We start from the raw sequence: 54731 nt of genomic DNA, 5'->3' as shown, positions 1-54731 counted from the left end.
CGCTGCGGCCGGTGGAGCGGACGGCGCGACGGGCGCAGGTCGCGGCGTACAACTCCGTCGTGGAGGCGCGGGAGAGGCGCTGAGCCGGACGGTTCGGCCCTGCGGACGGTGAGCCCGCGACTCGGCCTCCCGGGTCGTTGCCCGGGAGGCCGGTCGCGGTGGGCGGCGGGGTCTCAGTGGTTGAGACCGGCGTTGCCGAAGGCCGGGTTCAGGAGCCCGATCACGTTCACGCTGTTGCCGACGGCGTTCACGGGGACGTGGACCGGGGCCTGGATGACGTTGCCCGAGACGACGCCCGGGGAACCCGCGGCCACGCCGCCCGCGTGCGACCCCTCGGTGGCGGAGGCCAGGCCGGCGCTGGCGGCGACCAGCCCGCCGGCCACCATCGTGATGGCTGCGGCCTTCTTCAGGTTCTTCACTTACGGAGCCTCTCCTCGCGATCACTGCGGCGGGCGCCGCAGCACGCCCTGGAGAACGGCCGGGCTCACCCCGAGGATGCGCCATTCGGGTGACATACACACGACGGTATGAATCTCATCCCGGAGGGGAACCTTCCGCGCGGCGGTCAGCCGTCGATCCCGTGGCGTACGGCCCAGAGCGCGGCCTGGGTGCGGTCCGCGAGGTCGAGCTTCATCAGGATGTTCGACACATGGGTCTTGACCGTCTTCTCCGACAGCACCAGCGCGCGGGCGATCTCCCGGTTCGACCGGCCGTCCGCGATCAGGCCCAGCACCTCGCGCTCCCGCTCGGTGAGCGAACTCCCCCTCCCCTGGCTCGTGGTGCCCTCCTCCTCGGACAACAGGGCCTGGGCGACCTCCGGTTGCAGCAGGACGTGCCCCGCGTGCACCGAGCGGATGGCTCCGGCGAGCGCGTCGGGGTCCACGTCCTTGTAGAGGTAACCGGCGGCGCCCGCGCGCAGGGCGGGGACCACCGTGCGCTGCTCGGTGAAGCTGGTGACGATCAGTACGCGCGCGGGGTGGTCGAGTTCGCGGAGTCTGCGCAGCGCGTCGATCCCGTCCATGCCCGGCATCTTGACGTCCATGAGGACGACGTCGGGCGCCAACTCCTCGGCGCGGGCGACCCCTTCGGCGCCGTCGGAGGCCTCGCCGACGACCTCGATGTCGTCCTGCACCTCGAGGAACGTACGCAGACCGCGGCGGACCACCTGATGGTCGTCGACGAGCAGCACCTTGATCGGGTCAGCCACCGGGGACCTCCATCTCGATCGTGGCGCCCTTCCCGGGCGCCGATATCACGGCCAGCGTGCCGCCGACCCCGCTCGCGCGGTCGTGCATGGAGACGAGCCCCAGATGGCGTCCGGCGCTGCGGACCGCCGTGGGTTCGAAGCCGCTGCCGTCGTCCGTGACCCGCAGGACGGCGCCCGGTCCGCGCTTGGCCAGGGTCACCTCGACCCGCCGCGCGCCGGAGTGGCGCAGGGCGTTGTGCAGGGCCTCCTGGGCGACGCGCAGCAGCGCCTCCTCCTGGGCGGCGGGCAGTGCTCGTACGCCCTGGCTGATGAAGGTCACCCGCGCGCTGTGGGCGCGGTCGAGGACCTTGACCTGGGTGCGCAGCGTGGCGACCAGTCCGTCCTCGTCGAGCGCGGCGGGGCGCAACTCCACGACGGCCGTGCGCAGTTCGTCGGCGGCCTCCGCGGCGAGCGCGGCCACCTGCTGCAACTCACCCTTGGCGCGGCCCGGGTCACGGTCCACCAGGGCGGCTGCCGCCTGCGCGGTCAGGCGCAGCGAGAAGAGCTTCTGACTGACCGCGTCGTGCAGTTCATGGGCGAGCCGGGAACGCTCCTCGGAGATGGTCAGCTCGCGACTGCGCTCGTACAGCCGGGCGTTGGTGAGGGCTATCGCGGCGTGCTGGGCGAGGATCGAGAGCAGGTCCTCGTCCTCCTCGGTGAAGCCGCAGCCGCCGTCGGGCTTCGGGCAGCGCTTGTTCGCCAGGTAGAGCGCGCCGATGATCTCGTCGCCGTCGCGCACGGGCACGCCGAGGAAGTCGGACATGTCGGGGTGGGCGTCCGGCCAGCCGCCGAAGCGGGGGTCCTCGCGGACGTCGGCGAGCCGCTCGGGCTTCGCCTCGTGCAGCATCGCGGCGAGGATGCCGTGCTGGCGCGGGAGCGGGCCGATGGCCTTCCACTGTGCGTCGCTGACGCCGTCCACGACGAACTGGGCGAAGCCGCCGTGGTCGTCCGGGACGCCCAGCGCCGCGTACTCCGCGTCGAGCAGCTCGCGGGCCGAGGCGACGATCGTCTTGAGGACGTCGCGCACCTCCAGATGCCTGCTCATGGCCAGCAGCGCGGAACTCACCGCGGACAGGCCCGACGGGGGTCGATGACTCATGACCTCACCGTACCGGGGAGGTGTGACAGCGCGTATCCGACCTGTGGCCGCGGCGCCTGCGCCCTTCGTCCTAGGCCGAAGAGCCCCGGTGGCCCGGGACCCGCGCCCGAGGCGGCCGAGGGGGGCGCGTTCCTACCGTGAGATCACCGCCGGTCACGGACGGTGTGGACGAGGACGAGGGAGCGGTGTCATGCCGGTTGCGATCATCACGGGTGCTTCGAAGGGGCTGGGCCGGGCGCTGGGGGCCGCCCTGGCGGAGCGGGGCTGGGATCTGGTGCTGGACGCGAGGACCGCGCCGGTCCTGGCCGAGTCGGCGCGGGCCCTGTCCGCGTACGGGACACGGGTGGAGGCCGTGCCCGGGGATGTGACGGACGCCGCGCACCGGGCCGAGCTGGTGGCGGCGGCCCGGCGGCTGGGCGGGCTCGATCTGCTGGTGAACAACGCGAGCGCGCTGGGCGCCGAGCCGCTGGTACGGCTGGCGGACCAGCCGCTGGAGGGGCTGCGCAGGGCGCTGGAGGTGAACGTGGTGGCCGCGCTGGGCCTCACCCAGGAGGCGCTGCCGCTGCTGCGCTCCTCGACCGCGGGCACGGTGATCATGCTCAGCTCGGACGCGGCGGCCGAGGCGTACGAGACATGGGGCGGGTACGGGGCCTCGAAGGCGGCTCTCGATCACCTCGCGGCGGTGCTCGGCGCGGAGGAGCCCGGTCTGCGGGTGTGGGCGGTCGACCCGGGGGACATGGACACGGACCTGTACACGGCGGCCGTACCCGTGGACGACGACGCCCGGCCGGCCCCGGAGAGCGTGGTGCCCGCGTTCCTGAGGCTGCTCGACGAACGCCCGGCGACCGGCCGCTATGCCGCCCCCTCGCTGCTGGAGCGGCGATGAGGTCCGTGATCGAGCAGGTTCCCTCCTCTCTCTCCGCGCGTGTTCCGGTCGAGCAGCGTGGGGCGGGGCTGGGGCGGGATGCCGTGCGGCTGTTGCTCTCGCGTGGGAGTGAGGTGTCCTCTCACGCGTTCGTCGAGTTGCCGCGGCTGTTGCGGGCCGGGGATCTGCTCGTCGTCAACACGTCGGCGACGCTGTCGGCCGCGGTGGACGGGTGCCTCGGGCACGCGCGCGTGGTGGTGCACTTCTCGACGCGTGGGGACGACGGGCGGTGGGCCGTGGAGGTGCGGGAACCGGACGGGAAGGGGACCACGCGCGCGCGTGGGGCGCGCGGCACGCTCGCGGGGGCGACAGTGGGGCTCCCCGGTGGCGTACGGCTCGTTCTGGAGGACCCTCTGTCGGCGCGCGGTGACCGACTGTGGTGGGCCCGCCCCTCGGAGCCGGACGTGGTGGGGCTGCTGAGGCGGTACGGGCGGCCCATTCGCTACTCCTATACAGAGAGGGACCAGCCGCTCGGCGCGTATCAGACGGTGTTCGCCCTGCCGTCGCCCGAGGGCATGGGCAGTGCGGAGATGCCGAGCGCGGCGCGGCCCTTCACCGCGCGCCTGGTCACGGAGCTGGTGAGCCGGGGTGTGCTGTTCGCGCCGGTCACGCTGCACACGGGGGTGGCGTCGGCGGAGGCGCACGAGCCGCCGTACCCGGAGCGCTTCGCCGTGCCCGAGGCGTCGGCGCGGCTGATCAACGCGGTCCGGGCCGATCGTCGCGCGGGGCGCGGTGCGGGGCGGGTGATCGCGGTCGGTACGACGGCGGTGCGGGCCGTCGAGTCGGCCGCCGACGCGGAGGGCGTGGTGCGGCCCCGCGAGGGCTGGACCGATCTGGTGCTGACGCCCGAGCGCGGGGTGCGGGTGGTCGACGGGCTGCTGACCGGGCTGCACGAGCCGGAGGCCTCGCATCTGCTGATGCTGGAGGCGGTCGCGGGGCGGGCGGCGGTGGCCCGCGGGTACGAGGAGGCGCTGGCCCGGCGCTACCTGTGGCACGAGTTCGGGGACCTTCACCTTCTTCTGCCGTGAGCGGCCATGGAGGCTTCCGGCGCCCCCGGAGACGCGCGGGATCCGCTCCTTGGCTTCACCCTCTGAAAGCTGCTCACACAGAGGATTGCTCCAGCAACTCCACGTGAGACCGGAGCCTCGCGGATGTGAGGGCGCGCATAGGGCCCAGGTCACGTACGAAGCCGCATAGGAGACACAAGAGGCCTTATGAACGGGACAGATGCGCCGATCTGTCCCGTTTTGCCGTTCCTGTCTCCACTACCCAGGGTCGTAGGTCACACCTTTGCATCGGCATTTTGCGGTCGCTAAGAATGGCTCATGTCGCTCGGCGCAGTGGTGAACATCCGCGGCGCTTGTGCTGGAACATCAAATGTCCCCGCCGGTACGAGAGCGACCTCCGCGCAACCGAGAGGTCCATCCCGTAATGCTGAAGAAGATCAACGTCCGTGACCGTGTTCGCAAGATGAACAAGGCCCAGAAGCTGACCGTCTCTGGTGTCGCCGCCCTGAGCGTCGCCGGTATCGCCTTCACCGCCGTGCCGAGCCAGGCCACCCCGGCGCAGACCACGCAGGCTGCCGCTGAGGCGCCCGCGAAGCTGGGCGACAAGCAGCTCAAGGACGTCAAGGCCGCTGTCACCGACCAGAAGGCCGCCGACAGCCTCAAGGTGAGCCGCGCCGGTGAGCGCGTCGACCTGAAGCCGGTCTCCGCCAAGACCTACGGCGACAACGTCGACGGCTGGATCCGCCAGTCGCTGGACATCATGAAGGAGAAGGGCATCCCCGGCTCCTACAACGGCCTGCACAAGAACATCATGCGAGAGTCCTCGGGTAACCCGATGGCCATCAACAACTGGGACATCAACGCCCAGAACGGCATCCCCTCCAAGGGTCTGCTCCAGGTCATCCAGCCCACCTTCGACACGTACCACGTGAGCGGTACCTCGAAGAACATCTACGACCCGGTCGCGAACATCACGGCCGCCGCCAACTACGCGGCCGACCGGTACGGCTCGATCGACAACGTCAACAGCGCGTACTGAGGCAGGCGCGGGCCTCTGGTCGCACACGTCTAAAGGGCGGCACCCTCTGGGGGTGCCGCCCTTCGCGCATGCCGTGAAGCTGCCGGTCGTTACTTCCGCATGACTACTTCCGCATGACCTCGGGCTCGTGGCGGCGCAGGAACCGCGCCACCAGGAAGCCGCAGATCGCGCCGAGAGCGAGCAGGGCGACCATGTCCATGCCCCAGGCGGACACCGTGTGGTCCCACAGCGGGTCCGTGCTGGTCGGGTCGTCCGTGTTCGGGGCGATGTTGTTGAAGTCCAGCGTCGTACCGGCGGCGGCCACCGCCCAGCGGGACGGCATCAGATACGAGAACTCGTTGACGCCGACCGTGCCGTGCAGGGTGAACAGACAGCCGGTGAAGACGACCTCGATGATCGCGAACATCACCAGCAGCGGCATGGTCTTCTCGGAGGTCTTCACCAGGGCGGAGATGACCAGGCCGAACATCATCGAGGTGAAGCCGAGCGCCATGATCGGCAGGCACAGCTCGAGGAGGGTGGCGTTGCCGAGGATCAGGCCCTGCTCCGGGATCTCACGGCTGGAGAAGCCGATCACGCCGACCATGAGGCCCTGGAGCACGGTGATGGCCCCGAGAACGATCACCTTCGACATCAGATAGGCGGAACGGGACAGGCCGGTGGCGCGCTCCCGCTCGTAGATGACCCGTTCCTTGATCAGCTCACGGACGGAGTTGGCGGCGCCCGCGAAGCAGGCGCCGACCGCGAGGATCAGCAGGACCGTGGTCGCCGTACCGTTCGGTACGGGCAGGCCGGTCTTCGCGTTGACCTGGTTGACCAGCAGGCCCCGGTCGGGGTCGATCAGCAGGCTGACCGCGCCGAGCACCGCCGGAAGGATCACCGTCAGCGCCAGGAAGCCCTTGTCGGAGGCGATGACCGAGAGGTAGCGCCGCATCAGCGTGCCGAGCTGGGAGAACCAGCCCTGTGGCTTGGGCGGCTTGATCGTCTGCGGCTGGGACACGTCGATCGACTGCGGGGCGACCGCGTCGATGTCCGCGGCGTACATCTGGTAGTGCTGCGAGCCCTTCCAGCGACCGGCCCAGTCGTAGTCGCGGTAGTTCTCGAAGGCGGAGAAGACGTCGGCCCAGGTGTCGTAGCCGAAGAAGTTCAGCGCCTCCTCCGGCGGGCCGAAGTAGGCGACCGATCCGCCGGGCGCCATCACCAGCAGCTTGTCGCACAGCGCCAGTTCCGCCACGGAGTGGGTGACGACCAGGACCGTACGGCCGTCGTCGGCGAGGCCGCGCAGCAACTGCATGACATCGCGGTCCATGCCCGGGTCGAGACCGGAGGTCGGCTCGTCCAGGAAGATCAGCGACGGCTTGGTGAGCAGCTCCAGGGCCACCGAGACACGCTTGCGCTGGCCACCGGAGAGGGAGGTGACCTTCTTCTCCTTGTGGATGTCCAGCTTCAGCTCGCGCAGCACCTCGTCGATCCGGGCCTCACGCTCGGCGGCCGTGGTGTCGGCGGGGAAGCGCAGCTTGGCCGCGTACTTGAGGGCCTTCTTGACCGTCAGTTCCTTGTGCAGGATGTCGTCCTGCGGGACCAGGCCGATGCGCTGGCGCAGCTCGGCGAACTGCTTGTAGAGGTTCCGGTTGTCGTAGAGGACATCGCCCTGGTTGGCGGGGCGGTAGCCGGTGAGCGCCTTCAGCAGGGTCGACTTGCCGGACCCGGAGGGCCCGATGACGGCTATCAGCGACTTCTCGGGGACGCCGAAGGAGACGTCCTTGAGGATCTGCTTGCCGCCGTCGACCGTGACCGTGAGGTGACGGGCGGAGAAGGAGACCTCACCGGTGTCGACGAACTCCTCGAGGCGGTCGCCGACCAGACGGAACGTCGAGTGACCGACGCCGACGATGTCGTGCGGGCCGAGCAGCGCCGAGCCGCTCTTGCCGATCGGCATACCGTTGACGAACGTGCCGTTGTGCGAGCCGAGATCGCGGATCTCGAACCGGCCGTCGGGCGTCGCGTGGAACTCGGCGTGGTGACGGGAGACCTGGAGGTCGGAGACGACCAGTTCGTTCTCCAGCGCACGTCCGATGCGCATCACGCGGCCGAGCGAGAACTGGTGGAACGTGGTCGGGCTGCGGTCGCCGTAGACCGACGGCGCCCCCGCGCCACCACCGGGTCCCTGCTGCTGCGGGATCTGCGCGGCGGCCTGCTGCGGAGCGGGCTGCTGCGACTTCTGTTGCGGAGCGGCCTGTTGCTGCGGCTGCTGCCAACTCTGCTGCGGAGCCTGCTGTTGCGGTGCCTGCTGCTGCGGAGCCGCTTGCTGCTGGGCCCACCCGGCGTTCGCTCCCTGGGCCGCGTACGGCTGTTGGGGCTGGGCCTGGGGCGCGGCGCCCGCGGCGCCGGACAGGGTCATGCGCGGTCCGTCGGTCGGGTTGCCCAGGTTCACGGCCGAGCCCGGCCCGATCTCCTCCTGCTGGATCCGCCGGCCCTGTACGAACGTGCCGTTGGTACTGCCGTGGTCCTCGATCGCCCAACTGCGGCCGTTCCAGGCGATCGTGGCGTGACGCCAGGACACCCTGGCGTCGTCGAGCACAATGTCCCCCTGCGGATCACGTCCGAGGGTGTATGGCCTGGACGCGTCGAGCGTCCAGGTCCGTCCGTTCAATTCGAGTACGAGTTCCGGCACTCCAGCCCCACTGAGTTGTCCCCCGAGTTACCCCCGTCACAGGGAGTCTAGGGATGTCGAACATCGTGGGGAACTATTCCAGGCTCAGCCCGCTGACCGAAAGTCGGACCTTGTCCGGACCGTGTCCGGACTTTGTCACGACGTGCTCACGCGCACCCGAGCACGCGCCGTTGACGGCGGTGAAACCAGCCCGGAGAGTGGGAATTCCCCCGGAGGAGGACATCCCCGGGGGAACGCCGCGGCGCGGATCGGGGGCTGACGATGACAGGCATCGGAACCGCGGAGCCGGGCAGGAGGCTGCCCTGGGCGGATGTGCTGCTGTCCGCGATCGCCTCGGTGAGCTGGGCGTTGATCGGCATGGCGGGCACCGCCGCGCTCGGTCTGCATCTGCTTCAGGCGGACACGGCGGGCTCGCTCGGGCCGATGACCGCGGCGGTGGTGGCGCTGGGGGCGGGCGGGTCGGTCACCCCGTCCGGGGACGTCTCGGCGTTCGGCCTGAAGGGGGCCGAGGCGACGACCGCCCTTCAGATCACGCCACTCGGGGTGAGCCTCGTGGGAGCGCTCCTGCTGAGCTGGTTCTTCCTGCGGTCCCTTCGTGCGGCGGGAGTTGGGGTCACACCCGGTGAACTCCTCGCGCGCGCGGGCCTGGTGATCGCCCTGTTCGTCGCGCTCCTGGGCTTCCTCGCCTGGGCCGGACACGACACCGTCACGCTCGACGGGGGGTCACTGGGGCTGGACCGGCTGCCGGGCAAGGGCGGTGGCGGCATCGATCTCCCCGGACTCGGCGACATCGGCGGGCTGCTGCCGAGCCATGTCGGCGACCTCGTCCAGGCCAAGGCCGCGGTCGGCTTCACCGTCGGCACCGGGCCCACGCTGCTGGGCGGCGCCGTGTGGGCGGCCGGTGTCCTGGTGATCGCGCTGCTCGCGTCCCGACGCACGCCGCTTCCGCGCGGCTGGGACGCGCTGCACCGGGTGGTACGTCCGGCCGTGTCCGCGCTGGTGGCGGTGTTGCTGGTGGCCGTGGCCGCCGGGCTCGCGGCGGCGGCGTGGGCGGCGCTCCGCGACGACCACCCGGCGCGGATCGCGGGAGCGGCACTGCTCGGCGCGCCCAACGGGGTGTGGCTGGGCGTCCCGCTCGGCCTGTTCGTGCCATGGGACGGCCGCGCCACAGGCGAACTGACGAAGCTGCTCCCGGACCCCCTGGACCGATTGCTCCGCACAGGCACCGACCAGCCGATCACGGTGGGACGCCTGGCGGACCTGGACGGCAAGGTATGGCTGCTCGCGCTCGCCGCGGTACTGGCGATGCTCTGCACGGGAGTCCTGACGGCGGTGCGTACGCCGGTCGTACGGGACCGGGGTCCGCTGGCCTTCGCGGGGAGCTGCGCGCTGCGGCTCGGGATCGCGACGGCGGCGACACTGCCCCTGCTGGCCTGGCTGACAGAGGTCTCGGTGAACGCCTCACTGTCAGTACTCGGCTTCGACGCGTTCGGCGCGGGCATCACCCTGCACGGCCACCTCGGCACGGCGGTACTGCTGGGAGCGGCGTGGGGGGCGGCGGCGGGGTCAGCCGGGGCGCTGCTGGCCTACGCCACGGGGGCAGCGGGCAGCCGCGCCGCGCTGCTCGCCGGGGGCGGCGGCGAGGGGCAGGCGACGCCAGGACAGTCGGGGCCAGGGCGGTCGACGCCTGCGGGGCCCTACGAGCCGGGCCGCCCGTATCGTCCGCCGAACCCGGACATGAACCCGTATCTGCGGCTGCCGGAGGAGCTGCGCGAGGCCCCACCGCGAGGAACCGAGGGGCTGGCCGGTGCGACGCCAGAGGCCGGTGCGATGCCAGAGGTCGGTGATGTGCACGGGGCGCCTACCGTGGTCGGGCCGCTTGAGCCTCCTCCGGTGCGGCGGCGGGGGGCGGCGTCCTGGGACGAGGGGCCGCCTCCGCCGCCTCCTCCGCCGCCCCCGGCGCCCCCGGCTCGGGGGAGGTGAACGGCGGGAGTCGCGTTGATGTCCGCTGGGCGGACCGGGGCGCGGAAGGCACTCGGTGCCGGATACCGTGGGAACACCATGAGCGCTTCGCAGACCACCGACGCCCCCACTCTCCTCGTCAAGATCTTCGGCAAGGACCGGCCCGGCCTGACCGCCGGCCTGTTCGAGACTCTGGCCGGCTACGACGTCGACGTGGTCGACATCGAGCAGGTCGTCACCCGGGGCCGTATGGTCCTCTGCGTACTCGTGACCATGCCCCCGGCCGGGGAAGGCGATCTGCGCGCCACCGTCCACGGCTGGGCGGAGTCCATGAAGATGCAGGCCGAGATCATCTCCGGGCTCGGCGACAACCGCCCGCGCGGCCTGGGCCGTTCCCATGTCACCGTGCTCGGCCACCCGCTCACCGCTCAGTCGACCGCCGAGATCGCCTCGCGCATAACAGCGGCGGGCGGCAACATCGACCGTATCTTCCGGCTCGCCAAGTACCCCGTCACGGCGGTGGAGTTCGCGGTGTCCGGCGTGGAGACCGCGGCGCTGCGCACCGCCCTGGTCACCGACGCCGCGGCACTCGGTGTCGACGTCGCCGTCGTCGCGGCCGGGCTCCAGCGGCGGGCCCAGCGCCTCGTCGTCATGGACGTGGACTCGACGCTCATCCAGGACGAGGTCATCGAACTCTTCGCCGCGCACGCGGGCTGCGAGGCCGAGGTCGCCGAAGTGACCGCGGCGGCCATGCGCGGCGAGCTGGACTTCGAGCAGTCCCTGCACGCGCGCGTGGCGCTGCTCAAGGGGCTCGACGCCTCGGTGGTGGACAAGGTCCGCTCCGAGGTCCGGCTCACTCCGGGCGCGCGCACCCTGATCCGTACGCTGAAGCGGCTCGGCTTCCAGGTCGGGGTCGTCTCCGGTGGGTTCACCCAGGTCACGGACGATCTCAAGGAACGGCTCGGGCTCGACTTCGCCCAGGCCAACACCCTGGAGATAGTCGACGGGAAGCTGACCGGCAAGGTCATCGGCGAGATCGTGGACCGCGCGGGCAAGGCACGGCTGCTGCGCCGGTTCGCCGCCGAGGCGGGCGTACCGCAGGCGCAGACCGTCGCGATCGGGGACGGCGCCAACGACCTGGACATGCTGAACGCGGCCGGTCTGGGCGTCGCCTTCAACGCCAAGCCGGTCGTCCGCGAGGCCGCCCACACCGCCGTGAACGTCCCCTTCCTGGACACCGTCCTGTATCTCCTCGGCATAACCCGCGAAGAGGTCGAGGCCGCGGACACCCACGAGGACGCCCACTGAGGGATCAGCTCGCTGAACGGGGTCCGCTGCCCAAGGGGCGCCGGACCCCGTCCCCGCTACGCGGTTACTCGCTCGGCGCCCAGTAGTCGAGCAGCGTGGCCACGCCCGGCTCCAGCCCCTTCCAGGAGCCCTCGAAGGAGAGCACGGCGAAGGCGGCGGCCGGGAAGCCGCGGCGGCTCATCCGCTCCCGCGCGTCACCCTCGGCCGCGCCGGAGAGGACCTCGGCGAGGCCCTGGACACCGGGGTTGTGGCCGATGAGGAGCACATCGCGGATGTCGTCGGGGGTTTCGTTGAGCACGGCGATCAGCTCGCCGGGCGAGGCCTCGTAGACCCGCTCCTCGTACACGGTCTTCGGCCGGTGAGGAAGCTCCTGGACCGCCAGCTTCCAGGTCTCACGGGTGCGGGTCGCGGTGGAGCAGAGGGCCAGGCCGAAGGGGATACCGGTGTCGGCCAGCTTGCGTCCGGCGACGGGGGCGTCCATGCGGCCCCGGTCGGCGAGGGGACGCTCATGATCGGACACCTGCGGCCAGTCGGCCTTCGCATGCCGGAAGAGGACAATCCTGCGGGGTTCTGCGGAGCTCATGCGTCCCAGCTTCGCACGAGACAGGCCACCGGACGCGGGGAGTTGGCGGAGGTCGGCCTCACGGCGTGTACTGCGTCAGGGCCTGCTGGATGTGGTTCAGCAGTTGGCTGACGGCGGGGGTGCCCCCGGCGCTCGCGTCCGCCGGGTTGAGTATCAGCGCCAGCAGGGCGAGGAACGCCAGCGTGGGCAGGGCGAGCGCCCACCAGGGGAGCCGGATCTCGACGCCGCCCGTGGTCGCCGGGTGGGGCCGGGTGGGGGTGCGGGCCGACATGGCTGCCTCCGTACGTCATCGACGTGGTACCTGGGCCGCCGTTTCGCTGCCCTGTCTCGAAGGTACGGACTCCGACGCCCTCAACCCATCCGGTGATCCACCCACTTGACCCTGACACTCGCCCCCTAGGGGACGGGGGGACAGCCCTACCCCGAGCCGTCCTACCAGGGGTGCGAGCACCTCAGAGCGCGGCAGGCGTCAGAAGCTCAGAGCCACGGCAGTGGTCGCAGTGGTCAGGGTGCCGCGATCGTCGCGATGATCGCGATGAGCACGAAGATGGCGATGAAGGCCCCGAAGACGAGCAGCATCTTCTTCTGGCCGTTCTGGGGGTTCGGGTCGAGGACCGGCATGCCGCCAGTCTCGCACCCCTCCCCCACCCCGGCTGCGGCGGGGTGGGAACACCGGACACCGCCGGAGCCACGGCGGTCCGTCCGCTCAGCGCGCCGCCTCGTCCTCCACGGTCCGGTTGCGGCCCGCCAGCACGCCCGCCACGATCTGCGGGGCCATCAGCCCGGCCATGAGGGCGATCGGCAGGCCCCAGCCGCCGCTGTGCTGGTAGAGGACGCCGACCAGCAGCGGCCCCGGGATCGACAGCAGATACCCCGTGCTCTGCGCGAACGCGGACAGCTTGGCCACCCCCGCGCTCGTACGGGCCCGCATGCCCACCATGGTCAGCGCCAGCGGGAACGCGCAGTTGGAGACGCCGAGCAGCACCGCCCACGCCCAGGCGCCGCCCGCCGGGGCCAGGTACAGGCCCGCGTACCCGGCCAGGCCGCACACGCCGAGCACGACCACGATCGGGCCCTGATGCGGCAGCCGCGACGCCAGCCGCGGGATGACGAAGGCCAGGGGCACGCCCATCACCATCGTGACGGCCAGAAGCAGACCGGCGGTACCGGCGGGGACCCCGGCGTCGCGGAAGATCTGGGCCATCCAGCCCATCGTGATGTACGCGGCCGTGGACTGGAGCCCGAAGAAGGCGGCCAGTGCCCACGCGGTACGGCTGCGCACCATCCGCAGCCCGTCGGGCTCGGCGGGGGCGGCCGCCGCGGCCGGGCTCGCCGCGGAGTCCGTGCCCCGCGCGCGGACGAACGGAAGCCACGGCAGCACGGCCACCGCCGCCAGCGCCGCCCAGACGGCGAGTCCCGGCTGCCAGTTCCCGCCCAGGGCGTTGGTCATGGGCACGGTGACGGCCGCGGCGGAGGAGGTGCCGACGGCGAGCGCCATCGAGTACAGGCCCGTCATCGAGCCCACCCGGTCCGGGAACCAGCGCTTGACGATCACCGGCATCAGTACGTTGCTGACGGCGATGCCCATCAGGGCGAGCGCGGTGGCGGCCAGGAATCCGGCCGTGTTCCCGGCGTACGGGCGGATCAGCAGACCGGCGGTGATGGCGACCATGCCCGCGCAGACCACCGCGCCCGGCCCGAAGCGGCGCGCGAGCCGGGGTGCCATGACCCCGAAGACGGCGAAGCACAGCGACGGTACGGAGGTGAGCAGGCCCGCGACGCTGCCGCTCATCCCGAGCCCGTCGCGCACTTCCTTCAGGAGGGCGCCGAGGCTGGTCACGGCGGGGCGCAGATTGAGCGCGGCGAGGACGATCCCGGCGACCATCAGCCGCGTCGTCCACGTACGCGCGGTCGCCGCCGTGTCCTCGGCACCGCGCTCGACGCCGGTCGCCGCCGTGGCCTCACTGCCGGTTCCGGCCGTCGCCGCGGAACTGCGTATCGGTGCGGACGTCGTCGCCCCGGTCTCCTCACGTGTCATAGGTGCCATCATAGAATGATGGGATGATTGGTTGTCCACGCCGTTCATCGCGCTGCGGTTCATCGCGCCTGCGTTACGCTCCGCATTCCCCGGCCACGCCTCCGAGCCCGCCCGAAGGACCGTCATGTCGCTGAGCCACCCTCGTCGATCCGCACTGTCCGAGCAGGTCATCGCGGCGTTGCGGACCCAGATCACGTCGGGTGAATGGCCCGTGGGCTCCCGTATCCCCACCGAGCCCGAGCTGGTCGAGCAGCTCGGGGTGGCCCGCAACACGGTGCGTGAGGCCGTGCGCGCGCTCGCGCACAACGGTCTGCTGGACATCCGTCAGGGCTCGGGGACGTACGTGGTGGCGACGAGCGAGCTGGCGGGCGTGATGCACCGCCGCTTCGCCGACGCGGACCCGAACCACATCGCCGAGCTGCGCTCCACCCTGGAGTCGGCCGCCGCGAAGCTGGCCGCCGAGCGCCGTACCGAGCGCGACCTCAAGCAGCTCGACGCGGCCCTCGCGCGCCGGGAGGAGGCCTGGACGTCCGGGGACACGGAGGCGTTCGTGACCGCGGACGCGACGTTCCACCTGGCCGTGGTGGCCGCGTCCCACAACGACGCGATGACGGCGATGTACGCGGACCTCGGCGAGGTGCTGCGGGACTGGCTGCGCGGCGACGTCGGCGAGGAGCTGACACCGGAGACGTACATGGACCACACGCGGCTCATGGAGGCGATCCGCGCGGGCGACGCGGCGACGGCCGCCACGGAGGCGGCGGGCTATCCGTTCCTGTGCCGGCCTCGCCGGGGTCCTTGCTCCCAGGTCCGGGGAGACTGAGCCGCGGAATCAGCAGGGGGGAACGGACGAACCAGGTCTGGTACGGCGGCTCGGGGCCCGGCCCCCGCGACGAACTGCGCCAGTTCGTCGAGGCGCACGCGTCCGCCTGACCGCACACGCGCGGGGACGCGTGGGATCAGCTCATCTGCGGTGCCCCGCCCAGGCCGAGCGGACCGTGTCCCAGCAGCGGCCGGTCATCCGTACGGTCGTCGCGGGCGCCGCCTCGACGGGGGCGGTGTCGGTGTCGATGTCCCACCAGCGGGCGCAGTCGATGTGCAGGCTGACGTGGTCGCTCAGCGGATACGGGTTGTAGCAGTACGCGATGACGTCCGAGCCGCTCACGCGCACGCGGCAGTCGGCGCCGAAGGGCTCCGGAGCCGGGGCGCTCGCGGACCGCACGCGTGCCTGTGGCAGAGCCTCGTAGGGCAGGGACACGACCAGCAACACCGCGACGGGCCAAGGGGCGATACGGCGGAACAGGCGCACAACCAGACCTCCTCGGCCGTACGGCTGCGGGGCGGTGCGTACTCATACATGCGCGTACTCACAGCGTGCGTGCCACCACGGTCCGTACGCCCGGTCAGGTACGCCGAACGGGCGACGCCCCGCTCCCGTGGTGCGCGGGAGCGGGGCGTCGGCCCGTACGGATCAGGTCAGGCTCCGATGGCGTGCACGCCGCCGTCCACGTGGATGATCTCGCCGGTGGTCTTCGGGAACCAGTCGCTGAGCAGCGCGACGATGCCGCGACCGGCCGGCTCCGGGTCGTTCATGTCCCACTCCAGCGGGGAGCGGGTGTCCCACACGGAGGCCAGTCCGCCGAAGCCCGGGATGGACTTCGCGGCCATGGAGCCGATGGGGCCCGCGGAGATGAGGTTGCAGCGGATGTTCTGCTTGCCCAGGTCACGCGCCATGTAGCGGTTGGTGGCCTCCAGGGCGGCCTTGGCCGGGCCCATCCAGTCGTACTGCGGCCAGGCGAACTGGGCGTCGAAGGTCATGCCGACGACCGAGCCGCCCTCCTGCATCAGCGGCAGGCAGGCCATGGTCAGCGACTTCAGGGAGAACGCCGAGACATGCATGGCGGTGGCGACGGACTCGAACGGCGTGTTGAGGAAGTTGCCGCCCATGGCGTCCTGCGGCGCGAAGCCGATGGAGTGCACGACACCGTCGAGGCCGCCCAGCTCCTCACCGACGACGTCGGCGAGGCGCCCGAGGTGCTCGTCGTTGGTGACGTCCAGCTCGATGACCTTGGTGGGCTTGGGGAGCTTCTTGGCGATGCGCTCGGTCAGGGTGGGCCGCGGGAAGGCGGTCAGGATGATCTCGGCGCCCTGCTCCTGGGCCAGCTTGGCCGCGTGGAAGGCGATGGAGGACTCCAGCAGCACACCGGTGATCAGGACGCGCTTGCCCTCGAGAATTCCGCTCATGGTGATCAGTGACCCATTCCCAGTCCGCCGTCAACAGGGATGACGGCTCCAGTGATGTACGAGGCGTCGTCCGAGGCGAGGAACCGCACCGCGGCGGCGATCTCCTCCGGCTGCGCGTACCGGCCGAGCGGCACCTGCCCCATGATGCCCGCGCGCTGCTCGTCGGTGAGCGCCCGGGTCATGTCGGTGTCGACGAAGCCGGGGGCGACGACGTTGAAGGTGATGTTGCGCGAGCCCAGCTCACGGGCGAGGGAGCGCGCGAAGCCGACCAGGGCGGCCTTGGAGGCGGCGTAGTTCGCCTGTCCGGCCGAGCCGAGGAGGCCCACGACCGAGGAGATCAGCACCACGCGGCCCTTCTTGGCGCGCAGCATGCCCCGGTTGGCGCGCTTGACGACGCGGAAGGTGCCGGTGAGGTTGGTGTCGATGACCGAGGTGAAGTCCTCCTCGGACATCCGCATCAGGAGCTGGTCCTTGGTGATGCCCGCGTTGGCCACGAGGATCTCGACGGGACCGTGCTCGGCCTCGATCTCCTTGTAGGCCTGCTCCACCTGCTCGGGGTCGGTGATGTCGCACTTGACCGCGAGGCAGCCCATTTCCTTGAGGACGGTCGGGGGCTCACCCGAGCGGTATGTGATCGCGACCTTGTCGCCCGCGTCGGCGAACGCGCGGGCGATGGCGAGGCCGATGCCCCGGTTGCCTCCTGTGACGAGAACCGAGCGGCTCAACGGATCACCCTTTCGATAGCACTCTGGAACCCCTGCGAGAAGGGCGCCTTCATCGAAAACCTATCGGTCCGGGTCGCCGGGCGGGGATTCCGGCACCGACAGTGGCGCCACCTGCCTACTGTCGGGTTCCTACAGTCGGTCCGCCCTGGTCAGGCCGGTCCGGTCGGCGGATCGGTCCGCGCGCGGCGCCCGTACTCAGGCCCGGCCGCGGGGGGTCGGCAGGGGCGCGAGGCTCTGGGCGTCCGGGGCGGACTGCGGTGTCGGCAGCTCCTTGAAGAACGACTCGGCCTCGTCGCGGCGGATGCGCATGATCCGGTCGATCAGGGCCCGCGTGTCGCCCTCCGCGGCCTCGGCCGAGTGCGGATCCACCGCGGCGCGGCGGCGCGCGAGCTTCCACTTCAAGTACGCGTCGCTGATGGCGATCTCGGTGTTGCGCAGCAGGATCCAGGTCTGGTCGAACCGGTAGAACGAGCGCAGGGCCGTGACCACGGAGACGGTCACACCGACGAGGGACAGGACCAGTTCCTTGCCGGGGAACTCCGAGGTCGCGAGCAGCGGGAGCAGCGCGCCGACGACGATCACGACGAGGCCGCTGGCCCGGTAGCCGCGCCGCTGCCAGCGGGCTCGCGCGTCGTAGAAGTGCCGTAACCGCTGGACGTACTGCTCCACGGCCGCGTCCAACTCGTCGTCGGCGACGTCCAGGAACTGTTCCAGGGCCGGGACGCGGAATCTCCGCCAGGGCGTACTCATGGAAGGCCTCTCTCGTAGCGCGCCGCGCGCCGCCCGGTCACGTCAGGGCCGGGTCGCCGCAGCACTTCTTGTACTTGCGGCCCGAGCCGCACCAGCAGGGGCCGTTGCGCGGGGGCGGCCAGGCGATCGTCCGTCCCGTACGGGCGAGTTCGGCCGCGTACGAGGAGCGGGTGTCCGGGGTGTCGGGGGGCGCGTCGACGGTCTGCGCGTGTGCCTCCAGCCCGGCCAGGGTGGCATGGCCGACCGCGAGACGCGGGACGCCCTCCGCGGACAGCTCCGTCAGGGTCCGTTCGACCTGCCGCCGGTGGTCGGCGTGGTCCTCTCCGTACGCGGCGGCTGCCCGCGGCCACCGTGCCGCGAGCCGCGTGAACTCCGCCGACGGCCAGTACGGGACACAGGCCGTGCGCGGGGCGCCGGGTACGGACACGTCGTCACGCGTGTCCGTCAGCGCCGCGATCTCGGCGTCCAGCGCCTGCGCGCCGCCGTCCTTCGCCCGCTTGAGACGGACGGGGTCATGGACCTCGTCGAGCGGGCGCGCGCGGCCCAGCCAGGCCGACTCGCGCCGCGCGTGCAGTTCGTCGGCGGTGTCGTCCCAGTCGTCGTGCGGGGAGCCCAGCAGGCGCCGTACCCGATGGCGGCCGATGACCAGGGTCTCCAGGTCGAAGCCGTCCCGCGCCGCCTCCACCGCGTCGGCGGTCACCGAAGCGCCCGCGCCCAGTCCGTGCGTGACGCCCGCCGTGTACCACTCGGCGGCCGTCGCCGTCTCCCCCGCGTCCTCGAAGGCCTCGGCGACGGCGTTCCACGCGGCCGGGTGCCGGGGATGCCGCTTGCGGAACGCGACAGCCGCCGCGCGGGCGTCCGCCTCCCGCCCCGCGTCCCACAACGCGCCGATCCGGAAGGCGTCCACCAGGTCCGGCTCGGAGACGCCCCCGCCGTCCGGCTCCAGCAGCCGCTCGTACAACGCGACCGCCCGCTCGGGCCGCCCCGCCTCCTGCCACGAGTCGGCGGCCTCAAGGAGCAGCTCCTCGCGGTCCTGCGGACGGTGAGCCGCCAGCCGCTCGCACTCCTCGGCGGCCTGAGCGGGGGTGGTCGCGCGCCGACTGCTGGACATGCCACCACCGTAGTCGTCACCCCGGTACGGGTGCGGACAGCGCGCACTCCGCCCATACGGTCTTGCCCGGTCCGTGGCGGTCGGCGACGCCCCACCGTACGGCGAGGGCCGCCACGAGGAGCAGGCCCCTGCCGCCGTCGGCGTACTCCGGGTCCGGGACCGGCTCCGGGGGCTTCGGGCGTGCCTGGTGGGTGTCGGACACCTCGACGCGTACGACGCCGGCGGCGCGGTCGCAGCGCAGTCGCAGCTCGAAGTCCCGTCCGGGAACCCGCCCGTGCAGAACGGAGTTGGCCGCGAGTTCGGCGACGACGAGGGCGACGGCCTCGGAGACCTGACTGCCGTACGGCACGCCCCACAGGTCGAGTTGGTGCACGGCCAGCCGCCGCGCGAGCCGCGCCCCGCGCCGGGTGGCGGACAGCCGCTGGACGAACACACTTACGGTAACGGCCTCTTGGGCCTTCGGTGCGGGCATGAAGCCAACGTTCCGGATGCGCTCGCCGTGCCAACAGGAACGAAACCCATACAGCCAAGCCTGTATCAGTACACACTCTGGACTGGGTGGGTAACTCACCGTGACGCTGCCCTCGTTCGACGGGTTGAGCGAAGACCGGTGACAACGTGAGCACGGGAGGGCACGGCGATGACGACAGACCATGACGGAGGCAGCGGTGCGAACCACGAACCCGAACTCTCTGACAGTCTCAAGACGTTCGGCGCGGTACTCAAGGCACTGCGAGAGGAATCCGGCCTGACGCAGGAGGAGTTCGCGGTACGCGTCCAGTACTCGGCCGCGTACGTGGCCAAGATCGAGCAGGGCAAGCGGTTCCCACCGACGGATCTGCCCGAGCGCGCGGAGGAGATCCTCGGAGCAGCCGGGGCCAAGGTTCTCGGCGCGGCGGCAAGAAGCCTGACGAGGAGGGCGGGTCTGGCGTCCTGGTTCCGGCAGTGGGCGGGGATCGAGGAGGAGGCCATCTCCTTGTACGCGTATGAGTGCCAGGCGGTTCCGGGACTGTTGCAGCCCGAGGGGTACGCGAAGGCAGTGTTTGAGCGCAACCTGCCGCCGCTCACGGACGAGCAGATCGAACGACAGGTGTTCGCGCGGCTGGAGCGGCAAGAGGTGCTGACAACGCGACCGAACACCGCCTTCAGCTTCATCATCGAACAGGCGGTCCTTGAGCGGCACGTCGGGGGAAGCACTGTCACCCGGGAAGTCATCGACCACCTTCTCCAGGTGGGGCAGCGACACAACGTCGAGATCCAACTCATGCCACTCCGACAGGAAGAACACTGTGGCGTGGAAGGCCCTATGTACCTCGCCGAGACACCGGCCCACCAGTGGATCGGCTACACCGAAGGGCAGCGGTCGAGCACACTGATCCCTGCTCCCAAAGACGTCAGCGTGCTCCTCCAGCGCTATGGCAAGCTGCGTTCACAGGCCCTGGACTGCCGGGCTACCGTGAAGCTGCTGGAACAGATGCGAGGAGCGCTATGAGCACCAAACTGGCCTGGTTCAAGAGCAGTTACAGCGGGGGCGAGGGCGGCAACTGCGTCGAGGTCGCCATGTGCCCCGAGGCAGTCCGCGTCCGTGACTCCAAGGACACGGCGATCCGGCCCCTCACCGTCACCCCGGCCGCCTGGGCCGCGTTCGCCACACACGCGGCAGCCGTCTCGCTCGACGGCTGAATCCGCGCGGGAGACCCCGTCAGGGGGACATGGTTCACTGCTTGCGATGACCTCGCAGGCAGTGAACCTCGAAGGGATCCCACCCGTGCCCCACGAAGTCGATCAGTCATTCCTCGCCCTCCCCCTACGCCCCCTCGCCGACGCCGCGTTGGCGCGTGCGCGGTCGCTCGGGGCCGAGCACGCGGACTTCCGGTTCGAGCGGGTGCGCGACGCCTCCTGGCGGCTGCGTGACGGCAAGCCCTCCGGGTCGTCGGACACCACCGACCTCGGGTACGCGGTACGCGTCGTGCACGGCGGGACCTGGGGGTTCGCCTCCGGTGTCGATCTCACGCCGGACGCCGCCGCCAAGGTCGCCTCGCAGGCCGTGGCGATGGCCCAGTTGTCCGCACAGGTGATCAAGGCGGCTGGGTCCGATGAGCGCGTGGAGCTGGCGAACGAGCCGGTGCACGCCGAGAAGACCTGGGTCTCCGCGTACGACATCGACCCCTTCACCGTGCCCGACGAGGAGAAGACGGGGCTGCTGGCGGACTGGAGCGCCCGGCTGCTCGCGGCCGACGGCGTCAGTCATGTCGACGCCTCGCTGCTGACCGTCCACGAGAACAAGTTCTACGCGGACACCGCCGGGACCGTGACCACCCAGCAGCGCGTGCGGCTGCACCCGACGCTCACCGCGGTCTCGGTGGACTCCACGACGGGCGAGTTCGACTCGATGCGCACCCTCGCGCCGCCGGTCGGCCGCGGCTGGGAGTATCTGACCGGCACCGGCTGGGACTGGGACGCGGAGCTGGCGCGGATCCCGGAGCTGCTCGCCGAGAAGATGCGCGCGCCCAGCGTCGAGGCGGGGACGTACGACCTGGTCGTGGACCCGTCCAATCTGTGGCTGACCATCCACGAGTCCATCGGGCACGCCACCGAGCTGGACCGGGCGCTCGGCTACGAGGCCGCGTACGCGGGGACGTCCTTCGCCACCTTCGACCAGCTCGGCAAGCTGAAGTACGGCTCCGAACTGATGAACGTCACCGGTGACCGCACCGCCGAGCACGGCCTCGCGACCATCGGGTACGACGACGAGGGCGTCGCGGGCCAGTCCTGGGACCTCGTCCGGGACGGGACGTTGGTGGGCTATCAACTGGACCGGCGCATCGCGAAGTTGACCGGCTCCGAGCGGTCCAACGGCTGCGCGTACGCCGACTCGCCCGCGCATGTGCCCGTACAGCGCATGGCCAACGTGTCGCTGCGCCCCGACCCGGCCGGACCGTCCACCGACGACCTGATCGCGGGCGTGGACCGCGGGATCTACGTCGTCGGCGACCGGTCCTGGTCGATCGACATGCAGCGCTACAACTTCCAGTTCACCGGGCAGCGGTTCTTCCGGATCGAGAACGGGCGGCTCGCCGGGCAGTTGCGTGACGTCGCCTACCAGGCGACGACCACCGACTTCTGGGGCTCCATGGCGGCTGTCGGCGGCCCGCAGACGTACGTCCTCGGGGGCGCCTTCAACTGCGGCAAGGCCCAGCCGGGCCAGGTCGCGGCCGTCTCCCACGGCTGCCCCTCGGCCCTCTTCAAGGACGTCAACATCCTCAACACCACGCAGGAGGCGGGTCGATGAGCGCGCGTACGAACAAGCCGCACGAGATCGTCGAGCGTGCTCTCAAGCTGTCCCGCGCGGACGGATGCGTCGTCATCGCCGACGAGCGCTCCAGCGCCAACCTGCGCTGGGCGGGCAACGCGCTGACCACGAACGGCGTCACGCGCGGGCGCACGCTCACCGTGATCGCGACCGTCGACGGCAAGGAGGGCACGGCGTCCGGGGTCGTCTCCCGCTCGGCGGTCACCGCCGACGACCTGGAGCCGCTCGTCCGGGCCGCGGAGGCCGCCGCGCGCGGCGCGGGACCCGCCGAGGACGCGCAGCCGCTGGTGACCGGCGTGGCGGTGTCGCCCGACTTCACGGACGCGCCCGCCGAGACCTCCTCCGCCGTCTTCACGGACTTCGCCCCGGCGCTCGGGGAGTCGTTCGCCCGCGCGCGGGCGGGCGGCCGGGAGCTGTACGGCTTCGCCTACCACGAGCTGGTCACGACCTATGTCGGCACGTCGACGGGGCTGCGCCTGCGCCATGACCAGCCCAGCGGCACGCTGGACCTCAACGCCAAGTCGCCGGACCGTACGCGCTCCGCGTGGGCGGGCCGCGCCACCCGGGACTTCAAGGACGTCGACCCGGCGGCGCTGGACACGGAGCTGGCCCAGCGGCTGGAGTGGGCGCGGCGCAGGATCGAGTTGCCCGCGGGCCGGTACGAGACGCTGCTGCCGCCGAGCGCGGTCGCGGACCTGCTGATCTACCAGTTCTGGTCGTCGGCGGCCCGGGACGCCACGGAGGGCCGGACGGTCTTCAGCAAGCCCGGCGGTGGCACCCGTATCGGCGAGCGGCTCAGCGGGCTGCCGCTGACCCTGCGCAGCGACCCGCACGCGCCCGGCCTGGAGACGGCGCCCTTCGTCATCGCGCACGCCTCCGGCGACTCCGCGTCGGTGTTCGACAACGGGCTGCCGGTCACGGCCACCGACTGGATCGGCGACGGCGAGCTGAAGCGTCTTTCGAGCACCCGGCACACCGCGGCCCTGACCGGGCTCCCGGTCGCGCCCCCGGTCGACAACCTGATCCTGGAGGGCGGCTCCGACCGCTCCCTGGAGGAGATGGTCGCGCGCACCGAGCGCGGGCTGCTGCTGACCTGCCTGTGGTACATCCGCGAGGTGGACCCGGCGACGCTGCTGCTCACCGGCCTGACCCGGGACGGGGTCTACCTGGTCGAGAACGGCGAGGTCACCGGAGAGGTCAACAACTTCCGCTTCAACGAGTCGCCCGTCGACGTGCTCGGTCGCGTCGTCGAGGCGGGCCGTACGGAGAAGACGCTGCCGCGGGAATGGAGCGACTGGTTCACCCGCGCCGCGATGCCCGCGCTGCGGGTACCGGATTTCAACATGAGCTCTGTCAGCCAGGGCGTATAACCTCGTAGGGCGGCAGGTCACCCGACTGCCCGCACGATCATCCGAGGAGACATGAGAACAGTGACGGACATCGTCGACGAGCTGAAGTGGCGCGGGCTGTTCGCCCTGTCCACTGACGAGGAGGCTTTGCGCAAGGCGCTCGCGGACGGTCCCGTCACGTTCTATTGCGGCTTCGACCCGACCGCGCCGTCCCTGCACGTGGGGCATCTGGTGCAGGTGCTCACCGTGCGCCGGCTCCAGCAGGCCGGGCACCGGCCGCTGGCGCTGGTGGGCGGCGCGACGGGGCTGATCGGTGACCCGCGCCCGACGGCGGAGCGCACGCTGAACGACCCGCAGACCGTGTCGGGCTGGGTCGACCGGCTGCGCGGCCAGATCGAGCCGTTCCTCTCCTTCGACGGGGAGAACGCGGCAGTGATGGTCAACAACCTCGACTGGACCGAGGGTCTGTCCGCGATCGAGTTCCTGCGGGACATCGGCAAGCACTTCCGGGTCAACAAGATGCTGACCAAGGACTCCGTGTCCCGACGCCTTGAGTCCTCCGAGGGCATCAGCTACACGGAGTTCAGCTACCAGCTCCTCCAGGGCATGGACTTCCTCCAGCTCTACCGCCGGTACGGCTGCACGCTCCAGCAGGGCGGCAGCGACCAGTGGGGCAACCTCACGGCGGGCCTGGACCTGATCCACAGGCTGGAGCCGGACGCGACGGTGCACGCGCTGGCGACGCCGCTGATGACGAAGGCGGACGGCACCAAGTTCGGCAAGACCGAGGGCGGCGCCGTCTGGCTCGACGCCGAGATGACGACGCCGTACGCGTTCTACCAGTTCTGGCTGAACGTGGACGACCGGGACATCTCGCGGTACTCACGCATCCTGTCCTTCAAGTCCCGTGAGGAGCTTGAGGAGTTGGAGCGGCAGACCGAGGAGCGTCCGCAGGCCCGCGCCGCGCAGCGCGCGCTGGCCGAGGAGCTGACCACGCTGGTGCACGGCGCCGACCAGACGGCCGCCGTGATCGCCGCGTCGAAGGCCCTCTTCGGTCAGGGCGACCTCGCCGCGCTGGACGAGAAGACGCTGGCGGCGGCCCTCTCCGAGGTGCCGCACATCCAGGTCTCCGCGCCCGCCCCGGTGGTCGACCTGTTCGCCGAGGTCGGTCTGGTGGCCAGCAAGTCGGCCGCGCGGCGCACGGTGAAGGAGGGCGGCGCCTACGTGAACAACGTCAAGGTGTCCGCCGAGGACGCCGTCCCGGCCGCCGAGGATCTGCTGCACGGGCGCTGGCTGGTGCTGCGCCGCGGCAAGAAGAACCTGGCCGCGGTGGAGGTCACGGGCGCCTGATGCGCGTTTGAGGGGGCGGGCTCGTCGCGAGCCCGCCCCTTCGCATGTCGTGACGCTCTCTACACTCTCCGCCGACGTCCGCGGCGCCCTCCGCCCATCGCCAGGTACACCGACTCGCCGATGAAGACCAGGAGCACCGCGAAGGCGATCTGGAGGCCATGGCGGCCCCAGTCGATGCCCCGGGTCTGAGCGATGCCCATGGCACGGGCGACCGCGTTGCCGATGATGCCGCCGAGCATGCCCATGAGCGTGGTCAGCCAGATCGGGCTGTGCTGCTTGCCCGGCAGGATCAGCTTGGCGAGGATGCCGAGCACGAATCCGACGATGAGCGCCCACAACCAGCCCATGGCTGCCTCCTTGTACGGCTCCGCCCGGTACGGCTCCGCGCGGGCCGTACGCCCAGTCTCGGCGCGGTGACCCTACGGCGCATGTCGGACGCGACCCTCCGCGAGGATGCGCAGACCGCTCGCTCGGGCAGAAGGCGCCCCGGTCTCGAAGGGGGCGGGGGCGCGGCGTACCGTTGTCGGTGTGTGAGCCCGGTTCCCCGCTGGGCCACGGACCGGCTACGCGCCGGGGAGTGTGCGAAGCAGGCGGGCGGTGGAATGTGATGCGGAAGCTGAACCACAGTGGTGGCGCTCCGGTGTTCCGGATCACCGGAGCCCGTCAGGGCCTCGCGGCGGATGTACGGGGTCGGCAGCGCCGCTATGTCATCTCGATGGGCGTGCGCACGATCGCGGTGATCCTCGCGGCCACCCTGTGGAACGTCGAGCGACCGGTGGCCATCGTCGCGCTGGTCCTCGGGACCTTCCTCCCCTATATCGCCGTCGTCATCGCCAACGCCGGGCGCGAGAACGCGCCGAACCTCCCGTCCACGTTCGTCACCACCCCCGTACATCCCATGATCGCGCCGACGCACGAGGAGGACTCGGGCGCGCGTTCCGGTGCGAGCGAGGACCGGGGCAGAGCCGGGGATACGGAATCCGCCCCGGAGGACGACCGGCAGGACGCCCCGGCCGAGGCGGCGCCGGGGTCCCGGAGCGAGCCGCGCGAGCGGACCTGACCGCAGGGGATGGGCGGCCTCTTCGTCGGGGCGGCCGGATCTGCCTGGTGAGGCGGGTCGAGGAAATATGCCATTCCGGTGCCGGGGTGCGGGTGACCCGTGCCATACTTCCTACGCGCTCCGCATCCCCCGTCGGGGCGACAGACCGACGCCGGGCAGCTCCCCCCGTGGCTGCTCGGCGTCGCCTTGTGTCGTACGGCAAGGCGATAGGGTCGAGGCGTGACCGTGCCTGATCATGAAGCGCCGATCTGCTCCGCCAAGGGCTGCCGTGCCGCCGCGGTGTGGGTGCTCGCGTGGAACAACCCGAAGATCCACACTCCCGAGCGCCGCAAGACCTGGCTCGCCTGCGAGGAGCACCGCGAGCATCTGTCGAAGTTCCTGGGCGTACGCGGCTTCCTGAAGGACGTCGTCGCGCTGGCGGACTGGGAGCCCCCCGAAGGCTGAGCCGCGCGGAAGCCGAGTTCGCCGGAGCTGTCAGCCGCCGATCGCCGACATCGGCCGCGCCGGTTGCAGGAACGCCGGGTCGTCCAGGCCCGAGCCCGCCTTCTTGCCCCACATCGCGCGCCGCCAGACAGCGGCGATCTCCTCGTCGGAGGCGCCGGAGCGCAGGGCCGCGCGCAGATCGGTCTCCTCGGTGGCGAACAGACACGTACGGATCTGTCCGTCGGCCGTGAGCCGCGTACGGTCGCAGGCCGCGCAGAACGGGCGCGTGACCGAGCCGATCACGCCGACGCGATGCGGGCCGCCGTCCACGGTCCAGCGCTCGGCCGGAGCGGAGCCGCGGGTGTCGGCGTCCTCGGGGGTCAGCGCGAAGCGCGTGCGCAGGGAGGCCAGGATGTCCTCCGCGGTGACCATGCCCTCGCGCTTCCAGCCGTGCTGGGCGTCCAGCGGCATCTGCTCGATGAAGCGCAGCTCGTAGCCGTGCTCGACCGCCCAGGAGAGCAGGTCCGGGGCCTCGTCGTCGTTGAGGCCCGGCATCAGGACGGCGTTGACCTTGACGGGGGTCAGGCCCGCCTCGCGGGCGGCTTCGAGACCCTCGATGACGTCCTTGTGGCGGTCCCGGCGGGTGAGGGTCTTGAAGACGTCCGGGCGGAGCGTGTCCAGGGAGACGTTCACCCGGTCCAGGCCCGCCGCCTTCAGGGCCGCGGCCGTACGCGCGAGGCCGATGCCGTTGGTGGTGAGGGACATCCGGGGGCGTGGCCGCAGGGCGGCGACGCGCTCGACGATGCCGACGAGGCCGGGGCGCAACAGCGGCTCTCCACCCGTGAAGCGCACCTCCGTGATCCCGAGGGAGCCGACCGCCGTGCCGATCAGCCGCACGATCTCGTCGTCCGTCAGCAGCTCGGGCTTGGCGAGCCAGCTCAGCCCTTCCTCGGGCATGCAGTACGTACACCGCAGATTGCAGCGGTCGGTCAGCGAAACCCTCAGGTCGGTGGCCACCCGGCCGTAGGTGTCGATGAGCACCTCGGCCCCCTCCCTCGTCGCCTCTGTCGCGGATCACACGATCCGCGTTCCTTGCGAGACTACGTGACCGCGCCGACATCGACCGCGCCTCGGCCGCGTCACGGGATCCCCGCGACGCGGCCGTCGGTGCGTACTCGGTGCCGGACCGTCAGTGGGCCCCGGCGCCGGTGAGGGACCGTACCTCCAGCTCCGCGTACTTGCGGGCGTCCGGCTCCTCCTTGGACAGCAGCGTGCCCAGCCAGCCGAGCAGGAAGCCGACCGGGATCGAGATGAGGCCCGGGTTCTCCAGCGGGAACCAGTGGAAGTCGACGTCCGGGAACATCGACGTCGGCTTGCCGGAGACCACCGGGGAGAACAGCACCAGGCCGACCGCGGTGACCAGGCCGCCGTAGATGGACCACAGCGCGCCCGTGGTGGTGAACCGCTTCCAGAACAGGCTGTAGAGGATCGTCGGCAGGTTGGCGGACGCGGCGACCGCGAAGGCGAGCGCGACCAGACCGGCGACGTTCAGGTCACGGGCGAGGGCGCCCAGGACGATGGAGACGGCGCCGATGCCGACCGTGGCCCAACGGGCCGCGCGCATCTCCGACTTCTCGTCGGCCTGGCCCTTCTTGATGACGTTCGCGTAGATGTCGTGCGCGAACGACGAGGACGAGGCCAGGGTGAGTCCGGCGACGACCGCGAGGATCGTGGCGAAGGCGACCGCCGAGATGCTGGCCAGCAGGATCGCGCCCCAACTGGAGTCGGTGCCGCCCAGGTGCAGGGCGAGCAGCGGGGCGGCCGTGTTGCCCGCCTTGTTGGAGGCGATGATCTCGTCCGGCTTGATGAGCGCGGCGGCGCCGAAGCCGAGCGCGAGGGTCATCAGGTAGAAGGCGCCGATCAGGCCGATCGCCCAGTTCACGGACTTCCGGGCGGCCTTGGCGGTGGGCACCGTGTAGAAGCGGATCAGGATGTGCGGCAGGCCCGCGGTGCCGAGGACCAGGGCGATGCCGAGCGAGAGGAAGTCCAGCTTGGTCGTGCCGGTGGCGCCGTACTTCAGTCCGGGCTCCAGGAAGGCCGCGCCCTTGCCGCTGTTGTCGGCGGCCTTGCCGAGCAGGTCGGAGATGTTGAAGTTGAACTTCAGCATGACCAGGAAGGTCAGCAGCAGGGCGCCGATGACCAGCAGGACCGCCTTGACCATCTGCACCCAGGTGGTGCCCTTCATCCCGCCGATGGTGACGTAGACGATCATCAGGACGCCGACGAGGGCGACGATGCCGATCTTGCCGCCGTCGCTGGTGATGCCGAGCAGCAGCGAGACCAGGACGCCCGCGCCCGCCATCTGGGCGAGCAGATAGAAGATCGACACGACGATGGTGGACGTGCCCGCCGCGGTGCGCACCGGGCGCTGGCGCATGCGGTACGCCAGGACGTCGCCCATGGTGTAGCGGCCGGAGTTGCGCAGCGGCTCGGCGACCAGGAGCAGCGCGACCAGCCAGGCGACCAGGAAGCCGACGGAGTACAGGAAGCCGTCGTATCCGAACAGCGCGATCGCGCCCGCGATACCGAGGAAGGACGCGGCGGACATGTAGTCGCCGGAGACGGCGAGGCCGTTCTGGAAGGCGGTGAACTGACGGCCGCCCGCGTAGAAGTCGGCGGCGCTCCTGGTCTGGCGGCCCGCCCAGATGGTGATGACGAGCGTCGCGAGGACGAACACCGCGAACAGGGTGATGATCAGCGTCCGGTGCTCGCTCGCCTCACCGGCGGCCAGGATCACTGCGGGGCTCATGCGCCACTCTCCATACGGGACTTGATGGCCTCGGCCTTGGGGTCGAGCTGGGCGGCGGCGTGCCGCGCGTACCACCAGGCGATCAGGAACGTGCTGAGGAACTGGGCGAGGCCGAGCACCAGGGCGACGTTGACGCTGCCGAAGAGCTTGGTGCCCATGAACTCGCCCGCGTAGTTCGACAGCAGGACGTAGACGAGGTACCAGACGATGAACGCCACGGTCAGGGGGAAGGCGAACGAGCGGTGGGAGCGGCGCAGTTCACTGAACTCGGCGCTCTCCTGGACCGCGACGAACTCGTCTGCGGTCGGCAGGCTGTGTTCGACCCGGGAGGGCGGTGGTGCGTCGGTGGCCACGGTGGTCTCCTCGCGTTGCGGGTGCGGTGACGACGGCGGTCGGTGGCGTGGGGGCGGTGCGCCGCCGGGGGGATCGGGCAGGTGCGGGGGTGGATCGGGTACAGGCATGGATCGGCTGCGGGCATGCGGAAGTTGACGTCGACGTGATGTAGATCACATGACGGGGTGCGACGGTAGCGCTTCCCTGCGCGATTCGACAGGGGCGTCAACCGAACCGGTGGTTCCTGCCCAAGCTCACGGGGCGGCGCGCGAACCGGTTCAACTCCCCCGGCTTCTTTCGCAGATCCTCGTCTCAACCCATTGCTGACCAGTTCGAATGCCGGATAGCTTCGCCCTGCACACCGTCATGTACCTGCCGGACACCCCCGCGTTCCGGCTCGTTCACGTACCCGGATGATGTGGAGACCCCATGGCTCGTCCGCTTTCGAGACGCCGGCTCGCCCTCGTCGTGCCCGTCGCCCTGTCCCTCACCGCGTCCCTGGGCTTCCTGCCGGGCGCGGCGTCGGCGGCCCCGCGCACCACGACCGTGCAGGCCGCCTCGGGCCCGGAACTGACCTACGTGGTCAACAGCAAGACGGACCGTCACGCGCTCACGGCGGTGCGGGGGGCGATCTCCGCGGCCGACGGCAGCGTCGTGGCGGCGTACGACAAGATCGGTGTGTTCGTCGCCCGCTCCGCGAACCCGGACTTCGCCAAGACTCTCCGGGCGGTCCGCGGGGTGGACTCCGCGGGTGCGACCCGGACCGCGCCGCTGACGGCCGCGGGCACGACGGACGAGGGCTCCGCGCGGTATCTGACGAAGGCGGAGGCGGCGAAGCTCACCGCCGGGAACACGGCGTCCGGGCAGGAGCCGCTGGAGGCCGACCAGTGGGATCTGCGCGCGATAGGCGCCGACAAGGCCGCGCGGATCAACCCCGGCAGCCGCAACGTCACGGTCGCCGTCATCGACACGGGCGTCGACGACACCCACCCCGACCTCGCCCCGAACTTCTCCCCCGCGCAGTCCGCGAGCTGTGTGGACGGCAAGGCCGACACCTCCTTCGGCGCCTGGCGGCCCGCGAACTCCGGTCACTACCACGGCACCCACGTCGCCGGTGAGATCGCGGCGGCCCGCAACGGCGTCGGTGTCGCCGGTGTCGCCCCGAACGTCAAGGTCTCCGCCATCCGCGTGGCCGACCCGGCCTCCCAGCTCCTCTACTCCGAGAGCGTGGTCTGCGCGTTCGTGTTCGCCGCCGATCACGGCGTCGAGATCACCAACAACAGCTACTACGTGGACCCGTGGCGCTACAACTGCATGGACGACCCGGACCAGCGGGCCATCGTCGACGCGGTCGGCCGCGCCCAGGCGTACGCGCAGCGCAAGGGCACGCTGAGCGTCGCCTCGGCGGGCAACTCGGGTGACGACCTCGCGTCCCACGCGATCCTCGACCCCTCCAGCCCCGACGACACGACCCCGGCGGACCGCACGGTGGACCCGCACCAGTGCCTCGACATCCCGGCCCAACTGCCGGGAGTCGTCACGGTCAGCGCCGTCGGGGTCACCAACGCCAAGTCGTACTACTCCAGTTACGGCAAGAACGTCGTGGACGTCGCGGGGCCGGGCGGCGACAAGTACCAGATCCCGGACACCCCGTCGCAGGACGGCCGCATCCTCTCCACGATGCCGAACAACCAGTACGGCTTCCTCCAGGGCACGTCGATGGCGGCGCCGCACGTCTCGGGCGTGGCCGCCCTGCTGAAGTCCACCCACCCGAAGGCGACTCCGGCCCAGCTCCTGTCGCTGCTGAAGACCCAGGCGGACAACCCGGGTTGCCCGAAGGAGCCCTACGACGGCGCGACCTGCGAGGGCGGCAAGCGCGTGAACGGCTTCTACGGCTTCGGCGTCGTGAACGCCCTGCGCGCGGTCAAGTAGCCAGCCGCTCCACCCCACTTGAGCTTCCTCGCGACTCGTACCACCTGTACCGCACCTGAGTTGGAGATCCGCATGACAGCGCCACGCACACGTTCCCGTCGTCTCGTCGCCCTTCCACTGGGGATGGCCATGGCGACCGCCTTCGCCTTCCTGCCGGGCGCCACCGCCTCGGCGGTGGAGTCGGCTCCGAAGGCCCCGAAGGCCTCCGCGACCGACGGGGCCGAGCTGAGCTACATCGTCAACACCGCTACGGGCAAGGGCCCGTCCGCGTCGGTGAAGAAGGCCATCGCCGCCGCGGGCGGCACGATCACGGTCGCCTACGACCAGATCGGCGTGGTCGTCGTCCACTCCTCGAACCCCGACTTCGCCCGCACCATCCGCAAGGTCCCGGGCGTGCAGTCGGCCGGTGCCACCCGCACCGCGCCCCTCTCCGCGCAGTCGACCACCGAGGTCGGCACGCCCAAGGTGCTCACCGCCGAGGAGGTCGCGAACGTCCAAGCGGCCGACGGACAGGACCCGTTGGAGCCCTTGCAGTGGGACCTGCCCGCCATCAAGGCGGACAAGGCGCACGAGAAGACGCTCGGCAGCCGTGACGTCACGGTCGCCGTCATCGACACGGGCGTCGACGACACCCACCCCGACCTCGCCCCGAACTTCGACCGCGCGGCGTCCGTCAACTGCGTGTCGGGCAAGCCGGACACCACCGACGGGGCCTGGCGGCCGAGCGCGGAGGAGAGCCCCCACGGCACGCATGTCGCGGGTGAGATCGCGGCGGCCAAGAACGGCAGCGGCATGACCGGTGTCGCGCCCGGCGTGAAGGTCGCCGGCATCAAGGTGTCCACCCCGGCGGGCTACTTCTACACCGAGGCCGTGGTCTGCGGCTTCGTCTGGGCTGCCGAGCACCACGTGGACATCACCAACAACAGCTATTACACCGACCCGTGGAACTTCAACTGCCTCGACGACGTGGACCAGCGCGCGCTCGTCGACGCCGTCTCGCGGGCCACGCGGTACGCGGAGCGCAAGGGCACGGTCAACGTCGCGGCGGCGGGCAACGAGAACTACGACCTGGACTCGCACGCCATCACGGACCCCTCCTCCCCCAACGACGGCACGCCCGGTGACCGGGTGATCGACCCGCACAAGTGCTTCGACATACCCACCCAGTCGCCCGGTGTGGTGACCGTGTCCTCGACCGGTGCGAAGGGCATCAAGTCGTCGTTCTCCAACTACGGTCACAACGTCATCGACGTCGCCGCGCCCGGCGGCGACTCCACCGCCTACCAGCCCCCGGCGGCGCCCGCCACCAGCGGTCTGATCCTCGGCACGCTGCCCGGCGGCGGCTGGGGCTACATGGCGGGCACGTCGATGGCGACCCCGCACGTCGCGGGCGTGGCCGCGCTCATCAAGTCGACGCATCCGCACGCCACCGTCGGCCAGGTGAAGGCCCTGCTGACCTCCGAGGCCGACGCCACCGCGTGCACGACCCCGTACGACATCGACTCCGACGGCACGATCGACGCCGTGTGCAAGGGGTCCAAGAACTACAACGGGTTCTACGGGCACGGGATCGTGAACGCGTTGAAGGCGGTCACGAAGTAAGGGCCGTTCATGTGTGAGGGGCCGGGTGCTCGCGCCCGGCCCCTTCGCTTCCCCTGGCCGACAGGTCGGGGTTGCCCGGTCCGTCACGAGTCGTGAGGATCCAGGAATGGGTTCCCCACGACCGACCGCGGATTCCGACGACCGTGACGCGCAGGTGCCTTCCGGGTCCGACGCCGCGTCCCGGCCCACCGCGTACAGAGCCGTCCTGGTGCTCGTCCTCGTCACGGCCGGTGCCCTCATACCCCTGCTCGGCCCCTCGGCCGCGCTGCGCGGCACGGGTGAGGCCGCCGCGCCCGGAGTGGGCGGCACCGGGCTGCTGCGCACCGTCCTGTTCGCGGCGTTGTGCATACCCGCGGGCGAACTCCTCGTCACCCGGCTGGCCCACCGGGTGCCGGGCGCGCCCCGCGCGGACCTGCCGCGCACCTGGGCGCCCTACGCGGCCTGCGCGGGCTTCGTCGCCGCGCTGGGGCTCGCCTCGGTGGTGGCCACCGGCAACCTCGTCCCGCACACGCTCGGCGAGATCGACATCGGCGGGCTGTACCGGAGCCGGGACGGCGTCCTCGCCCTCCTGGAGGTCAACGCCTTCCTCGCGGCCGGGCTGTGCGCCCTCTCGCGCCGGACGTCCCTCGGTCTGTGGCCGCCGGCCGCGGTGATCGTCGCCGAGGCGCTGCGGGCCCACCCCACGACGGAGCACAGTCCGCTGCTGGGCTCCTCTCTGACGCTCGTCCACCTCACCTGCGCGTCCCTGTGGGCCGGCGGGCTGCTGTACGCCCTGCGGACGCTGCGGCACTGGCGTACCTTCCCGGCCGCGGGCGCCGCCCTGCTCGGGCGCTACGCGCGCGTGGCGGCCGTGCTGCTCGCCGCGCTCACCGCGACGGGCCTGGTGAGTTCGCTGCGCCGGATGCCGCGCGGGACGATCCTCGACCAGCTCACCGAGACCGCGTACGGCCGCGCCCTGCTCGCCAAGGTGCTCCTCGTGGCCGTCGTCGCCGTACTCGCCCTGCTCGCGCGCCTGCGGCTGCGCCGCGCCGCCGACCCGCTCGGCGCCTGTGCGCCCGCGCGTGCGGAGCTGGTGGCGCTGAGCCTGGTCGTCGCGGTGTCGGGGCTGCTGACGGCGCTGCCGCTGCCGATCCGCTGGTCGTGAGCAGCCGTTGATCGACCCGCGCGTTCAGGAGGTGACCGTGGACACCTCGCGCTGTTCGGTCGCGGCCGGTGTCCCCCGTACGGCGAGCAGGCCCAGGGTCAGCAGGAACTGCGCCAGATCGTAGGTGAGCATGATCCACAGATCGGGCCTCGGGAGCTGCGGCCAGTCGGCGATGCCGGTCGCGATGAGCGTGTCGGACAGCAGGAACAGCGCGCCGCCGACGCCCGCGACGGGCCCGAGCCGGGTGGAGCCGCACGCCATCGCGGTGAGCAGCAGGCTGTAGCCCGCGACGGGGATGCGCAGACCGGCCGGGAGGCCGGGCCACAGGAGAACGACCAGCGCGACGAGGACGATGCCGTAGACCCCGGCGGTCCAGGCCGCACGCGCGCGGGGGGCGCTCTGCCGCCGGAAGAGCAGGAGATAGCAGACGTGTCCCGCCGCGAAGGAGGCCATCCCGGCGAGGAAGGCGGGGTCGGCGTCGAGCAGCAGCAGGACGTCACCGCCGCAGCCGAAGAGCAGCGCCGCCACCTGGAGCCGCGGCCCGCCGCGCACTATGACGTGCAGCGCGAGCAGCGGCATCAGCAGGGGCTTGGCCAGGGTGTGGCCGAGCGACAGGTCGGCGGCGAGGCAGCCGAGGTCGGCGACGACGGCACACCAGAAGAGGACGAGGAACACCCGCGCGAGGCGTTCGGACCGCTGCGGCGCGCGTCTGTCGACGAGCCGCTCCGCACCGAGTGTCATGTGGCGGGCCCTTCGACGACGGCGGACGGGGACGACGGGGACACGGACGCCGTACGGGCCCGGGGCTGCCAGCCGGGCCCGCGGAAGACCCGGCCGAGGCGCTCGCCCCAGGTGGCCGCGGCCCTCACGTCCCGGGCGATGGCCGCGTACTCGTGCGTGGCCACCCGCAGCGGGTTGTAGGTCTGGATGTTCTTGGTCAGCCCGTACACCGGCCGCTCGGTCTCCGCGACGAAGCTCTTGAACAGCCGGTCCCAGACGATGAGGATCCCGCCGAAGTTACGGTCCAGATAGCCGCCTTGAGAGGCGTGGTGCACCCGGTGGTGCGACGGCGTGTTGAAGACGAACTCGAACCACCGGGGCATCCGGTCGATGCGTTCGGTGTGGATCCAGAACTGGTAGACGAGGTTCACGGACGACGTGAACGCCACCACGGCCGGGTGCACACCGACGGCGACCATGGGCACGTAGAAGGGCCAGCCGGTGACCGACGTCCAGGGCTGGCGCAGCGCGGTGGTGAGGTTGAACTTCCGGCTGGAGTGGTGGACGACATGGCAGGCCCACAGGATCCGGATGACGTGGTGGCCGCGGTGGGACCAGTAGTAGAAGAAGTCCTGCGCGAGCAGCATGAGCGGCACGGTCCACCACAGGACGGGCACCCGCAGCGGGGTGAGCGCGTAGACCGCCGTGTAGATCGCGACGATGGGGAACTTCCACAGGAAGTCGAAGAAGAGGCTCCCGAGCCCCATGCCGACGCTGGTCGCCGCGTCCTTCGTCTCGTACCCGGCGTCGTCCTCGTCCGGGTGGAGCCGGACGCTGACGATCTCGATGACCGTGAGCAGTAAGAACGCTGGTATCGACCAGACGACGACGTCGGGAAGGTTCGGCATGGGTGAACCGTAGAGCCACCGATCGCCTGGGGATAGACGTTGTTACGCACAAGTATTACCGGCGGTACGGGCCTCTCTCTTGGCGATGTCCTCCAAACGAAGGGGACGGCTCCGCGGCACCGAGGGGGCTGCTCCGCCGCCGCGGATCAGGCCGCGGTCGCGCCCAGGAGGGCCCCCGCCACGTAGGTGATGCCCATGGCCAGCGCCCCGCCCAGCACGTTCCGGGTCAGAGCGCGCCCCGGTCGCGCGGCGCCCAGGCGCGCGCTGACCCAGCCGGTGACGACGAGCGCGGCCAGGACGGATCCGACCGTCACGGGGAGCCGCCAGCCGTCGGGCGGCAGCACGATCGCCAGGAGCGGCAGCAGCGCGCCCACCGTGAACGCCAGGAAGCTCGCCCACGCCGCGTGCCAGGGGTTCGCCAACTCGTCCGGGTTGATGCCGAGTTCGACGCTCGCGTGGGCGCGCAGCGCGTCCCGTTCGGTCAGTTGCAGCGCCGCCTCGCGGGCCACCTCCCGTGACAGGCCGCGCGCCTGGAGCAGCCCCGTCAACTCCTCCAGTTCCTCCTGCGGTTGCTCTCTCAACTCCCGCTTCTCCACGGCCAGCGCGGCCCGCTCGGAGTCCCGCTGGGTCGACACCGACACGTACTCGCCCACCGCCATCGACATGGACCCGGCCAACAGCCCGGCCAGGCCCGCCGTCAGCAGCGCCGCGCGGTCGCTCGTCGCACCCGCGACGCCGACCACGAGGCCCGCGGTGGAGACGATGCCGTCGTTCGCGCCGAGGACCGCCGCCCGCAGCCAGTTCAGCCGCGTGCCGAGCGCGCCGCCATGAGTCTCGTCATGCATGCGTTCCGTCACATGGGGAGGATGGCACTCCGGTTCTGTCGTCGCCACACCGGCCCGGCCCGTCGGCCCGCCTCCGTCCCGCGTGGAGCGCGTTCCCGCCACTGCTGACGGTCCGTCAGTTCCGGCCTCGGCCGTACGCCCGTGGGCGGAGCTGTCAGTGGCGGCCCGTATCCTCAGTGACCATGCTCGAAGACCGTACGACCGCAGCGCCCCCGGCTCCCTGGCCGGCCGCGTATCCCGAGGGGTACGCGGTCGTCGACGTGGAGACCACCGGTCTGAGCCGGGACGACCGGATCATCTCGGCCGCCGTCTACCGGCTGGACGGGCGCGGCGAGGTCGAGGACCACTGGTACACGCTGGTCAACCCGCAGCGCGACCCCGGCCCGGTGTGGATCCACGGCCTGACGAGCTCGATGCTCCAGGGGGCGCCGCTCTTCCAGGACGTCGCCGAGGAGTTCGCCGCCCGGCTCGACGGCCGGGTGCTCGTCGCGCACAACGCCGTCTTCGACTGGTCGATGATCGCGCGGGAGTACGCGCGCGCGGAGCGCGAGGCGCCGGTCCGCCAGCGGCTGTGCACGATCGCGCTCTCCAAGGAGCTGGGCCTGCCGCTGCCCAACCACAAGCTGGAGACGCTGGCCGCGCACTTCGGCGTGGTCCAGCAGCGGGCGCACCACGCGCTGGACGACGCGCGCGTGCTGGCGGAGGCGTTCCGGCCGAGCCTGCACGCCGCCGCGCGGGGCGGCGTACGGCTGCCGCTGCTGGAGTGCCGCCCGCTCACCGAGTGGATCTCCTCCCCGACGATCGGACGGCAGTCCTCCGGGTCCTACGGCGCCGCGAGTTGGCGCCCGTCCCGCAAGCGCCCCGCCTGTCCGTACCCCAACCCGGGGCGGTACGAAGAGGGCAAGCCGCTCCGGCAGGGCATGCGGGTGGCGTTCTCCGGGGACACGTCGACGGAGCGCGAGCTGCTGGAGGACCGTGCCGTCGAGGCGGGGCTGCACGTGGCGACGAGCCTGTCCCGGCTCACCAGCCTGCTGGTCACCAACGACCCCGACTCGGGCACGTCGAAGACGGTCAAGGCACGGCAGTACGGCACACCGATGATCGACGAGGCGGCCTTCGGGCAACTGCTCAGGGATGTGGCACCGGCCTCGGGCGCGTGACCCCGCGGGGCCGACGGAGATCGTCGGCCGGGCGCGTGTCCCCTCCCGGGCACCCGCCCGATCACGCTCCTCGCCCAAGTTGTACCGTCGTGGGGTGTACCGCTTCCTGTTGACCCGGCAGTGGGTGATTCTCACCCTCGTGATGCTGGCGCTCATCCCGACGATGATCGAGCTGGGCTTCTGGCAGTTGCACCGCCACGAGCACCGGGTCGCGCTGAACAAGGTGATCGGTGAGTCGCTGGCCGCGAAGCCGGTGCCCGCGGAGACGCTCACCTCGCCCGGCGGCACCGTCAAGAACGACGACCTGTACCGGCGGGTGTCCGCGAAGGGCCGCTTCGACACGGCCCACGAGGTCGTGGTGCGCCGCCGTACGAGCAACGACGGCGACGTCGGCTACCACGTCCTGACCCCGTTCGTCCTGGACGACGGCAAGGTGCTCCTGGTCAACCGGGGCTGGATCGAGGCCGACCTCGCGCAGACCGCCTTCCCGAAGGTCCCGGCGCCCGCGAGCGGCGAGATCACGGTCACCGGGCGGCTCATGCCGGACCAGACGACCGCCGAGAGCGGCATCAAGGACGTCAAGGGGCTGCCGGACCGCCAGATCATGCTGATCAACAGTGAGCAGCAGGCCAAGAGCCTGGGCAAGCAGGTCCTCGCGGGCTATGTCGAGCTGGTCTCCCCCGCCCCCGCGCACGACACCCCGCAACTGATCGCGGCCCCGGAACACAGCGACATCGGCCCCCACATGGCGTACGCGATCCAGTGGTGGCTGTTCTCCGCGGGTGTCCCGATCGGCTGGGTGGTCCTGGCCCGCCGCGAGGTCCGCGACCAGGCGCGTGCCGCGGCGACCGCGGAGCAGAACAGCCCGGAGACGGAACCGGCACCGGCGTAACGTCCTGGAACCGGTGAGGCGGGCCACGCCGGACCGTCCGTCCCCCGCCCGGCCGTACCCCGGATTGTGCTGTGAGCCCGCCGGGAAACCGGAACCCGTGCAGCGATCCCAGCGGACCATCGAGGACTACGCCCTCATCGGCGACCAGCAGACCGCCGCCCTGGTCAGCCGGACCGGCTCGGTCGACTGGCTCTGCCTTCCCCGGTTCGACTCGGCGGCCTGCTTCGCCGCGCTGCTCGGCAGCGAGGACCACGGGCACTGGCACATCGCCCCCCGGCACAGCGGCCCCTGCACCCGCCGCGCCTACCGCGCCGACACCCTCGTCCTCGACTCGGAGTGGGACACCCCGGACGGCTCGGTCCGCCTCACCGACTTCATGCCGCAGCGCGACCACGCGCCCGACCTCGTCCGCATCGTCGAAGGCCTGCGCGGCAAGGTGACCGTACGCGGCACGCTGCGGCTGCGCTTCGACTACGGCTCGATCGTGCCGTGGATGCGCCGGGCCGACGGCCATCGCGTGGCCATCGCGGGACCCGACTCGGTGTGGCTGCGCAGCCATCCCCCGGTGCACACCTGGGGCAAGGACTTCGCCACGCACTCCGAGTTCACGGTCGAGGAGGGGGAGAAGGTCGCCTTCGTCCTCACCTGGCATCCCTCGCACAAGCCGCGCCCCACCCTCGTCGACCCCTTCGAGGCCTTGGAGTCCAGCGTCGCGGCCTGGCGCGACTGGGCGGCCGAGTGCCGCTACCGGGGGCCCCACCGGGACGCGGTGGTCCGCTCCCTGATCACCCTCAAGGCCCTCACCTACGCGCCGACCGGCGGCATCGTCGCCGCCCCCACCACCTCGCTGCCCGAAGTGATGGGCGGCGTCCGCAACTGGGACTACCGCTATAGCTGGCTGCGCGACTCCACCCTCACCCTGGAGGCCCTGCTGACCGCGGGCTACCACGAGGAGGCCGAGGCCTGGCGCGACTGGCTGCTGCGCGCGGTCGCGGGCGACCCGGCCGATCTGCAGATCATGTACGGCCTGTCGGGCGAACGGCGGCTGCCCGAGTACGAACTGCCCTGGCTGCCCGGCTTCCAGGGCTCCGCACCGGTCCGGGTCGGCAACGGCGCGGTGCGGCAGTTGCAGTTGGACGTGTACGGCGAGGTCATCGACTCGCTGACGGTGGCGCGGCGCGCGGGTCTGCCGATCCGGCCGCACATGTGGCGGGTGCAGTGCGCGCTGATGGAGTTCCTGCGCACGGTCTGGCGGGAGCCGGACGAGGGCCTGTGGGAAGTGCGCGGCGGGCGCCGCCACTTCGTGCACTCCAAGGTGATGGCCTGGGTCGCCGCCGACCGCGCGGTCCTCGCCCTGGAGGAGAACCCCGGGCTCGCAGGCGACCTGGAGGGCTGGCGGGCGATGCGCGACGCGGTGCACCAGGAGGTGTGCGAGCGCGGCTACGACCCCGGGCAGAACACGTTCACGCAGTTCTACGGCTCGCGCGCGCTCGACGCCTCGCTGCTGCTGATCCCCCAGGTCGGCTTCCTGCCGCCGGACGACCCGCGGGTGATCGGCACTGTCGAGGCGGTCCGCGCCCGGCTCGCCCCGGACGGATTCATGCGCCGCTACGACACCGAGGCCACCGATGTGGACCCGCTGCCCGGCAGGGAAGGCACCTTCCTGGTCTGCTCGTTCTGGCTCGCGGACGCCCTGCGGCTCATCGGCCGCGGCGACGAGGCCCGCGAGCTGTTCGAACGGCTGGTGGGCGTCCGCAACGACGTCGGGCTGCTCGCCGAGGAGTACGACCCGGCCACCGGCCGACAGCTCGGCAACTTCCCGCAGGCCTTCAGCCATCTCGGCCTGGTGGCGACCGCCCTCGCCCTGTTCGAGGAGGACCAGGCAGGATAGGGCGCATGGATCTTGGGCTGAAGGACCGTGTCTACCTCGTCACCGGCGCCACGCGCGGGCTGGGCAACGCCACCGCGCGCGCACTCGTGGCCGACGGAGCGAAGGTGGTCGTCACGGGCCGCGACGAGAAGCGGGCCGCCGAAGCCGCGGCCGAACTGGGCACGCACGCGGTCGGCGTGGCGGTCGACAACGCCGACCCCGGCGCGCCCGCCCGGCTGATCGCCACCGCGCGCGAGCGCTTCGGAGGCTTCGACGGCATCCTGATCAGCGTCGGCGGCCCGCCGCCCGGCCATGTCGCCGACACCACGGACGAGCAGTGGACGAGCGCGTTCGAGTCGGTGTTCCTGGGCGCGGTGCGGCTGGCCCGCGCCGCCGCCGAGGAGCTGACCGAGGGCGGTGTCATCGGGTTCGTGCTGTCCGGCTCCGTGTACGAGCCGATCTCGGGGCTGACCATCTCCAACGGTCTGCGCCCCGGGCTCGCGGGCTTCGCCAAGTCCCTCGCGAACGAGCTGGGCCCGCGCGGGATCCGGGTGGTCGGACTGCTCCCGGGCCGTATCGACACGGACCGGGTACGGGAGCTGGACGCGCTCTCCGCCGAACCCGAGGCGACCCGCGCGGGCCACGAGGCGCGGATCCCGCTGCGCCGCTACGGCACCCCGGAGGAGTTCGGCCGCAGCGCCGCGTTCCTGCTCTCGCCCGCGGCGTCCTTCCTGACGGGCGTCATGCTGCCGGTGGACGGCGGCGCCCGGCACGGCTTCTGAGGAACGAGAAGGCCGGGCGCCGTCGTCTCAGTCGCCGACCCCGGCCAGGTCGCGCAGGCGGCGGGCCTGTGCGGCCCGTTCCGCGGCGCGCTGCTCCTCGTAGGTCCGCTCCTGCGCGCCGCGCAGCAGCGCCTTGGTCTCGATCACGGCGTCACGGGGCGCGGCGAGCAGGGCGGACGCCAAGTCCCGTGCGGTGTCGTCGAGTTGATCGCGCGGTACGGCGATGTTCGCGAGCCCGGTGGACACGGCCTCCGCGGACTGGACGTAGCGGCCCGTCGCGCAGATCTCCAGCGCGCGGGCGTATCCGACCAGGCTCACCAGCGGATGCGTACCGGTGAGGTCCGGGACGAGGCCCAGGCTGGTCTCGCGCATGGCGAACTGCACATCGTCCGCGACGACGCGCAGATCGCAGGCGAGGGCGAGCTGGAAGCCCGCGCCGATCGCATGCCCCTGCACGGCGGCGATGGACACGACGTCATTGCGCCGCCACCAGGTGAACGCCTCCTGGTACGCGGCGATGGTCGCGTCCAGCTCGGCGTCACCGCTGCGCGCGATGTCGATGAAGGTCGGTTCGCCCTCGATGCCCTCCGGTGTGAACATCTGGCGGTCGAGTCCGGCCGAGAACGACTTGCCCTCGGCACGCAGCACGACCACACGGACGGAACCGGGCAGTGCGCGCCCGGCCTCCGCCAGCGCCCGCCACAGAGCGGGGCTCTGGACGTTGCGCTTGGCCGGGTTGGTCAGCGTCACCGTGGCGATCGCCTCGTCGACGGTGAGCTGTACGCCGTCCTTGTCGAGTACCGGGTCGAGCGAAGCCATGGGGCGCCTCCGATGGGTGCGGTCAGGGCGGGATGCCGTACGAGGACATCCACAAGTGACTGCACAGTAACCACCCGGCCGGTCGCCCGACCGGCCGGGTGGCCACCATCGAAGCCGATGGGCCGCCCGGCGTCAGGCCTGCGTGGCCTTCTTGCCCCGCGTCGCCCCGCCACGCCCTCGCAGCGTGACACCCGACTCGCTGAGCATCCGGTGAACGAAGCCATACGAGCGGCCGGTTTCCTCGGCCAGCGCCCGGATGCTCGCACCGGAGTCGTACTTCTTCTTCAGGTCTGCCGCGAGCTTGTCGCGCGCGGCGCCGGTCACCCGGCTGCCCTTCTTCAGAGTCTCGGCCACCCGTGCCTCCTCATGGGAAGTGCGCTCTGGTCTCCTCATGATCACCCCTCAAGAGCGGGATGGCCACCCATTCGGCAAGGTCCGTGCCACCCGGATGTGACGACAGGAGCGCGTCTCCATAAGCGGAATCCGGGATTCCATCCGATGTCATGCGTACGCCCGAACGGGTTGATCCGGGAAATACCAGGTCAGCGGGGCGCGTCGGCCGAGCCCCGGAAGAGAGGGGATCGGCCGGTGAATCCGTGTACGACACACCCGGTACGAGGAGATCTCACACACATGACGGACCACGAGTAGGCCGGATGACCCATGCGCGCTGGGCCGGCCCTGCGGTAAGAGAGCGCCGGCCGACCCCGGTCCGGGTGGGTCAGGCGAGGGCCACGAGGTCCGCGTAGCCCGCGCCCCACAGGTCCTCGACGCCGTCGGGCAGCAGGATGATCCGCTCCGGCTGGAGCGCCTCCACCGCGCCCTCGTCGTGCGTGACGAGGACGACCGCGCCCTTGTACGTGCGCAGCGCGCCGAGGATCTCCTCGCGGCTGGCCGGGTCGAGGTTGTTGGTCGGCTCGTCCAGGAGCAGCACGTTCGCGGACGAGACCACGAGCGTGGCGAGGGCGAGACGGGTCTTCTCGCCGCCGGAGAGGACACCGGCCGGCTTGTCGACGTCGTCGCCGGAGAACAGGAACGAGCCGAGCACCTTGCGGACCGCGACCAGGTCCATGTCCGGGGCGGCGGAGCGCATGTTCTCCAGGACCGTACGGTCCGCGTCGAGGGTCTCGTGCTCCTGCGCGTAGTAGCCGAGCTTCAGACCGTGGCCCGGCACGACCGCGCCCGTGTCCGGCTGCTCGACGCCGCCGAGCAGCCGCAGCAGGGTGGTCTTGCCGGCGCCGTTGAGGCCGAGGATGACGACCCGGGAGCCCTTGTCGATGGCCAGGTCGACGTCGGTGAAGATCTCCAGGGAGCCGTACGACTTCGACAGGCCCTCGGCCATCAGCGGGGTCTTGCCGCAGGGCGAGGGGTCGGGGAAGCGGAGCTTGGCGACCTTGTCCGACTGGCGGACCTCGTCGAGCCCGGCGAGCAGCTTCTCGGCGCGGCGGGCCATGTTCTGCGCGGCGACCGTCTTGGTGGCCTTGGCGCGCATCTTGTCGGCCTGGGCGTTGAGCGTGGCGGCCTTCTTCTCGGCGTTGGCGCGCTCGCGCTTGCGCCGCTTCTCGTCGGCCTCGCGCTGCTGCTGGTAGAGCTTCCAGCCCATGTTGTAGACGTCGATCGCGGACCGGTTGGCGTCCAGGTAGAACACCTTGTTGACGACCGTCTCGACCAGGTCGACGTCGTGCGAGATCACGATGAAGCCGCCGCGGTAGGTCTTCAGGTAGTCGCGCAGCCAGACGATCGAGTCGGCGTCGAGGTGGTTGGTCGGCTCGTCGAGCAGCAGGGTGTCCGCGTCGGAGAACAGGATGCGGGCCAGCTCGATACGGCGGCGCTGACCACCGGAGAGCGTGTGCAGCGGCTGGCCGAGCACGCGGTCGGGGAGGTTCAGGGCGGCGGCGATGGTGGCGGCCTCGGCCTCGGCGGCGTACCCGCCCTTGGTGAGGAACTCGGTCTCCTGGCGCTCGTACTGTTTGAGGGCCTTCTCGCGGGTGGCGCCCTGCCCGTTGGCGATGCGCTGTTCGTTCTCGCGCATCTTGCGGATCAGGACGTCGAGGCCGCGCGCGGAGAGGACGCGGTCGCGGGCGAGGACGTCGAGGTCGCCCGTGCGCGGGTCCTGCGGGAGGTAGCCGACCTCGCCGGAGCGGGTGACGGTGCCCGCCGCGGGGATGCCCTGACCGGCGAGGACCTTGGTGAGCGTGGTCTTCCCCGCGCCGTTGCGGCCGACCAGGCCGATGCGGTCGCCCTTGGCGACACGGAACGTGGCGTTCTCGATGAGGATGCGGGCACCGGCGCGCAGCTCGATACCGGAGGCGGAGATCACGGACAGACTCCAGGGACTCAAACCCCCTGCTCGAGCGATGTCGCGAGTCCGGGGGGTGGCGGGATGGGCGGCTGAGGACGTTCCCGCCGTCTAATGCGCGAGGAGAATGGCCATGGGGCCCAGTCTAACGGGGCCGTGCAACCGCTTTTCCTCGGAGGGACGGCCGAAGGGACTGATCGTCATGGCGGGTCGTGGGACGGGTCACAGGGCGGGACGGGACGCGGGAAGGGACGGCAGACGGCCGAGCATCTGCCCGACGCTGCTGTACGCCGACGCGCGGGCGGCGGTCAAGCAGCTCACGGAGGCGTTCGGCTTCACGGAGATGTCGGTGTACGAGGACGGCGACGGCTCGGTGCTGCACGCCGAGCTGGCCCAGGGCAACGGGGCGGTGCTGCTCGGCTCCAAGGGCCGGGGCGGGCCCTTCGACGAGGCGATGCGGGACACGGGCCCGTGCGCGGTGTACATCGCCGTGGCCGACGTCGACGCCCACCATCAACGGGCCCTGGCGCACGGCGCGGAGATCCTCGTGCCCCCGACGGACCAGCCGTACGGCTCGCGGGACTATCTGGCCCGCGACGCCGAGGGCAACCTCTGGAGCTTCGGCACCTACGCCCCCGAGGTGCCCTCCCCGTGACGGGGCGTCACCCTTCTCCGGTGTGGACCTGGAAGGCGGCACGGCGTACGGCCTTGGCGAGCGCCGGGTCGGGGTGCGCGGCGGCGAGCGCGACCAGTACCTGCACGGTGCGCGGGTGCCCGACCGCGCGCACCTCGTCGAGGAGGGCGGGCACGGTGGGCTGCACCGCGGACTCCAGGTGGCGTACGAGGAGCGGGGCCTCGCCGTGGTCGGCGACGGCGGCGGCGGTGTCGACCCACAGCCAGGTGGCCTCCTCGCGGGTGAGCACCGCGTGGGCCTCCTCCGGGTCGGCGCCGTCGTGCTCGGCGAGCCAGAGCTGGGCGTAGGGGCGCAGGGGCCGCTCGTCGGCGACGGCGCGCACATCGGGCTCGGCGGGGGCGCCGACCACGCGCAGCGCGTCGAAGGCGAGGCCGCGCAGGAGGGCGTCCTCGCCGCGGGCGGCGGCCAGGAGTTCGGTGACGGCGCTGCCGACGGGCCGGGCGGCGAGCCAGGCGCGGTACTCGGCGCGGGCCGCGTTGGGGCGCAACTGGGCGCAGCCGCGCAGCATGGCCTCGGCGTTCTGCTCGATGTTCCCGGCGGGGCTCTGCGCGGCGACGCAGATCTGCTCCAGCTTGACCCAGACCGCCCAGTTGCCGAGCGGGGTGAGGGTGGCCTGTCCGTCGGCGCGGGTGAGGGCGCCTACGTAGGCGAGCGCGTCGAGGGCCCAGCCGAGCAGGGGGGCGAGCGGGATGTCCTCGGCGCTGCCCTGGTCCGGGGTGGCGGGGTGCTCGGCGCGCAGCGTCTCGCCGGGCTGGTCCGGGCGCGAGGTGTAGGCGACCTCGCACCGCTCGGTGCGCAGTTCGGTCACCCGCTGGCAGAGGAGGTCGAGGAGCTGTGCGACGGGGACGGGCCCGGCGGACAGTTGCAGGAAGGAGAGCACCTGCGGCATCGCCGAGACGACGTCGGCGACGGCGGACTGCCCGGGGTCCTCGGGTTCGGGGTAGGCGAGCGTCCAGGCGTCGAAGAAGGCGACCCAGCCGCGCAGGACGGCGGAGTCGTCGCGGTGCCAGGCGCGCAGCCGCCAGCCGGGGCGGGCGCTGTCGCCGTGCACTTCCACGAGACCGGCCAGCCGGGCGGTGTCCCAGTCGGCGCGGACCTGGGCGACGCTCAGGCCGAGGTCGGCGGCGGCCCGCTCGGCGGTGGCATCGCTGAGGGTGCCCTTGCCGTCCGGGGTGGCGCCGTCGCGGCCGGGGCGCAGCTCCGCGTCGGCCCAGTGCGCGACACGGGCCGCGTCGGCCAGGCGGGTCCGGGCCAGCCTGGCGAGTTCCGCGGGCGGGGGTGTGCCCTCGGGCGGCCGGGGGGCGGCACGGCGTGCGCGGCGCTGGGTCACCGCTCGGGGGGCTTCGGCCAGGGGCCGTGGGCTGACGAGTCGGAGCCTGGAGTCGCGCGGGGTACGGGACGTCACAGGTGCAGTCTTCCGGTTGACGGTGCGAAAACCCAAACGGAAGGGCGCGCTGGGGGGTGGGGCCGGGCGGGGCACGGGTCCGCAGAGGGGTGCGACGGGGGGAGCCGATCTCGGACAGGGCTAAGCGGAAGACGACTCGCGGGGCACGTGGGTCAGAGCGGACCGGTGCGGCCCTGCGCGGGGCGGGCCGTGTCACATGAGCGGGGTCAGGAAGCGGCGCAGTGACTCTTCGTAGGTCTCGGGGTCCGCGTTCCACAGGGCGCCGTGCGGGGCGTTGGGCACCGTGTTCAGGGTGACCAGGTCCGGGCGGCGGCGGGCGAGGTCGCGCGAGAGGTCCCAGGAGGCGACGGCGTCGTCGGGGCTGTGGAAGATCAGCGCCGGTACCTGGAGGTGGTCCGGGTCCAGGGCCGTCCGGTCCTGGTAGGCGAGCAGACCGGTGCGGCCCTGCGCGGAGCGGACCGCCAGGGGCAGCAGCGGGCCGGGGACGTGCCGGGCCGAGGCGAGGGCGCGCAGGGTGGCCTCGGCGTCGAGCACGGGCGAGTCCAGGACGAGTCCGCAGATCCGTTCGCGCAGCGCGGAGTGGGTGGCGGCGCGCAGCGCCATGGTGGCGCCGGTGGACCAGCCGTGCAGGACGACGCGTTCGGCGCCGTGGTGCACGGCGTGGCGGACGGCGGCGGCCACGTCGTGCCACTCGGTCTCGCCGAGGTGGTTCAGACGGTCCGGGGAGCGGGGTGCGCCGAGGTCGCCCCGGTAGGCGAGGGCGAGGTGCGGGAAGCGGTAGCGCTGGAGGAACTCCATGAGGTTCATGGACAGTTCGCGGGTGGTGCCGAGGCCATGCACGGTGATCACCCAGGTGTCGCGGGCGCCGGGCACCAACCAGGCGGGCAGGGGGCCGAGTTCGCCGGGCACCTCGAGGTCCCGGTAGTGGAAGCCGAGGGCGCCGCCCGGATCACCGACGTGCAGGTTGGGGGTGAGCCACACCTTGTCGCCGGGTTCGAGGGTGCCGTGGGTCACGCGCTCCAGACGGCGTACGACGGCGTCGGCGGAGTGCGGGGCGGTGTCCAGCACCGGGCCGACGACGGCGTGGGAGCCGTCGCCCGCCAGGCCGTGGACCCCAGGGCGCAGGGTGGCCAGATCGCGGGTGAGCGTGATCTGGCCGGCGGCCAGGGAGTGCACGGTCAGGCGTGGTTCGGTCGGCAGCGGGCGCCCCGGCGGTGCCTTCAGCGCGGCGTTGCTGGCGTAGCGGCCGACGGCCACACCGGCCGTACCGACGGCTATGGCTGCGGTGGCGGCTGCGGCCGCCGCTTTGACGATGCGCACGCGTCCAGTCTCCCGGCGCTCGCCGCCCCCGGCCACCGGGAGCTACCCGCCGGGACCGGCTATCGCTGCCCGTATCCCCGCAGCCGCTCCCCCGCCTCGGCCAGTTGTCCCGGGGTGAGAAGTGCCGGGGACAGGCCTGGTACGGACGCCGCCGTCAGCCACACCCGGCACATCCACTCCAGTTGGGCCGTTCGGTCGTACGCCTGGGCCAGGGAGCTGCCGTGGGCCATCGTGCCGTGGTTCCGCAGCAGGCACGCGGTGCGGTCCGCCAGCGCGTCGAGCATGTGCTCGGCCAGCTCCGCGGTGCCGTAGGTCGCGTACGGGGCGACCCGGACCGCTCCGCCGAGCGCGGCGGCCATGTAGTGGATCAGCGGCAGTTCCCGTACCAGCGTGGAGACGGCCGTCGCGTGCACGGCGTGGGTGTGGACGACGGCGCGGGCGCCGGTGGTGCGGTAGACGGCCAGGTGCATCGGCAGTTCGCTGGTCGGGCGCAGGGAGCCGAGCACCTGTCTGCCGTCGAGGTCGACGCCGACCGCGTCGTCCGGCGTGAGCCGGTCGTAGGGCACCCCGGTGGGGGTGACCAGCACGGTGTCGCCGACGCGCGCCGAGACGTTGCCCGACGTGCCGACGACCAGCCCCTCGGCGACGGTGCGGCGGGCCGTCGCGACCACCTCGTCCCACGCGCGCGCCAGTTCGTCCGCCGGGACCGGTCCGCCCTGTGTGTCCTGGTGTTCGACCATGCCGCGATCCTGCCAGGCGGGGACCGGCCTGCCGAGAGCCCGGACACACTCGACGGCCCGGAGGCGCGCGGCGTGACCAATCTCTCGTCGGGGGCTCCCCGGCCCGGCCGGGACGGTGTGCGACGCGTCGGCCGGGAGATCGCTCCAGGACCCGAAAGGCCCCGGTGGCACCACTGTTCGAGACGGCGGGCGGCACCGCCCGGCCCGCAAGCGGAGCGCCGACCCCCCTTTGGTGACACTCCGAGGCTCGCCCCAGTTCACCTTCCGTTCACCCAGGTTGCCTACGGTCCACTCGCCACTGACCTCCCATAGAAGCCTGGGTAAATGGAACACATCACGCTCCTCCTCGGAATCGTGATCGTCACCGCTCTCGTGTTCGATTTCACGAACGGATTCCACGACACTGCCAACGCGATGGCGACGACCATCTCGACCGGCGCCCTGAGGCCAAAGACGGCGGTGGCGATGTCTGCCACGCTGAACCTCGTGGGTGCCTTCCTCTCCGTAGAGGTCGCCAAGACGATCTCCGGCGGCATCATCAACGAGCAGGGCATCCGCGTCGAAGTGATCTTCGCGGCCCTGGTGGGCGCCATCCTGTGGAACCTGCTGACCTGGCTCCTCGGGCTTCCCTCGAGTTCCTCCCACGCCCTCTTCGGCGGTCTGATCGGCGCCGCGGTCGCCTCGGCGGGCTGGTCCGCGGTCAACGGGTCGACCGTCGTCACCAAGGTCCTGCTCCCCGCGGTCGCCGCGCCGATCGTGGCCGGACTCGCCTCGATGCTGGCGACGCGCCTGTCGTACACGATCGCCAGCCACACCGACGAGAAGGCGGCCTCGAAGGGCTACCGCGCCGGGCAGATCGCCTCCGCGGGCCTGGTCTCCCTGGCCCACGGCACGAACGACGCCCAGAAGACGATGGGCATCATCACGCTGGCCCTGGTCACCGGCGGCGTCCTCGCCCCCGGCTCCAACCCTCCCGTCTGGGTCATCGTCTCGGCGGGCCTGGCCATCGCGCTCGGCACCTACCTGGGCGGCTGGCGCATCATCCACACCCTCGGCAAGGGGCTGACGAACCTGGCGCCGCAGCAGGGCTTCGCCGCCCAGACCAGCGCCGCGGCGGCGATCCTCGCCTCCTCGCACATCGGCTTCTCCCTCTCCACCACCCAGGTCTGCTCCGGCGCCGTCATGGGCGCGGGCCTCGGCCGCAAGGGCGGCGTGGTCCGCTGGTCCACCGCGACCCGGATGTTCGTCGCCTGGTGCCTGACCCTCCCGGCCGCCGGTCTGGTCGGCGCGGGCGCCGAACTCCTCACCCGGCAGGGCACGTGGGGCACGGTCGCCACCGGCGTCCTGCTGGTCGCCGGCGCCTCTGTCATCTGGGTCCTGTCCCGCCGCTCCCCGATCACGGGCGAGAACATCCACGAGGTCGAGCCGAGCGACTCGGGCGTCGTCACGGCGGCGGTCGCCGCGGTGACCCCGCCGCCCGCGGCCCCGCTCGCGACGGCCGACATCCCGGCGGTCGACATCCCGGCCACGACCATCACCGCCGACCTCAAGACCACCATCCCGTCCCCCGAGGTCGGCTCGTCCGCGGAGCCGAACCGCGCCGCGACGGTTTAAGGAATCACCATGAAGATCGACTGGGCGGCACTCGGCTCCGTCTTCGGCATCAGCCTCGTGGTCACCGTGGCCCTGGTGGGCCTGTTCACCCTCGGCGTCGTGGGCCTCACGAAGAAGGAATCGGCCCGCGGCGGCACGGCCACCCTGGCCGTCACCGGCGCCTACGCCTGCTTCGCCGCGTGCGCGGCGGCGGTGGCGTACGGGATCTATCTGATCGTCGCCTGACGGCCCGTCGGCCGCTTCCGGCACTCAACGCGAGCCCCCACGGTGAAAATTCACCGTGGGGGCTCGTTTATATTGGGCCTATTTAGTGCAAATACGGCCACACAGAAGCAAATAGTGACTTGCCCGTCACCGCATGGCTTATCTACCGTCTACGTCCACACGACCACGTCGAAGAGACAGGTGTCGGACTGCAGAGGTCTGGCCGCTCTCTCCCAACTCACCTAGTCTAGTGGGGAGTTGCTAGTCGACGTTGGCCGCCCGACCGGTCCGATGACGACGAGTGGCAGGGGAGCGACATGGCCAGGGACATCGATCCGAGCCTCAACCGACGCAGGCTCCGTATCGAGTTGCGCAGGGCGCGCGAGGAAGCGGGTCTCACGCAGCGGGAGGCCGCTGACGCGCTGGAATGGTCCCTGTCCAAAGTCATCCGGCTGGAGGCCGGGACGGTCAGCCTCAGCGTCACGGACCTGCGCGCCCTGCTCCAGCTCTACCGCGTCACGGAACCGGTCCGGGTGGCCGATCTGGAGGAGGCCGCCCGCGGCTCCAAGGGGCTCGCCTGGTGGGCGCCGTACAGCGACATGGTGCGCCCGCAGTTCGCGCAGTACCTCGGCTACGAGAGCGCCGCGACCTCGATCCGCACGTACCACCCGACCCTGATCCCCGCGCTGTTCCAGACGGAGGACTACACGATGGCCCTGCTGGCGCCGCGCTCGGCCCCGCAGCGGGCCCGCAGATCGGCGGAGCTGCGCACCACCCGGCAGGAACGGGCCTACGACGGCGATCAGGGGCCGGAGGTGCACCTGGTGCTCGACGAGGCGGCGATCCGACGGGTCATCGGCGGCCCGGGGGTGATGCGCCATCAGCTCGAGCACCTCAAGACGCTGTCCCGGCACCCCCGGATCACCATGCGGCTGCTGCCGTTCACGGCGGGCGCGCACTACAGCGTGGCCAGTTCGTTCGTCCTGCTCGGCTTCAAGGACGACGACGACCTGATCTATCTCGAAGGCCCCACCGGCAGTGTGTCGAACCGTGACGACCTCGATCTCACGGCGCGCTACCAGGAGTGCTTCGAGGACATCAGCACCAAGGCGTACGACGGCGACCGGCTGATCGAGCTGCTCGACACGGTCAAGGAGAGTCTGGCCAACACCTGACCCGGGCAGGCACCGGGCGAACAACGGGGAGGACCCATGGCGGTCTTCGGGTTCCTTGAGTGGTGCAGGCGGCTGCACGCGGCGCGCTCCGTCACGGCGGGGGACCCTCCCGCCGTCCCCCCACAGGCGGGCACGGCCGACGACAACGGCCCCGCCTGCCTCGACGACGTCACGCTCAAGGCCCGCGCCATGCAGCGGCGGGAGTGGGCCGAGGCCCTCATCGACGTCGAGAACGCCCGGGTCAGCGGCGAGATCCGGCTGCTGTCGGTCCGGCTGCTGCTGGGCACCGCCTGCGGCAGCGTCCTGCTGTTCAGCATCGCCGTGTCCGCGCGGGTGGCGCCCAGCCTGCGGATCAGCGCCCTGACTCCCCTGACCACCACGGTGCTGGGCGCGCTGAGCGCGGCGCTGGTCACCGCCCTCGCGGCGGGCCTCGGCAGAGCGGTGCGCGGTCGCTCGGGAGCGGGGCGCGCGAGCGAGGTCAGCGGCTGTGCGGGTCCCGCGGACGAACCGCCGCGACGACCCGGTCCAGAACGCGGAGGCGCTCCGTGACCGGGGTGAGGCCCCACCACAGGCCGGCACAGCCCGCGGCCACCAGCGTCACGACCAGCCAGACCAGGGCCCGCGCCGAGGAGCCGGGCACGAGCAGCGCGGCGAGCGCGCCCATGCCGACGGCGAGCACGCCGGTCGTCAGGGAGAAGAGGGCGAGCGGAGCCGCCGCCGTCAGCGATACACGCGTCATAGGTGGACCTCCCGCACGTGCCGGGACGTCCTTGGCCCTGTCCCCCATGTGGGTCCCTCCCGTCCTGTGGACGGATCTTCAGAAGCGGTCCGCTGCCGGGTTCTCGAGTGCAGCCAGCAAACCACACCACGCGGTACGGCGAAAGACGAGCACCGGGCCTTCGCGCCGTTTCGAGTCACGCACCCGCACACGCGCCCCAGCGGCGGCGACTTCGACGCAGGCGCTGTCATCACTGGACGAGTAGCTGCTCTTGGCCCACCCCCGCCCTGACGGGTCCCTGCCGATCACACCGACCTCCTCCTGGCCATGCCGTTCGTCCGCGCCCACCCCGCTCGTACTGCTGTTCTCCTCCAGTGTTCCCGGCTTCCGCTGCGGGGAAGAGCCCAGAAACCGTCGATTCGGCGTACCGATCCGGACTTCCGCCGTGTGGGACCGAGCACACTGTGACGTCGCAGGTCAGGGGGTGGTTGACGGGTGTTCGGGAGGCGTGGTGAACTGCCGGGGCCATACGGCGACAGGAGAGGAAGCCGGTGCGATTCCGGCGCGGTCCCGCCACTGTCACCGGGGAAGTACATCCCGGGAGCCAGGAACTCTCACCGCCGGTCTCGTCGAACCAGGGCGTGGACACCCTGAGTGAGGACAACACCGCCATGCTCGGCTGCCGTTCACGGTTCCGTACCCGACCTTTGACCCGTCCCGCGGCCGACTGAGCCCATGGGTGCCGATCGCGTCTTCGCGTACGGCGCCGCCGCCGGTCTTCTCGGTGACCTCCTGTTCGGCGATCCACGCCGTGGGCATCCGGTCGCCGCGTTCGGGCTGGCCACCGGTGCCGTGGAGCGGGCGGTGTGGCGCGACCACCGAGGGTGGGGCGCGCTGCACACCGCCGTGTGCGCCGGTGGCGCCGTGGCCCTCGGGGCCGTGGCCGCGCGCCGCGTACGTCCCTGCCCCGCCGCGTCCTTCGCACTGACCGCCGCCGCCACGTGGGCCGTTGTCGGCGGCACGTCGCTCGCGCGGGAGGCCCGGAGCATCGGGCGCGCCCTCGACGCGGGCGATGTCGAGGGCGCCCGCGCGCGGCTGCCGCATCTGTGCGGACGGGACCCGCAGGCGCTCGACGCCGACGGGATCGCGCGGGCGGTCGTGGAGTCCGTCGCCGAGAACACCTCCGACGCCGTGGTGGGCGCGCTGGTGTGGGGGGCGGTCGCGGGGGTCCCCGGGCTGCTCGGGTTCCGGGCCGTCAACACCCTGGACGCCATGGTCGGACACCGGTCGCCGCGCTACCGGCGCTTCGGCTGGGCCGCGGCCCGGCTCGACGACGTCGCCGGGTGGCCGGGGGCGCGCCTGACCACCGTACTGGCGGCGGTGGCGGGTCCCGATCCGCGGGGCGCCGTACGGGCCCGGCGTGCCGACGCCGCGGCGCATCCGAGCCCCAACGCCGGGCCCGTGGAGGCCTCGTTCGCGGGGGCGCTCGGGGTGCGGCTCGGCGGGACGCTCTCGTACGGGGGCCGGGTGGAGCACCGGCCGGTCCTCAACGGCGGAGGGCGGGCGGTCCGGGTCGGCGACATCGAGCGCGCCGTACGGCTGTCCCGGCGCGTGAGCGGGCTCGCGCTCGGGGTCACGGTCGCCGGGCGGTTCCTCGCCCGGCGGGTTCTGACGAAGGGACGTCTGTGATGAGCGGCGGACTGCTGGTCGCCGGTACCACCTCCGACGCGGGCAAGAGCGTCGTCACCGCCGGGATCTGCCGCTGGCTGGTGCGACAGGGCGTCAAGGTCGCGCCGTTCAAGGCGCAGAACATGTCCCTCAACTCCTTCGTCACGCGCGAGGGCGCGGAGATCGGGCGGGCACAGGCCATGCAGGCCCAGGCCTGCCGGATCGAGCCGACCGCGCTCATGAACCCCGTGCTGCTCAAGCCGGGCGGCGACCGCTCCAGCCAGGTCGTGGTCCTGGGCCGGCCGGTGGGCGAGATGAGCGCGCGCGGCTACCACGGCGGGCGGCAGGAGACGCTGCTGAACACCGTGCTGGACTGCCTGGTCACGCTGCGGAGTTCGTACGACGCGGTGATCTGCGAGGGGGCCGGGAGCCCGGCGGAGATCAATCTGCGGCGGACCGACATCGTGAACATGGGGATCGCCCGCCCCGCGCGGCTGCCCGTCCTCGTCGTCGGCGACATCGACCGCGGCGGTGTCTTCGCCTCCTTCTTCGGCACCGTCGCCCTGCTCGCGCGTGAGGACCAGGAGTTGGTGGCCGGGTTCCTGGTCAACAAGTTCCGCGGGGACGTCACGCTGCTGGAGCCTGGACTCGACATGCTGCGCGGTCTCACCGGGCGGCGCACCTACGGCGTGCTGCCCTTCCAGCACGGCCTCGGGATCGACGAGGAGGACGGGCTGAGGGTGTCGTTGCGGGGCGCGGTGCGGGAGTCGGAGGTGGCCGCGCCCGTCGGCGAGGACGTGCTGCGGGTCGCCGTGTGCGCGATCCCGCTGATGTCCAACTTCACCGATGTGGACGCCCTGGCCGCCGAACCG

The 54731-nt window shown here is 71.6% G+C and carries 57 protein-coding genes and 1 riboswitch (2 of these 58 cut by a window edge); of the genes, 28 read left to right on the top strand and 29 right to left on the bottom strand.

All coding sequences use genetic code 11. From position 1 onward, the window contains the following. Positions 1–83 carry the 3' end of a hypothetical protein gene (locus ACZ60T_RS17115; protein ID WP_469666566.1) on the top strand. 697 nt of this gene lie to the left of the window's left edge, so the window shows 83 of its 780 coding nt (coding positions 698–780); the start codon falls outside the window, past its left edge; the stop codon is at positions 81–83. A 90-nt stretch (positions 84–173) separates the two neighbouring features. On the opposite strand, the gene ACZ60T_RS17110 is transcribed toward ACZ60T_RS17115, so the two are convergent. The 3 genes from ACZ60T_RS17110 to ACZ60T_RS17100 form a co-directional block, all read right to left on the bottom strand. Then, positions 174–419, bottom strand: a complete 246-nt coding sequence (locus ACZ60T_RS17110) for a chaplin (RefSeq protein ID WP_365620937.1) — start codon at positions 417–419, stop codon at positions 174–176. A gap of 146 nt (positions 420–565) precedes the next feature. Continuing rightward, a complete protein-coding gene (locus ACZ60T_RS17105) occupies positions 566–1207 on the bottom strand; it encodes a response regulator transcription factor (RefSeq protein ID WP_365620934.1) in 642 nt (213 codons plus the stop codon). Then, a complete protein-coding gene (locus ACZ60T_RS17100; protein ID WP_469666565.1) occupies positions 1200–2345 on the bottom strand; it encodes a GAF domain-containing sensor histidine kinase in 1146 nt (381 codons plus the stop codon). The genes ACZ60T_RS17105 and ACZ60T_RS17100 overlap by 8 nt, the downstream gene beginning before the upstream one ends. 190 nt (positions 2346–2535) lie before the next feature. Between ACZ60T_RS17100 and ACZ60T_RS17095 the strand changes: the two genes are divergently transcribed. From ACZ60T_RS17095 to ACZ60T_RS17085, 3 genes are all read left to right on the top strand, one after another. Then, positions 2536–3231 carry an SDR family NAD(P)-dependent oxidoreductase gene (locus tag ACZ60T_RS17095; RefSeq protein WP_469666564.1) on the top strand — a complete coding sequence of 232 codons (696 nt, stop codon included), beginning with the start codon at positions 2536–2538 and terminating at the stop codon, positions 3229–3231. Beyond that, complete coding sequence (locus tag ACZ60T_RS17090) at positions 3228–4298, top strand: S-adenosylmethionine:tRNA ribosyltransferase-isomerase (RefSeq protein WP_469666562.1); 1071 nt, start codon at positions 3228–3230, stop codon at positions 4296–4298. The genes ACZ60T_RS17095 and ACZ60T_RS17090 overlap by 4 nt, the downstream gene beginning before the upstream one ends. 403 nt (positions 4299–4701) lie before the next feature. Further along, positions 4702–5316, top strand: coding sequence for a transglycosylase SLT domain-containing protein (locus tag ACZ60T_RS17085; protein ID WP_365620922.1), 615 nt, complete (start codon positions 4702–4704; stop codon positions 5314–5316). 103 nt (positions 5317–5419) lie between these two features. Here the strand turns inward: ACZ60T_RS17085 and ACZ60T_RS17080 are convergent, their stop codons facing one another. Continuing rightward, a complete protein-coding gene (locus tag ACZ60T_RS17080; protein ID WP_469666561.1) occupies positions 5420–7990 on the bottom strand; it encodes an ABC transporter ATP-binding protein/permease in 2571 nt (856 codons plus the stop codon). Between the two features lie 261 nt (positions 7991–8251). Here ACZ60T_RS17080 and ACZ60T_RS17075 point away from each other — a divergent pair, with 261 nt between their 5' ends. Next, a complete protein-coding gene (locus ACZ60T_RS17075; RefSeq protein WP_469666560.1) occupies positions 8252–9973 on the top strand; it encodes a streptophobe family protein in 1722 nt (573 codons plus the stop codon). Positions 9974–10051: 78 nt separating this feature from the next. After that, positions 10052–11260: a phosphoserine phosphatase SerB gene (gene serB, locus ACZ60T_RS17070; protein WP_365620913.1), complete on the top strand. Its 1209-nt coding sequence runs from the start codon at positions 10052–10054 to the stop codon at positions 11258–11260. Positions 11261–11324: 64 nt separating this feature from the next. Here the strand turns inward: serB and ACZ60T_RS17065 are convergent, their stop codons facing one another. The 4 genes from ACZ60T_RS17065 to ACZ60T_RS17050 all read right to left on the bottom strand — a co-directional run bounded on the left by ACZ60T_RS17065 (position 11325) and on the right by ACZ60T_RS17050 (position 13881). Further along, on the bottom strand, positions 11325–11843 hold the full coding sequence (locus tag ACZ60T_RS17065; RefSeq protein WP_365620911.1) for a SixA phosphatase family protein: 519 nt from the start codon (positions 11841–11843) through the stop codon (positions 11325–11327). A 58-nt stretch (positions 11844–11901) separates the two neighbouring features. Further along, on the bottom strand, positions 11902–12114 hold the full coding sequence (locus ACZ60T_RS17060; protein ID WP_365620908.1) for a hypothetical protein: 213 nt from the start codon (positions 12112–12114) through the stop codon (positions 11902–11904). 233 nt (positions 12115–12347) lie between these two features. After that, a complete protein-coding gene (locus ACZ60T_RS17055) occupies positions 12348–12464 on the bottom strand; it encodes an SGM_5486 family transporter-associated protein (protein WP_365620905.1) in 117 nt (38 codons plus the stop codon). Between the two features lie 85 nt (positions 12465–12549). Then, entirely contained in the window at positions 12550–13881 is a 1332-nt protein-coding gene (locus ACZ60T_RS17050) for a CynX/NimT family MFS transporter (RefSeq protein ID WP_469666558.1), read from the bottom strand. 124 nt (positions 13882–14005) lie between these two features. Here ACZ60T_RS17050 and ACZ60T_RS17045 point away from each other — a divergent pair, with 124 nt between their 5' ends. Continuing rightward, a complete protein-coding gene (locus ACZ60T_RS17045; protein ID WP_469666557.1) occupies positions 14006–14704 on the top strand; it encodes a FadR/GntR family transcriptional regulator in 699 nt (232 codons plus the stop codon). 141 nt (positions 14705–14845) lie between these two features. On the opposite strand, the gene ACZ60T_RS17040 is transcribed toward ACZ60T_RS17045, so the two are convergent. The 6 genes from ACZ60T_RS17040 to ACZ60T_RS17015 form a co-directional block, all read right to left on the bottom strand. After that, positions 14846–15190 carry a hypothetical protein gene (locus ACZ60T_RS17040; protein ID WP_365620893.1) on the bottom strand — a complete coding sequence of 115 codons (345 nt, stop codon included), beginning with the start codon at positions 15188–15190 and terminating at the stop codon, positions 14846–14848. Between the two features lie 167 nt (positions 15191–15357). Then, entirely contained in the window at positions 15358–16125 is a 768-nt protein-coding gene (gene fabI, locus ACZ60T_RS17035; RefSeq protein ID WP_469666555.1) for an enoyl-ACP reductase FabI, read from the bottom strand. 5 nt (positions 16126–16130) lie between these two features. Continuing rightward, positions 16131–16850, bottom strand: coding sequence for a 3-oxoacyl-[acyl-carrier-protein] reductase (fabG, locus tag ACZ60T_RS17030; protein ID WP_469666554.1), 720 nt, complete (start codon positions 16848–16850; stop codon positions 16131–16133). Between the two features lie 195 nt (positions 16851–17045). Then, on the bottom strand, positions 17046–17600 hold the full coding sequence (locus ACZ60T_RS17025) for a DUF4231 domain-containing protein (RefSeq protein WP_365620885.1): 555 nt from the start codon (positions 17598–17600) through the stop codon (positions 17046–17048). Between the two features lie 37 nt (positions 17601–17637). After that, positions 17638–18711, bottom strand: coding sequence for an SEC-C domain-containing protein (locus tag ACZ60T_RS17020; protein ID WP_469666553.1), 1074 nt, complete (start codon positions 18709–18711; stop codon positions 17638–17640). A 16-nt stretch (positions 18712–18727) separates the two neighbouring features. After that, positions 18728–19183: an ATP-binding protein gene (locus ACZ60T_RS17015; protein WP_469666552.1), complete on the bottom strand. Its 456-nt coding sequence runs from the start codon at positions 19181–19183 to the stop codon at positions 18728–18730. A gap of 168 nt (positions 19184–19351) precedes the next feature. Between ACZ60T_RS17015 and ACZ60T_RS17010 the strand changes: the two genes are divergently transcribed. The 5 genes from ACZ60T_RS17010 to tyrS all read left to right on the top strand — a co-directional run bounded on the left by ACZ60T_RS17010 (position 19352) and on the right by tyrS (position 24723). Further along, positions 19352–20203 carry a helix-turn-helix domain-containing protein gene (locus ACZ60T_RS17010; protein WP_469666551.1) on the top strand — a complete coding sequence of 284 codons (852 nt, stop codon included), beginning with the start codon at positions 19352–19354 and terminating at the stop codon, positions 20201–20203. Then, positions 20200–20394: a DUF397 domain-containing protein gene (locus ACZ60T_RS17005; RefSeq protein ID WP_469666550.1), complete on the top strand. Its 195-nt coding sequence runs from the start codon at positions 20200–20202 to the stop codon at positions 20392–20394. The genes ACZ60T_RS17010 and ACZ60T_RS17005 overlap by 4 nt, the downstream gene beginning before the upstream one ends. A gap of 85 nt (positions 20395–20479) precedes the next feature. Then, a complete protein-coding gene (locus ACZ60T_RS17000) occupies positions 20480–22003 on the top strand; it encodes a TldD/PmbA family protein (RefSeq protein ID WP_365620864.1) in 1524 nt (507 codons plus the stop codon). Next, positions 22000–23394, top strand: coding sequence for a metallopeptidase TldD-related protein (locus tag ACZ60T_RS16995; protein WP_469666549.1), 1395 nt, complete (start codon positions 22000–22002; stop codon positions 23392–23394). The genes ACZ60T_RS17000 and ACZ60T_RS16995 overlap by 4 nt, the downstream gene beginning before the upstream one ends. Before the next feature lie 60 nt (positions 23395–23454). Further along, entirely contained in the window at positions 23455–24723 is a 1269-nt protein-coding gene (gene tyrS, locus ACZ60T_RS16990; protein ID WP_365621118.1) for a tyrosine--tRNA ligase, read from the top strand. A gap of 59 nt (positions 24724–24782) precedes the next feature. Here tyrS and ACZ60T_RS16985 read toward each other — a convergent pair whose 3' ends face one another. Then, on the bottom strand, positions 24783–25070 hold the full coding sequence (locus tag ACZ60T_RS16985; protein ID WP_469666547.1) for a GlsB/YeaQ/YmgE family stress response membrane protein: 288 nt from the start codon (positions 25068–25070) through the stop codon (positions 24783–24785). A gap of 260 nt (positions 25071–25330) precedes the next feature. Here ACZ60T_RS16985 and ACZ60T_RS16980 point away from each other — a divergent pair, with 260 nt between their 5' ends. Beyond that, a complete protein-coding gene (locus tag ACZ60T_RS16980) occupies positions 25331–25783 on the top strand; it encodes a DUF3099 domain-containing protein (protein ID WP_365620855.1) in 453 nt (150 codons plus the stop codon). Positions 25784–26002: 219 nt separating this feature from the next. Then, entirely contained in the window at positions 26003–26227 is a 225-nt protein-coding gene (locus tag ACZ60T_RS16975) for a hypothetical protein (protein ID WP_469666546.1), read from the top strand. Between the two features lie 30 nt (positions 26228–26257). Here the strand turns inward: ACZ60T_RS16975 and moaA are convergent, their stop codons facing one another. From moaA to ACZ60T_RS16960, 3 genes are all read right to left on the bottom strand, one after another. After that, positions 26258–27247 (bottom strand): GTP 3',8-cyclase MoaA, encoded by a 990-nt coding sequence (gene moaA, locus ACZ60T_RS16970; protein ID WP_469666545.1) that lies wholly within the window; start codon positions 27245–27247, stop codon positions 26258–26260. A gap of 148 nt (positions 27248–27395) precedes the next feature. Then, complete coding sequence (locus ACZ60T_RS16965) at positions 27396–29015, bottom strand: solute symporter family protein (RefSeq protein ID WP_365620846.1); 1620 nt, start codon at positions 29013–29015, stop codon at positions 27396–27398. After that, the gene (locus ACZ60T_RS16960; protein WP_365620843.1) at positions 29012–29368 is read right to left on the bottom strand and encodes a DUF485 domain-containing protein; all 357 of its coding nucleotides are present in this window, start codon (positions 29366–29368) and stop codon (positions 29012–29014) included. Before ACZ60T_RS16960 ends, ACZ60T_RS16965 begins: the two co-directional genes overlap by 4 nt. Positions 29369–29777: 409 nt before the next feature. On the opposite strand from ACZ60T_RS16960, the gene ACZ60T_RS16955 reads away from it, so the two are divergent. From ACZ60T_RS16955 to ACZ60T_RS16945, 3 genes are all read left to right on the top strand, one after another. Then, on the top strand, positions 29778–31280 hold the full coding sequence (locus ACZ60T_RS16955; RefSeq protein ID WP_469666544.1) for a S8 family serine peptidase: 1503 nt from the start codon (positions 29778–29780) through the stop codon (positions 31278–31280). Positions 31281–31352: 72 nt separating this feature from the next. After that, the gene (locus tag ACZ60T_RS16950; RefSeq protein ID WP_469666543.1) at positions 31353–32882 is read left to right on the top strand and encodes a S8 family peptidase; all 1530 of its coding nucleotides are present in this window, start codon (positions 31353–31355) and stop codon (positions 32880–32882) included. Positions 32883–32988: 106 nt separating this feature from the next. Beyond that, complete coding sequence (locus tag ACZ60T_RS16945) at positions 32989–34026, top strand: CopD family protein (protein WP_469666542.1); 1038 nt, start codon at positions 32989–32991, stop codon at positions 34024–34026. Positions 34027–34050: 24 nt separating this feature from the next. Here ACZ60T_RS16945 and ACZ60T_RS16940 read toward each other — a convergent pair whose 3' ends face one another. The 3 genes from ACZ60T_RS16940 to ACZ60T_RS16930 form a co-directional block, all read right to left on the bottom strand. Further along, positions 34051–34767 (bottom strand): lysoplasmalogenase, encoded by a 717-nt coding sequence (locus ACZ60T_RS16940; RefSeq protein WP_365620832.1) that lies wholly within the window; start codon positions 34765–34767, stop codon positions 34051–34053. Next, positions 34764–35654 (bottom strand): sterol desaturase family protein, encoded by an 891-nt coding sequence (locus ACZ60T_RS16935; RefSeq protein ID WP_469666541.1) that lies wholly within the window; start codon positions 35652–35654, stop codon positions 34764–34766. Before ACZ60T_RS16935 ends, ACZ60T_RS16940 begins: the two co-directional genes overlap by 4 nt. A 146-nt stretch (positions 35655–35800) precedes the next feature. After that, positions 35801–36511, bottom strand: a complete 711-nt coding sequence (locus ACZ60T_RS16930; RefSeq protein ID WP_365620826.1) for a VIT1/CCC1 transporter family protein — start codon at positions 36509–36511, stop codon at positions 35801–35803. Between the two features lie 170 nt (positions 36512–36681). Here ACZ60T_RS16930 and ACZ60T_RS16925 point away from each other — a divergent pair, with 170 nt between their 5' ends. The 4 genes from ACZ60T_RS16925 (at position 36682) to ACZ60T_RS16910 (ending at position 41203) form a co-directional block, all read left to right on the top strand. Further along, positions 36682–37659, top strand: a complete 978-nt coding sequence (locus tag ACZ60T_RS16925) for a DEDDh family exonuclease (protein ID WP_469666540.1) — start codon at positions 36682–36684, stop codon at positions 37657–37659. Between the two features lie 94 nt (positions 37660–37753). After that, a complete protein-coding gene (locus ACZ60T_RS16920; protein ID WP_469666538.1) occupies positions 37754–38551 on the top strand; it encodes an SURF1 family cytochrome oxidase biogenesis protein in 798 nt (265 codons plus the stop codon). A 97-nt stretch (positions 38552–38648) separates the two neighbouring features. Continuing rightward, complete coding sequence (locus ACZ60T_RS16915) at positions 38649–40442, top strand: glycoside hydrolase family 15 protein (RefSeq protein ID WP_469666537.1); 1794 nt, start codon at positions 38649–38651, stop codon at positions 40440–40442. 5 nt (positions 40443–40447) lie between these two features. Further along, complete coding sequence (locus tag ACZ60T_RS16910; RefSeq protein WP_469666536.1) at positions 40448–41203, top strand: SDR family oxidoreductase; 756 nt, start codon at positions 40448–40450, stop codon at positions 41201–41203. A gap of 27 nt (positions 41204–41230) precedes the next feature. Here the strand turns inward: ACZ60T_RS16910 and ACZ60T_RS16905 are convergent, their stop codons facing one another. The 3 genes from ACZ60T_RS16905 to ACZ60T_RS16895 form a co-directional block, all read right to left on the bottom strand. Beyond that, positions 41231–42022: an enoyl-CoA hydratase/isomerase family protein gene (locus ACZ60T_RS16905; RefSeq protein ID WP_252428997.1), complete on the bottom strand. Its 792-nt coding sequence runs from the start codon at positions 42020–42022 to the stop codon at positions 41231–41233. A 132-nt stretch (positions 42023–42154) separates the two neighbouring features. Then, positions 42155–42376: a helix-turn-helix domain-containing protein gene (locus ACZ60T_RS16900; protein ID WP_071368692.1), complete on the bottom strand. Its 222-nt coding sequence runs from the start codon at positions 42374–42376 to the stop codon at positions 42155–42157. 367 nt (positions 42377–42743) lie between these two features. Further along, on the bottom strand, positions 42744–44342 hold the full coding sequence (locus ACZ60T_RS16895) for an ABC-F family ATP-binding cassette domain-containing protein (protein WP_365620810.1): 1599 nt from the start codon (positions 44340–44342) through the stop codon (positions 42744–42746). A 181-nt stretch (positions 44343–44523) separates the two neighbouring features. Between ACZ60T_RS16895 and ACZ60T_RS16890 the strand changes: the two genes are divergently transcribed. After that, positions 44524–44976 carry a VOC family protein gene (locus ACZ60T_RS16890; RefSeq protein ID WP_469666535.1) on the top strand — a complete coding sequence of 151 codons (453 nt, stop codon included), beginning with the start codon at positions 44524–44526 and terminating at the stop codon, positions 44974–44976. 7 nt (positions 44977–44983) lie between these two features. On the opposite strand, the gene ACZ60T_RS16885 is transcribed toward ACZ60T_RS16890, so the two are convergent. The 3 genes from ACZ60T_RS16885 to ACZ60T_RS16875 all read right to left on the bottom strand — a co-directional run bounded on the left by ACZ60T_RS16885 (position 44984) and on the right by ACZ60T_RS16875 (position 48480). After that, positions 44984–46420, bottom strand: a complete 1437-nt coding sequence (locus tag ACZ60T_RS16885) for a hypothetical protein (protein ID WP_469666534.1) — start codon at positions 46418–46420, stop codon at positions 44984–44986. 192 nt (positions 46421–46612) lie between these two features. Further along, positions 46613–47740 carry an alpha/beta hydrolase gene (locus tag ACZ60T_RS16880; protein WP_469666533.1) on the bottom strand — a complete coding sequence of 376 codons (1128 nt, stop codon included), beginning with the start codon at positions 47738–47740 and terminating at the stop codon, positions 46613–46615. A gap of 59 nt (positions 47741–47799) precedes the next feature. Next, positions 47800–48480 (bottom strand): class II aldolase/adducin family protein, encoded by a 681-nt coding sequence (locus ACZ60T_RS16875; protein WP_469666532.1) that lies wholly within the window; start codon positions 48478–48480, stop codon positions 47800–47802. A 324-nt stretch (positions 48481–48804) separates the two neighbouring features. Here ACZ60T_RS16875 and ACZ60T_RS16870 point away from each other — a divergent pair, with 324 nt between their 5' ends. The 4 genes from ACZ60T_RS16870 to ACZ60T_RS16855 all read left to right on the top strand — a co-directional run bounded on the left by ACZ60T_RS16870 (position 48805) and on the right by ACZ60T_RS16855 (position 52022). Beyond that, positions 48805–50094: an inorganic phosphate transporter gene (locus tag ACZ60T_RS16870; RefSeq protein ID WP_365620795.1), complete on the top strand. Its 1290-nt coding sequence runs from the start codon at positions 48805–48807 to the stop codon at positions 50092–50094. A 9-nt stretch (positions 50095–50103) separates the two neighbouring features. Then, positions 50104–50319, top strand: coding sequence for a hypothetical protein (locus tag ACZ60T_RS16865; protein ID WP_252429009.1), 216 nt, complete (start codon positions 50104–50106; stop codon positions 50317–50319). 296 nt (positions 50320–50615) lie between these two features. Beyond that, positions 50616–51473, top strand: a complete 858-nt coding sequence (locus ACZ60T_RS16860) for a helix-turn-helix domain-containing protein (protein WP_365620791.1) — start codon at positions 50616–50618, stop codon at positions 51471–51473. Between the two features lie 36 nt (positions 51474–51509). Then, positions 51510–52022 (top strand): hypothetical protein, encoded by a 513-nt coding sequence (locus ACZ60T_RS16855; protein ID WP_469666531.1) that lies wholly within the window; start codon positions 51510–51512, stop codon positions 52020–52022. Here ACZ60T_RS16855 and ACZ60T_RS16850 read toward each other — a convergent pair. Further along, positions 51952–52212 carry a hypothetical protein gene (locus tag ACZ60T_RS16850; RefSeq protein WP_365620785.1) on the bottom strand — a complete coding sequence of 87 codons (261 nt, stop codon included), beginning with the start codon at positions 52210–52212 and terminating at the stop codon, positions 51952–51954. The genes ACZ60T_RS16855 and ACZ60T_RS16850 overlap by 71 nt on opposite strands. 78 nt (positions 52213–52290) lie before the next feature. After that, entirely contained in the window at positions 52291–52500 is a 210-nt protein-coding gene (locus ACZ60T_RS16845; protein ID WP_469666529.1) for a DUF397 domain-containing protein, read from the bottom strand. 185 nt (positions 52501–52685) lie between these two features. Then, a riboswitch (cobalamin riboswitch) is annotated at positions 52686–52825 on the top strand. Positions 52826–52926: 101 nt separating this feature from the next. On the opposite strand from ACZ60T_RS16845, the gene ACZ60T_RS16840 reads away from it, so the two are divergent. Together ACZ60T_RS16840 and ACZ60T_RS16835 are read left to right on the top strand one after the other, a co-directional pair. Next, the gene (locus tag ACZ60T_RS16840) at positions 52927–53880 is read left to right on the top strand and encodes a cobalamin biosynthesis protein (RefSeq protein WP_469666528.1); all 954 of its coding nucleotides are present in this window, start codon (positions 52927–52929) and stop codon (positions 53878–53880) included. After that, positions 53880–54731, top strand: partial view of a cobyric acid synthase gene (locus ACZ60T_RS16835; RefSeq protein WP_469666527.1) — the 5' portion only. It continues 657 nt past the right edge of the window; only the first 852 of its 1509 coding nucleotides appear in the window; it begins with the start codon at positions 53880–53882; the stop codon falls past the right edge of the window. The genes ACZ60T_RS16840 and ACZ60T_RS16835 overlap by 1 nt, the downstream gene beginning before the upstream one ends.

It is taken from the genome of Streptomyces sp. NPDC104371, from assembly GCF_055583785.1.
The sequence above is the reverse complement of the archived record's forward strand: the minus strand, read 5'-3'. Positions and strand labels throughout refer to the sequence as shown.

What these genes read in the sequence shown, in the direction of transcription:
- ACZ60T_RS17100 (WP_469666565.1), bottom strand. Translation starts at nt 2,345, where the DNA reads ATGAGTCATCGACCCCCGTCGGGCCTGTCCGCGGTGAGTTCCGCGCTG.
- ACZ60T_RS16850 (WP_365620785.1), bottom strand. Translation starts at nt 52,212, where the DNA reads ATGACGCGTGTATCGCTGACGGCGGCGGCTCCGCTCGCCCTCTTCTCC.
- ACZ60T_RS16995 (WP_469666549.1), top strand. Translation starts at nt 22,000, where the DNA reads ATGAGCGCGCGTACGAACAAGCCGCACGAGATCGTCGAGCGTGCTCTC.
- ACZ60T_RS17050 (WP_469666558.1), bottom strand. Translation starts at nt 13,881, where the DNA reads ATGACACGTGAGGAGACCGGGGCGACGACGTCCGCACCGATACGCAGT.
- ACZ60T_RS17020 (WP_469666553.1), bottom strand. Translation starts at nt 18,711, where the DNA reads ATGTCCAGCAGTCGGCGCGCGACCACCCCCGCTCAGGCCGCCGAGGAG.
- ACZ60T_RS16940 (WP_365620832.1), bottom strand. Translation starts at nt 34,767, where the DNA reads ATGACACTCGGTGCGGAGCGGCTCGTCGACAGACGCGCGCCGCAGCGG.
- ACZ60T_RS16860 (WP_365620791.1), top strand. Translation starts at nt 50,616, where the DNA reads ATGGCCAGGGACATCGATCCGAGCCTCAACCGACGCAGGCTCCGTATC.
- ACZ60T_RS17085 (WP_365620922.1), top strand. Translation starts at nt 4,702, where the DNA reads ATGCTGAAGAAGATCAACGTCCGTGACCGTGTTCGCAAGATGAACAAG.
- ACZ60T_RS17010 (WP_469666551.1), top strand. Translation starts at nt 19,352, where the DNA reads ATGACGACAGACCATGACGGAGGCAGCGGTGCGAACCACGAACCCGAA.
- ACZ60T_RS17025 (WP_365620885.1), bottom strand. Translation starts at nt 17,600, where the DNA reads ATGAGTACGCCCTGGCGGAGATTCCGCGTCCCGGCCCTGGAACAGTTC.
- ACZ60T_RS17055 (WP_365620905.1), bottom strand. Translation starts at nt 12,464, where the DNA reads ATGCCGGTCCTCGACCCGAACCCCCAGAACGGCCAGAAGAAGATGCTG.
- ACZ60T_RS16955 (WP_469666544.1), top strand. Translation starts at nt 29,778, where the DNA reads ATGGCTCGTCCGCTTTCGAGACGCCGGCTCGCCCTCGTCGTGCCCGTC.
- ACZ60T_RS17060 (WP_365620908.1), bottom strand. Translation starts at nt 12,114, where the DNA reads ATGTCGGCCCGCACCCCCACCCGGCCCCACCCGGCGACCACGGGCGGC.
- ACZ60T_RS16875 (WP_469666532.1), bottom strand. Translation starts at nt 48,480, where the DNA reads ATGGTCGAACACCAGGACACACAGGGCGGACCGGTCCCGGCGGACGAA.
- ACZ60T_RS16965 (WP_365620846.1), bottom strand. Translation starts at nt 29,015, where the DNA reads ATGAGCCCCGCAGTGATCCTGGCCGCCGGTGAGGCGAGCGAGCACCGG.
- ACZ60T_RS16865 (WP_252429009.1), top strand. Translation starts at nt 50,104, where the DNA reads ATGAAGATCGACTGGGCGGCACTCGGCTCCGTCTTCGGCATCAGCCTC.
- ACZ60T_RS16855 (WP_469666531.1), top strand. Translation starts at nt 51,510, where the DNA reads ATGGCGGTCTTCGGGTTCCTTGAGTGGTGCAGGCGGCTGCACGCGGCG.
- serB (WP_365620913.1), top strand. Translation starts at nt 10,052, where the DNA reads ATGAGCGCTTCGCAGACCACCGACGCCCCCACTCTCCTCGTCAAGATC.
- ACZ60T_RS17075 (WP_469666560.1), top strand. Translation starts at nt 8,252, where the DNA reads ATGACAGGCATCGGAACCGCGGAGCCGGGCAGGAGGCTGCCCTGGGCG.
- ACZ60T_RS16870 (WP_365620795.1), top strand. Translation starts at nt 48,805, where the DNA reads ATGGAACACATCACGCTCCTCCTCGGAATCGTGATCGTCACCGCTCTC.
- ACZ60T_RS16945 (WP_469666542.1), top strand. Translation starts at nt 32,989, where the DNA reads ATGGGTTCCCCACGACCGACCGCGGATTCCGACGACCGTGACGCGCAG.
- ACZ60T_RS16910 (WP_469666536.1), top strand. Translation starts at nt 40,448, where the DNA reads ATGGATCTTGGGCTGAAGGACCGTGTCTACCTCGTCACCGGCGCCACG.
- ACZ60T_RS16935 (WP_469666541.1), bottom strand. Translation starts at nt 35,654, where the DNA reads ATGCCGAACCTTCCCGACGTCGTCGTCTGGTCGATACCAGCGTTCTTA.
- ACZ60T_RS16980 (WP_365620855.1), top strand. Translation starts at nt 25,331, where the DNA reads ATGCGGAAGCTGAACCACAGTGGTGGCGCTCCGGTGTTCCGGATCACC.
- ACZ60T_RS16985 (WP_469666547.1), bottom strand. Translation starts at nt 25,070, where the DNA reads ATGGGCTGGTTGTGGGCGCTCATCGTCGGATTCGTGCTCGGCATCCTC.
- ACZ60T_RS17045 (WP_469666557.1), top strand. Translation starts at nt 14,006, where the DNA reads ATGTCGCTGAGCCACCCTCGTCGATCCGCACTGTCCGAGCAGGTCATC.
- fabI (WP_469666555.1), bottom strand. Translation starts at nt 16,125, where the DNA reads ATGAGCGGAATTCTCGAGGGCAAGCGCGTCCTGATCACCGGTGTGCTG.
- ACZ60T_RS17005 (WP_469666550.1), top strand. Translation starts at nt 20,200, where the DNA reads ATGAGCACCAAACTGGCCTGGTTCAAGAGCAGTTACAGCGGGGGCGAG.
- ACZ60T_RS17090 (WP_469666562.1), top strand. Translation starts at nt 3,228, where the DNA reads ATGAGGTCCGTGATCGAGCAGGTTCCCTCCTCTCTCTCCGCGCGTGTT.
- ACZ60T_RS17065 (WP_365620911.1), bottom strand. Translation starts at nt 11,843, where the DNA reads ATGAGCTCCGCAGAACCCCGCAGGATTGTCCTCTTCCGGCATGCGAAG.
- ACZ60T_RS16925 (WP_469666540.1), top strand. Translation starts at nt 36,682, where the DNA reads ATGCTCGAAGACCGTACGACCGCAGCGCCCCCGGCTCCCTGGCCGGCC.
- ACZ60T_RS16840 (WP_469666528.1), top strand. Translation starts at nt 52,927, where the DNA reads ATGGGTGCCGATCGCGTCTTCGCGTACGGCGCCGCCGCCGGTCTTCTC.
- ACZ60T_RS16950 (WP_469666543.1), top strand. Translation starts at nt 31,353, where the DNA reads ATGACAGCGCCACGCACACGTTCCCGTCGTCTCGTCGCCCTTCCACTG.
- ACZ60T_RS16890 (WP_469666535.1), top strand. Translation starts at nt 44,524, where the DNA reads ATGGCGGGTCGTGGGACGGGTCACAGGGCGGGACGGGACGCGGGAAGG.
- ACZ60T_RS17095 (WP_469666564.1), top strand. Translation starts at nt 2,536, where the DNA reads ATGCCGGTTGCGATCATCACGGGTGCTTCGAAGGGGCTGGGCCGGGCG.
- ACZ60T_RS17015 (WP_469666552.1), bottom strand. Translation starts at nt 19,183, where the DNA reads ATGCCCGCACCGAAGGCCCAAGAGGCCGTTACCGTAAGTGTGTTCGTC.
- ACZ60T_RS16905 (WP_252428997.1), bottom strand. Translation starts at nt 42,022, where the DNA reads ATGGCTTCGCTCGACCCGGTACTCGACAAGGACGGCGTACAGCTCACC.